The sequence below is a fragment of the Butyrivibrio hungatei genome, from assembly GCF_001858005.1.
GTDB classification, from domain to species: domain Bacteria; phylum Bacillota; class Clostridia; order Lachnospirales; family Lachnospiraceae; genus Butyrivibrio; species Butyrivibrio hungatei.
Window position 1 is genome coordinate 2,129,457 of the sequence record NZ_CP017831.1, and the last position, 57,671, is coordinate 2,187,127.

Consider the following 57,671-nt stretch of genomic DNA (forward strand, 5'->3'; position numbering starts at 1 on the left):
GGATCAAGATGTTTTATGAATTTCTTCATTGTCCTGGCAATCCTTGCTCCCTGACTTGTTGTCTGGGTCTGGGCTTCTTCGTTTCCGATAGAATACATGATAACGCTTGGGTGATTACGGGCTATCTTCACCATTCTTTCAAGCTCCGAGAGGTCTTTTGATGCGCTTGATAAAACTCTTGTCTCAAGCATTACAACCATTCCCTCTTCATCGCATATAGAAAGAAAATCCTCTGCCAAAGGATAATGTGCTCCTCTATAACCATTGGCTCCCATTTCTTTAAGTTTCTTAATTCGATAACGCATAACCTCTTTTGGAACAGCACTTCCAAGTCCGCCATGATTCTGATGACAGCAAACTCCCTTTATCTTGACCTGCTCACCATTTAAAAGAAATCCTTTATTATTATCAAATTCAATATTCCTGATACCAAAGGTCTTCTTATCAACATTGCAGATCTCGTCTCCGTCAATAAGAGTAATGATAAGCTCATATAGATTAGTATCATCAAGCGACCACATTTTCACTTCATCTTCTTCAAATTCAAAAGACGTTACTAATCTCAAGTCACCATCTCCAAGCTCAAAGATCAGCTTTTCATCAGTCTCTTCATACTTATCTATTGGTTCTGATATTATTTCCTCAAGATCATAATCGATCTTCTTAACAACCTTACCAGTTCTCTTTTCGCAAATCTCAAGATTAAGATATTTCTGATCATATCCCTCAAGGTTACATAATCTGCAGGAAAAATTCATGTGTACTCCGTTATTTTCCACCGGAGTTCCATGAATAAAGGCATCCTCGATATGCTTTTCTTCTACTACTTTAAGGTAGGCATTTCTGTAGATTCCGCCCCCTTCATAAAACCAGCCTTCCGCCTGCCTTGCGTCGCACTTGATAGAGAGAATATTTTCTTCTCCATAGGCCGCAATATCCGTGATATCAAGAATAATCCTTGAATAACCGCTTGGCTCATGCTCAACAAAAAATTCATTTAAATATATCCAGGAATCTCTATAGATGCCATCAAAGATAAGGTATATCTTCTTTCCCTCATATTCCTCAGGGATAAAGAAATGCTTTCTATACCATCCAACATTTTTATCAAAAGATCCCGCTGTAGTATGGGCATTATTTACATCCTCCATAGCAGGTATCGTATTATCTTTTCCAAATTCTTTTTCAGAATAATCATAGACCTTTGTTTCAAACACAAAGTCGTGAGGAAGTGTAACATTCTTCCAGTCTGAATCATCATATGCTTTACTCTCAGGTCCCTGGTTAAAAGATCCTGATTTAGCCCATCCCCATCTATTTCTGATAGTTTCTATATCCCCAAAATGAAACTTCCAACCATCATTAAAACTCTTAAGTTCCTGCATGCCTTCTCTCCTAGTCTTTTAAAATAGCTGATAACTCATTTTGATTCTAGCAAAATGCCCAATTCAATTCCTTTTACTTTCTTCACTTTTTCTTGCATTTTCAACTTTATTTTCATATGTGATAGGAAATTCAGGATAACATCCAATGTTTCAGATCATGAACATAAAAAACCCGGAAAGTTTTAGGATTGAACTTAAAACTTCCCGGGTCAAAAAATATCAATATTCGAAAATATTATGCATTAACAATCTTACCAAAGTCAGGCTTAAGGCTTGCACCACCAATAAGTCCACCATCGATGTTTGGCTTTGAAAGAAGCTCAGCAGCGTTACCAGCGTTCATTGATCCGCCGTACTGGATACGAACTTCATCAGCTGTTGCCTGATCATAAAGCTTAGCGATAAGTGCACGGATAAGTCCGCAAACTTCCTCAGCCTGATCAGCTGTAGCTGTCTCACCTGTTCCGATAGCCCAGATTGGCTCGTAAGCGATAACAAGCTTCTTAACCTGATCTGCTGTTACGCCATCAAGATCCCAAGTGATCTGTCTCTCGATCCACTCCTTGTATGTGTCAGCCTTACGAAGTGCAAGTGACTCACCACAGCAAAGGATTGGTGTAAGACCTGAAGCGAATGCCTTCTTAACCTTCTGGTTGATAAGGATATCGTTCTCGCCGAAGATATCTCTTCTCTCAGAATGTCCAATGATAACATACTCTACTCCAGCATCCTTGAGCATAGGAGCTGAAATCTCACCTGTGAATGCACCATTGTCTACGATGTAGAAGTTCTCAGCACCAACATGTACGTTTGTGCCCTTAACAGCCTCTACTACAGGTACGATATCGATTGCTGGTACGCAGTAAACTACGTCTACAGCATCATTCTTTACTAAATCTTTAAGCTCTGCGCATAATGCAACTGCCTCGCTAGGAGTCTTGTTCATTTTCCAGTTGCCCGCAATAATACGTCTTCTAGACATATATAAAGTTCCTCCAAATTGTAATAATGAGGTTCTGCTCTCGTGCCGATGGCACTCGACAGAACAAGTTTCACACTAAGCTCGATAAAACCTCGCAAAGTGTTCAGTCTTTATTGTCAGCTGCATAAACGCCAGGAAGCTTCTTGCCCTCAAGGAACTCAAGAGATGCTCCACCACCTGTTGAGATGTGGCTCATCTTGTCAGCATAGCCAAGCTGGTTAACAGCTGCAGCACTATCACCACCACCGATGATTGTTGTAGCAGATGTCTCTGAAAGTGCCTTAGCAACTTCCTTTGTACCTGTTGCAAGAACTGGGTTCTCGAATACGCCCATAGGTCCGTTCCATACTACTGTCTTAGCAGACTTAACTGCCTCTGAGTAAAGAGCGATTGTCTTAGGTCCGATATCAGCACCCTCTTTGTCAGCAGGAATCTTATCAGCATCAACAACTGTTGTGTTGATTGAAGGATTGTCGATAGGGTTAGGGAACTCATCGATGCATACAGCATCAACAGGAAGAAGAAGCTTCTTGCCGAGCTTGTCAGCCTTCTCCATCATTTCCTTACAATAATCAACCTTTGTCTCATCAAGAAGTGACTTACCAACTTCATATCCCTTAGCCTTAAGGAATGTGTAAGCCATACCACCACCGATGATAAGAGTATCGCACTTCTCAAGAAGAGTATTGATAACGTTGAGCTTATCAGCAACCTTAGCACCACCAAGAATAGCTACGAAAGGTCTTACTGGATTCTCAACTGCGTTTCCAAGGAAGTCGATTTCCTTCTGCATAAGGTAACCAACTACATTGCTTCCGCCCTTTTCTGTGATGAACTTTGTAACACCAGCTACAGAAGCGTGTGCTCTGTGAGCTGAACCAAAAGCGTCGCATACATAATCATCAGCAAGATCAGCAAGCTCTTTTGCAAAAGCCTCACCAGCCTCTTCAGGCTTAGTCTCTTCCTTGCCTCTGAAACGTGTATTCTGAAGAAGAACTACATCTCCCTCATTCATAGCTGCAACAGCAGCTGTAGCATCAGCACCAGTTACATTGTAGTCAGCTACGAACTTAACTTCCTTGCCAAGTTTCTCTGAAAGTCTCTTTGCTACTGGAGCAAGTGACTCGCCCTCGTTAGGGCCATTCTTTACCTTACCAAGGTGTGAGCAAAGGATAACCTTTCCACCATCTTTGATAAGCTTATTGATTGTAGGAAGAGCTGCAACGATTCTAGTCTCGTCTGTGATCTCACCATTCTTAAGAGGTACGTTGAAATCACAACGAACAAGAACACGACGGCCCTTTACGTTAATATCATCTACTGATTTTTTGTTTAATGACATAATTTTTCTCCTTATCTGTTTAAAAAAGGTCCGGCCCACTTGGACCGGACCTCTTAAATAAGATCTCTTTAAGTTGGATTCACAAGGTAGTTCTGCTCTCGCATCTTACGATGCTCGACAGAACTAAGTTCGAATCATCGCTTCGAAAGAACCTCAGCGGATTCTCACTTAACGAACTTCTCAAAGTACTTGATTGTACGAACCATCTGTGATGTGTATGAGTTCTCGTTGTCATACCATGAAACAACCTGAACTTCGTAAAGGTCATCACCGATCTTTGTAACCATTGTCTGTGTAGCATCGAAGAGTGAACCATATGTCATTCCAACGATATCTGAAGATACGATCTCATCCTCGTTGTAACCGAATGTCTCAGGATCTGAAGCCTTCTTCATAGCTGCGTTGATAGAATCCTTTGTTACTTCTGTAGCTGACTTAACAACTGCGAAGAGAAGTGTTGTTGAACCTGTAGGTACAGGAACTCTCTGAGCAGCTCCGATGAGCTTGCCGTTAAGTTCTGGGATTACAAGACCGATAGCCTTTGCAGCACCTGTTGAGTTAGGAACGATGTTAACAGCGCCTGCACGTGCTCTTCTAAGGTCACCCTTTCTCTGTGGTCCGTCAAGGATCATCTGATCACCTGTGTAAGCATGGATTGTTGCCATGATACCAGACTGGATTGGAGCGTAGTCGTTAAGAGCCTTTGCCATAGGTGCAAGGCAGTTTGTTGTGCAAGATGCAGCTGAGATGATGTTATCATCTGCTGTAAGTGTCTCGTGGTTAACGTTATATACGATAGTAGGAAGATCATTTCCTGCAGGAGCAGAAATAACAACCTTCTTTGCACCAGCGTTGATGTGTGCCTGAGCCTTATCCTTTGATGTGTAGAAACCTGTACACTCAAGAACTACGTCTACACCGATCTTACCCCAAGGAAGGTTATTAGCATCAGCCTCCTTGTAGATCTCGATCTCTTTACCATTTACTGTGATTGAGTGATCGCTGAATGAAACCTTATCAGCGTACTTGTACTTGCCCTGTGATGAATCATACTTAAGAAGGTGAGCAAGCATCTTAGGATCTGTAAGATCGTTGATTGCTACGATCTCTGTTCCCTCGTGCTCAAACATCTGTCTGAATGCAAGACGACCAATACGGCCAAAACCATTGATTGCTACTTTTACTGCCATTTTAAGTTCCTCCTAAAATGAATTATATATATTTTTTGTTGCTGTTACTTATCATTTCAAATTGATAATTTTTTATCAGCACTTACAATTCTAATAAACTTTACAGCATAAATCAAGTAAGATTGTGAAAAATCTTTTTAACTATCCAAGTTCATTAATATAAATAAAAAAGCTATAATATTAAATGTTACTTGCTGACTGCTTTATAAAGAAAGGCTTAGACTATGTTACCAGCAGATTATCACATGCACACACACAATTCAGGAGACTCTGATGCTCCTATGAAAGATATGATAGAAAGCTCAATTCAAAGAGGATTAAAAGAAATATGTTTCACAGAGCATCTCGACTACGATTACCCAGAATTCGAAGATCTTCCACTTGGAACCTTCGACCTTGATTACAAAGCTTATCACGATGAATACCTTTTATATAAAGAAAAATATAAGGGTCAGATAAAGATAAACTTTGGAGTTGAAGTTGGAATGCAGCCACATATTGCCCAAAAGAACTTGGATTTTGTCAAAGATGGAGACTTTGATTTTGTAATAGCCTCTGTTCACCTGATAGACAAAAGAGATCCATTTTACGGCGGTTTCTGGGATACTGACTCTGTAGAAAATAATTTCAAAAGATATTTTGAACTCACATTAGAAAATATAAAGCTCTTCAATGATTTTGATGTTCTTGGTCACCTTGATTATCTGGCAAGATATGTTCCAGAAGGCGACACCACATACAGTTATCAAAGGTTCAAAGAACAGATCGACGAAATACTCCTTTATCTTATCGAACATGATAAAGGCCTAGATTTTAATTCCAAAGCCCTTAGCTACGGAGATAGCTTCAGCACCAACCCATGTCCTGATGCACTTAAGCGCTACCATGAGCTGGGCGGCCGCATCATTACTTTTGGCGCAGATGCTCACAATCCAGAAAAGGTTGGCGTCAAATTCGAAGAAGCAGTAGAGATTGCAAAGGCCTGCGGATTCACTGAGTATTACACTTTCGATAAAAGAAAGCCTATTGCTCACAAACTCTGATACCATTTTTATTTGGTCAAACTTTATACAAAATAAAAATTATAGTAGAATATTGATATATATGTATTGGAGGATATCTGATGAAGTCTGAATTCTATGATAAAAAGAAAAGAGCTCATATATATAAAGCCATCTTCACTTACAAAATATTAACTTTATTCCTTATACTTTTTCTGAATTTTGTTTTGGCATTTTTTTTCTTTAAAAACATAGAGACCTATAACGCTAACCGTGAATTCATGGCGCCTTACTTTACAGTCGTAGGACTTCGCATTCTTATTGTCATCGCCAGCATTTTTCTTGATATCTATATTCTCAAAAGAACTGCATCAATAGAAAAAAGGCTCTCAACCCTGGCATTTTTGGACAAGCTCACAGGGCTTCCAAACAGATATAGCTGTGACCTTCTGATCCAGGAATATTCTGAATCAGACAAGCTTCCAAACCTAGGTTTTATTCTAATGCAGCTCAATAATTTAAAAGATATAAATTCTGGCAGTAGTCACAAAGAAGGCAATAATCTGATAGCTGAATTTAGCAGCATACTAGAAGATGTCGGTAACGAATATGGTTATATCGGCCGAAATGGCGGAAATGAGTTCATAGTTCTTTTGGAAGACTGCGACAATACTAAGATAGATATGTTTCTTATGGATCTGACCAAGAGAATCCATGGTTACAATGAACTAAATGTAGGAGCTCCTATAGAAGTCTCCTATTCAAAAGTCCTTAATAGTCTTGAGCACATGGACAAGATCACAGACGTCATATCTCTTGGCTACAGGAGAATACATGAAATTCCACAGATTCTTTCTTAATAAAAAAATCTTAATACCTGTCATTGGAAGCCTTATCATATCTTCCATACTAGCGGGATGTTCCGAAGAAGCTGAAACTCCAAGGTCATCTTCCACTGCAAGCACTCTTCCATCAGAAGAAGCAGAGCATGTCAAAGGAACAAGAGACAATACGCCAGTATGTCTTGTTCCAGAGGCTTCAGGAACTGTCATTTATGAAAACGAATTTGCAGTACTTGACGCATCCAATTCAGCTGAAGGTTATGTAATGGTAAGATATATCGGATCCAGCCCTAAGGTTAAGCTCCAGATCACAGGTCCAAATGAAACCACCTATACCTATAATCTTTCGACATCGGAGCCAAAAGACGAAGTTTTTCCGCTTCAGTCAGGTGACGGCGAATATATCATAAATGTTTTTGAAAACATAAGTGGCACACAGTATTCCATGGTGTTTACAAAGCCCCTAGATGTTACATTAAGAGATGCCAACCTTCCGTTCCTTTACCCAAATCAGTATGTTGATTTTAGTAAAGATGATCAGGCCATCGCTAAAGGTGCTGAACTAAGCTACAGCTGTAACAACGATCTTGAGGTGGTGTCTTCGATATACAATTACCTCATTGAAAATATCAACTATGACTACGAAGAAGCTGAAACAGTTCAAAGTGGCTATATTCCTGACATAGATGAAGTTCTATCCACCAAAAAAGGCATCTGCCTTGATTACGCTGTACTTATGAGCAGTATGCTAAGAAGCCAGCAGATTCCTACCAGAATGGAGGTCGGTTATGCAGGAACCGCGTATCACGCGTGGATCAGTACTTATATCAAGGACATTGGCTGGGTCAATGGTATGATAGAATTTGATGGTGCCAAATGGTCACTTATGGATCCAACTTTTGCATCCAATACAGGAGAAAAAGAGCTTCGTTCCTTCATTGGCGACGGCTCAAATTACTCCGTAAAATATATCTATTAATTTTCTTAGAGGGACGATATGAAGAAAGAAATTGCAAAAAAACTAAACAACTATGAGATTGCAAGTTTTTGCAGACAGATGGCTCTTTTGATGAAAGCAGGAATAACTCCAAGTGATGGCATAGACATCCTTATGGAAGAGCAAAATGACCCTGCAGCCCGCAAAATACTCTCTTCTATCAGTCAGGTTCTCACAAGCGGTGAAAAATTCCATGTTGCTCTCAACATGAGCGGCGTATTCCCTGATTATGTCATTCACATGGTGACTATAGGCGAAGAGTCCGGAAACATCGACGTAGTCATGGATTCTCTTGCCGACTACTATGAGCGAGAAGACAGCATACAGGCCAACATCAAGAACGCCGTAAGCTACCCTCTTATCATGGTATTCATGATGCTCATCGTCATTCTGGTACTTGTTATCAAGGTACTTCCCATATTTGAACAGGTATTTGCTCAGCTTGGCACCAACATGAGCGGTTTTTCACAGTCTCTTTTAAATGCCGGCAATATCCTGAACAAGTACTCCATCGTATTCGTGGGCATTTTGGTTCTTCTAGCCCTTCTATTCTTCTATTATTCATACACAACAGGTGGTAAAAAAGCCTTTGGCAGGCTTATGGAAAAATTCCGCCCAACAAAAAAACTCTTGGAAGAGCTTGAAAGTGAACGTTTTGCAAGTGGCATGGTCCTTACTCTTTCAAGCGGCATGGATACTTACGAGAGCTTATCACTGGTAAAAAGACTTGTTGAAACCGATGCTATGAAAAAGAAAATCGAGACCTGTTCTACTCTACTTTTAGATGGAGACAGTTTTCCAGAAGCTCTTGAAAAATCAAAGATCTTCACTTCCTTCTATTCACAGATGGTAACTGTAGGCTTTAAATCAGGTTCTATGGATAAAGCAATGAAACAGATTGCTGAAAGATTTGAACATGAGACAGAACGTAAGATTTTTTCTCTGATATCAGTTCTTGAGCCAACTCTTGTAATCATCATGTCCATAATCGTTGGTATGATCCTATTATCGGTTATCCTGCCTCTCATGGGCATAATGTCAACTATCGGATAAGGAAAAGCTATGACTAACAGATTCGAGTCAAAAGAAAATAGAATACTTGGCATTTCAGATCAGGTCTACAGAATCTTTTCAGTTGTGATCTTTATAGCTATCGCCGTGCTTTTTTATCTGGCAGTTGATGCCTCTGGCAGAAGCACCATAGAAAAGCAAAAAGAGTCACTGGAAAATGCCCTTTCAAGGGATATTGTCCAGTGCTATTCCATTGAAGGCCAGTACCCTCCTGATCTTCAGTATCTGGAAGATCATTACGGTCTTACTTATGACAAGACTACATTTTTTGTGGATTACCAGCCTATAGCATCCAATCTGTATCCGGATGTAACAGTGATCCAGATTTCCAAATAAGAGGATAGTATGAAGCTTAGCAAAAAAAGTCATGTGATAGACGCAGTATTTATCCTGTGTCTCATGTTCCTGTTTGTGCTGTCAGCTCTTGCTGTCATCACTATAGGAGCCAATATTTATAAAAAGAATGTATCTGCCATGTCAGATAACTACTCTCGTCGTATCGCCTGTGCCTATGTAACAGAAAAGGTAAGACAGGCTGATGATCAGGGAAGGATCTATGTGGAAGACATCTTTGATCAACACGCGTTAGTGTTGCAAGATGAGATAGATGGTGCTCTCTATAACACCTATATCTACAGCTACGACGGATATCTGATGGAATTGTACGCAAGAGCAGATCTTAAAGATATTTATCCACAATCAGGTCAAAAAATCCTTGAGATAACCTCATTTAATGTGGATTACGTGTCAGATTCTCTTTTATCTGTAGATCTGATCCTAAAAGACGGCGAGGATGAATCGATGTTCATCGCCAGAAAAAGTGAAGGCATTTAATGTTAAACAAGCAGACTAATTCGAAAACGAGCTTATTTCTCATGGAGCTCATCATAGCGATATTCTTCTTTTCCCTTGCATCTGCAGTATGTGTAAGGCTCTTCTTTTCTGCTCATATCCTGGCTGAAAAGACCGTTAACCTGAACAACGCAGTGACCTGGTCTCAGAACATGTCCGAGGCCTTTTACGGACAAAATGGAGACATCAAAAAGATCGCAGAGCTCTATCCTACCGCATTTGTTTCTCACAACACTCTCATGCTGTTCTTTGACAAGAACTGGGAAATTGTATCTGATGATGTTACAAAAGCTTCATATGAAGTTCTTTTGACCACTCAAAAAAACAGCGCAAGACTTGTCTACGCCGATGTTTCTGAGTACAAAGGAAAGATCTCAGGAAATGCCATGACAGGGCATATTGCAGTAATAGATATCAGAAACACTGAAGAAGTGTTCTCAGAAATACCTGATGATCCAGATATCATCATCATCGATAACAAAGTGGATGTATATCTTAGAAAGGAGGCAGCAAATGAGTAAGAAAAGAAGCACCGGCGCTCATGTTGGTAGTGCCTCTATCATGCTGATATTTGCCGTTCTCAGCCTCATATCATTTGCAACCCTTACTCTGGTCAATTCTAAGGCTGATTACAATTTGAGTAATAATCTTGCAGAAAGACAAAAAATATACTACAATGCCTGTCATGAGGGCAATGCTTTTGTTGCCTCTGTTTATTCAGGCTATGACAATGAAGAAGAACATGGTATAATAAAGAAAAATATACCAATTAGCGACAATCAATCACTTAATATTACGTTAATAAAAAAAGACGCAGATTATATTATTACTCAGTGGCAAATTGTCAACGACGGGGACTTCGAGTACGATTACTCACTTCCTGTTCAACAAAAGTAATCAAAACTTTATCAAATTTTTATGATTTGCATAACGTTTTAACGCCCACAGCATAAATGTTGTGGTACAATAGATTATGTACTGAACTATATATATAATTTTGAAAACAAAGAAAACTTCATTTTCTTAGCAACTAAAATACTTATTGGAGGTTCAATATGGGAAAAAGAATACTCATTACTGATGACGCCGCTTTCATGCGCATGATGCTTAAGGACATTCTTTCAAAGAATGGCTATGAAATTGCAGGCGAAGCAGAGAACGGCAAAGTTGCAATCGAGAAATATAATGAGTTGAAACCCGACCTTGTAACTCTTGATATCACAATGCCTGAGCTTGATGGTATCGGCGCACTGAAAGGAATCAAAGCAGCAGATCCTAACGCTGTTTGCATCATGTGTTCTGCTATGGGTCAGCAGGCCATGGTTATTGAGTCTATTCAGGCTGGCGCAAAGGATTTCATCGTTAAGCCATTCCAGGCTGATCGTGTTCTCGAAGCTGTTAAGAAAGCTATCGGCTAATCTTCTCTTCGCAGAGCTTTAATGAGATTACAAACCCCGTTTCCTATTGGAAACGGGGTATTTTTCGTGTATTAGCTTACTGCGGATTTATCATCTATTGCTTCCATTTTCTTCAAAGTTTTTAACGATTGTATATCTATATAAGAAATACAGTATCATGATCAAGTAAAGCATCATTACGCTTGCAGTAGTTTTCTTAACGTTACCTTGGAAAGCTATCACAACTGTTACCACTGAATAAACGGCCTGTAATAATATCAAGAGAATCCAAATGATTCCTACCCTGAAATAAAAAGATTCATTTTCATTCACAAACATTGCTATCATAGTCATTCCAATAATATCCAAAGCCTGTTGCAAAACCATAACTCCAAAGCTCACCTGCAATACCGCGTCTGGATTAGCAAAAGCACAAATCACTGATGACACAGCATCAGCCGTGCAAAGCCAAGCCAGATATCTAAAAGCTCTGTGTGCCTTAGGCAGGTATTCTTCTGCATCAATTCTTGACACGATCAGTTCTGAGTTTTCCTTTATTCCCACATATTTGTCATTAACATAATCAGCACTTTTCTTTGCAAATATAGCTCTAACTACTGCCAAAAACGCAAATAACAAAGTAAGATTAACAGGCACAAACAAATTGATAATTCTAAGAAGCAATACAGTAGCTGCAACTAACATATAAACAAGTAATGGTCTGTCTTTTTTCATGTTTTTATTTTCCCCTTTAAGCCTTTTTTCAATTATCTCAAAGCATTAACGCCGCTATTCCAGCCTTCAAAAACGGTTACTCCAGGTACAGCATCAACAGTACTATCTTGCTTAACTGATTCATAGTCTGTATTAATAGTGTCCAAGTAATCATATAGCTGAGAATAACTTGTATTTTCATCAATTACATATCCACCAGTTACTAGATTTTTCATATCCGTTTTCTGGTCATCTGTAAACTCAGTATGGGAATCTATCTCTTGCTTAATAGCATAAGCTGTATCTGCGTCCCAACCACATAGTGCTGCCAATCCGTGCATTCCATCAGTTCCAGGAGAAGTCATTATTTCTTTATAGGTATTCGTATATCCTGGCGTATACAATCCCACATTAGCAGTACTCTTAGTTGTTTAAAAACCAATTTCCTTAGCTGTAATATCAATGCTTTTTCTAATTGTCTACACCGAACTATCACATCTATTTCTACATGATTTATCACTTTTGCATTAGTTGAACCAAGGTCTTCGATATATGTTCCATCCGGCATGACATTTATAGCCGCATGTTGTCTGCTAATTAGCCACAATGCATGTTGTTGATGCTGCACCATTTGGTTGACTATGCTACACTCAACATCTAGATATTTTGTATAATTCTGTCAATTGCATTACCAAACATGTCTTCATCTTCATTCTTAATTTTTTCAAGCACCCCAGTAAAAGAAGCTTTAACATTCTGCGGTAAATCAATATACAATTGCTTAATTACTTCAACAGAATAATCATCGTTCAAGCATCTATACATTATAGTTTTTGCCCATTCCGGAGCTTTCTTATACATTGACACTATCCCATATATAGTATTTAAGTATGCTTTCTTTGTAGAAATCGTTTCTAACAAGTGGACCATTCCAAACATCACTTCTGTATCATTAGTGTCATCATCAAATATTGCGCATATTTCTGCAATATCATCCTCTGAATAGTCAATAGCTAATCTTTCTAATGCATTTTCAAAAATGCAAATTTCTTCCTGATTTCTCAATAATCTATTCTGTTTTAAAGCATTTATTATTTCATTTTTCATTACTTAATCTATTTTTCCTGACTTCGTGTGTCATAATATCTGCATATCTAGTAGTTATTGGAATATGACTTTCTTCACCAATCATATTCATTACTATTTTTGTTGCCACTTCTAAATCTATCATATTCCCTACCGAAACAAATATCGGCTTTACTCCAGTGTGTGTTCGTAATACTCTGCCATATACTTCCCCACCAATAACAATATCTATGTAATTCCCTTCTTCAGGTTTAAGATTAGAATAATCAAAATCAATAAACTTATAGAAAGACTTTGCCACCCCAATAGTTGGTTTTCCAAGCATTATCCCCGCATAAGTTGCTAATCCCATATGTCTTGGATGTAAATATCCATTTCCATCAAACATATACAAATCTACATTATTTTCCAGCAACTGTGCTGTTTTCTCAAATAATTCGTACTCTCGAAAAGCTAAACAACCTGCAATATAAGGAACCGTCACCTCTCCCACGCTACTCTTTTTTTCTATCACTTCCAAAGTCTTATAGTCATAAACCACTATACAACAACATGCATATTCTTTATCCTTATTTTTCCAATATGCCAAATCCACACCCGCCACATTATGAAGCGTGTCTATTGTCACCATGTTATTCAATTCTATCTTTGACTGCAATTCTTCTTGCTTTTTTTCAAATAATTCTTTTATATGTTGCTCTTCATAGACTATGTTCTTATCACCCATATAATCTTTTTCTTTTTTCAAAAATACTTTTTTCACTATCTTTCAATTCTTTCTTTTCAGCGGCAATGTTCCCCTGTATATCATATTCTTTCATTTGTATTGTCAATCCATACTTACAGTATTTGGTACATTTAATATTGCCGTTTTCATACCACTCAGTATAATAGCCATCAACTGTTCCTGCATCCATTATGCAATAGCTTTTAACTCTTCCAGAAGGATAAAATCGAACCCGTTGTCCTTGCGGAATTCCTTCATGATAGAAAGCATAATATGCCAAATTACCATTTTCATACTTTTCATATAATATCCCTTCTATAGGAACTCCCCCCTCGTAATCTTCTTTAGTATAAACTTGTTCTCCGTATTCACCAGAAAAGCAAACTTCTCCTATAAATTCAACACCCTTACTTATAACTTCACTAGAAGATAATATTTCCATCAGTATTTCTCCTTATCCATTTCATCAGAGTTGTATGCGTTAAACCTATCAAGCCAGTTGGTCTTGTTTGTCTTAAATGTCTGCGGGGCATATCCGCTACCTGATGCTTCTAAAATATTTTCCTGTGACACGTCTCTTACACGCTGTTTTTATAAAACAGCTTCTGCGGCCTTTCTGTAATGTCCTCTTTCTAGTATTTCACCCATATCGCAATCAAGGTCTAATGAAATCCTTTCAGCAAGCGGCATGGTAATGTACTGTAAATCATCATCTAATACAGCTTCTGTCTGCACTATTACTGTATATCCACCATATCCTTCAAACAGATCCAAATACTTTTTTAGTCTGCTATCGTTTAATGGCCTGTTTGTTACAACTACATGACGAGTATCATCCATGATATCCTGCAAAAGTTCTGGAGTAACAGCACACTCCTGCTCTACTATCACATAGTCATACTCTCCCTTTGCTGCAAAAGTGTGGGCAAGGCTATTGAGCATTGCCGGAGTAAGATGATAATGAAAAAGATATTTCTCAAAGGCTGGAAGGTAGTCAAATTCACCATGAACTATGTTCTTCTTGATCTTCTCATAGGAATCACTGGTCAGGTTAATGACTGCTGCCGCAAGATCCTTACTTGCGTAATCTAGCATAAACTTACCCGCATCAAGCTTCTCGTAATAGTTCTGCATATTTTCCGCATCAATGTAGAGTACCTTCCTATTCATTTGAGAAAGTCTGGCGGCAATAGAAAGTGCAGTTATAGTCTTGCCAGATCCTCCATAGGGGGAAGACACCGCAACAATCTGACATTTTCTTTTAACATCAGTATCCTTAAGCACCTCATCTCCCAGAATCCTAAGTATTGCTTCAGAGCCCTCTATCTTATTAACAACAAGCCCGGTATTTATATGTTCTCCAATCAAAAATGTAACATCAGCCACATTTTTTCCAGATGCTTTATTCATAAAGGCTTCGTCAACAAACTCCACATTTACTCTGTGTAAAGCTGTTCTTGAAGCAACAAATGCTTTTTCATCTGTAATAAATTCCAAGCTAATGTCTCGTCTCATTCTAGAAACAAGTTTTCCCACAATCTTATCGATATATTCTTTATCCGGACTGGAAATCCTAACCTTCATTCCCATTTCTTTTCCTCTGTTTATTACCTGATCTCTACTGCAAACTCCATGTCTGAGAGCTTTATTTTGTCGCCGTTTTTAATATGAATCTTTTCGCCATCCTGAAGGCGCTTCCCATCCATATATGTTCCGTTACAGCTGTTAGCATCCTCAATAAAGTACTCGCCATCTTCTCTTTCAATCACGCAGTGAAGCCTACTTATTGATGGATTGATAGTTATTGTTCCTTCTACGTCGACGGAATTACCAATCCTGAAAATATCGGCGCTGTCATAAAGAGCAAAATGCCCATAGTCACCTTGATACCTCAGAACAAGCTCTGAATTTTCATCACGTCCTTTGTCTTCCAATTTATCGAAGCTCTTTTCCGTATTCATTCCACTTAATAAGTGGTCTATACTACCGAATGTTTCAGAGAATTCCTGCCCTGTCATTTTCTCAATAACACTCTCACATTGTTTTCCCCACGTAGCATTTTCACATTCCTTGTCTTTGGCATCTTCTCTTATGACAGGTGCTACAAAAAACTTTGCAGTATTATCTTTTGAATCTCCAAATATGTACTGCTCACTGATCTGTACATAACTTCTTTCCAAAAATTCACTATTATCAACAAGCGCTATAACTTTAGCTATATCTCCTGCAAAAGAGCTATAGCCGCTCAGACTGGTAAGCCCATCAATCGGGTAGATAATCTGCGGTTCCCCATTCATGTATATCTTCGCAGGTAAGATAACCTTATCCGTATTCAAGGAGCATACTGCTTTTAGCCCCAGTTCAGACCACCTTTCCTTCTCCTCTAATACGGCTAGAATATATGATTCATGTCTTTCAAATTTCATCTTCTCTCCATACAGGTGTCTTTCCTTTAAACAGATCACCTTCTTTAAACATAAACATTTCACCAGGTTTTAATGGCTTGCTATGAGCTGCTTTGAAACTATTAGTAGGCTCAATAACCTTAAGGTTTCCGATATTCTCGTACATGAGAATATGTTTATATCCTGTAACAATACGGGTAAGCTCATTTGCGCCATAGGTAACAGATGCATTAGGTACATCCGTCAATATGATAGCCACTTTCATACTCTTATATTTATTAACGATATCCCTGAATCTATTCATACTCATAGAAGACGAAGAAGCTATCGTATAATATTCTGATGAGCCCAAAACGATCACAATAAGTGGCTCTTTTTCCAGTGCATCCAAATGCCCTGCAAGAATACTCTCTTTTCTCTTTGATAGAGTTGTGACTATCATATCTATCTGTTTATCAATATCTTCAGGATTAAGAGTATATGTCTTTACTGACTCAAGGTGAGCACAATCCTTCATTAGACGGTCATATGAATCCAAAACATAAAATTCAACAGGCGCCTCTTCTCTTCTGGCATCAAGAGACTTAATAATATAATTGATGTAACTCTTTCTACCTGTATGCTTCTGTTGTCCAGCGATAGCAAGCATATTTTTGACAGCCAGATTAATAAACACTGGCGCAGTATCTGAATAATTCATGCACAGAAGCAACTGATATGGCTCCCACTTGATTGCTGGATAATTCTTGTAGACAAAATCTTCAGTATATACAGCTGGAACAACAGGTATAGCATTTTTAACATAATCGCTATACTTTGTATTTACACCAGCAATGAATTCCCTTATCTGTCCAATCTTGTCAATCTCACGTTCTGCGTCAAATGCCTGATATATCTGTATTTCAAAAATATTTCGGTCAATCTGCGTAATTCCTCTTCCTGGATACTCATCCGGTCTTAGCTTACATTTTCTGAATAGAAGGTCATAATCCATCTTGTCATTACTGTTAAGTACCAATCGTTTGGAACTTGACGAAATGATCTTATTACTAACTCCGTTTACCTGAGGAGCAGTGATTATAGTTGTAATTCCCATTGAATTACCTTCTCTACACACTTCAACCAAAGAATCTATAAAGCCAGGATAGGCTTCTTTAAATGCAAGATAATTTTCTAAAATGAAAACTATCTGAGGAATATCTCTTTTTCCAGATTGCCTGTAAGCGCTGTAAGAACTGATACCATACTCAGATAAAAGAGCTTTTCTCGTATTTATTTCCTTTTCCAGCATCTTCAGTAGGTTCTTGACCTTCTCAGTCTCATCCTCAGTAGCTACATCTGATACATGTGCAAGTGAAGCAAAATTGCACATCATAGTAGATGCAAAGTCCATTATGTAAAAAGCTACTTCCTGAGGAGGATAATTATCTGCTACTCTCTTGATGATTGTCTGTAACGTATTAGTCTTTCCTGATTGGGACGTACCAATTATCAGCACATTTTCCTGGGTAAGATTTAGATAATCTGCTGCCTGAGATTGCTTGGATGGATCATCATATATTCCTATGTCGATCACCACATCATCAGTTTTATCAAGCTCCTTATCAGGGATTCTTATCTTCTCTTCAAGCGGTGGCAGACATATAGGTGAAAGAGGCTCTATCTTCATTTGTTCACAATACTCGCCAATCCTTGCTATGATCGCATCTAGCTGAGTTTCCTCACCCTCACTCTTCTCGTCGCCCTGCTTGTAGACAGTAAGTCTTGATCCATCTAATCCCACAACATTTATCTCGTACTTACTCTTTTCATCAAGTCCTTCAACGTGAGTTGTAGCTCCACTATATCCAGACTGGAATAGTTCAAACAACTCATTATTTCCCACTTGAAGATAAGCTCTACCTGGTTCTTTTATCTCTGCAGCAAGAGGTGACTTGAGTACTTCATTACTATCTCTATTATCCTGAACCTTCAAACAGAGCTTAAACCTTGAATTACTCCAAATCTGATCATTTACAACGCCAGCCGGCTTCTGGGTTGCCAGAATCAGATGTACGCCAAGGCTTCGGCCGATACGTGCAGCACTGATAAGTTCTTTCATGAACTCAGGATGCTCGTTTTTGAGCTCAGCAAACTCATCCACAATAAGAACCAAATGAGGAAGCGGTGTTGGTGTAACGTTTTCCTTAAATAGTTTTATATAGTCATCAATGTGGTTAACTTCATATTTAGCAAACAATTCCTGTCTTTTTAAGAGCTCCGCTTTAATGGAACTAAGTGATCTGTCTATCTGCTTGCCATCAATATTTGTGATAGCTCCATTCATATGTGGGAGGTTCTTGAACTGATTTGCCATTCCACCACCCTTAAAGTCGATGATGATAAAGCCAACTTCGTAAGGATGAAACAAACTTGCAAGAGATAATACAAAGGACTGAATTATCTCTGACTTACCAGAGCCTGTAGTTCCAGCCACAAGTCCATGTGGTCCATGAGCCTTCTCATGTATATCAAGTGAAATGGTTGCTCCATCAGCTCTAACCCCAAGTGGTGCAGCCATGCTTTCATAAATCTTAGATTCTTTCCATCTTTTTCCAAGATCAAGATCATAGGCATTTAAGATTCCAAGAATGTCGTATAGGCTTACATTTTTAGGAAGTCCATTTTCTATACTCATCTCGTCAACGAACATTCCTGCCATTTTCTCTGCTGCCTTTAGCACTCTTTCATCAGGCAACTCTTTGTAATCAAATTCATGACGAACAGTTCCATCGGATACATTCTGCACATACCCCTTGTTCTGGTTTACATCAAGAAATACTCTTTCGTCACAATCATGATTTATCAGTTCTTCATGTTCTTCAAAAAACACAAACGTAAAGCCAAGTTTTCTAGCGTTCTCAACAAATCTGTTGATAGGGTGTCCGCTGATCATCTCAGAACGATACACAAGAACCACGTAATCGCAAAAAGCTTCTTTTTTTCCGGCATTTTCTCTCTTTGATAACAGATTAAAAAGGTACTCTTTTCCTGTCTTAGCACTCTCTTCATCGTATATAAAAAGTCTTCTTCCATTATCATCCGTAGTATGCTTGATCCAACGCACCCAAGAGAGGTCTTTTACATCACACTCATCCATGATCAGAAAAATCTTGAGGTCACTATAGAAATGTTGAGCAGAAAGGGATATGATCACGTTTTTCAAAAAGCCAAGAAGCTTATCCCTGTTACCAATGATGCCCACTGCATTATTGTCATGGAGATTCAGCATAACTGGTACATCGTCTATGTACTCATAACAGTCATGTATCTGTTCTGGATAGTTGACATACTCATCCTCTACTTCCAGTTTTTCTCTAGCCCCATATTCAATCTGGTTATTTGATAGTTCTGTACCTTTACCTACACTTATGTTCAAATAATCAGAGTGGTCCTTCTCTTTTTCAAAAAGATGAGCATCAAAATTTTCTATTTCCTCAAGAGATGTTTCTGCAGAAATCTCCATCTTATTCAAGATTAGCTTTTCTTCTGCCCTTGCTTCCTCAATAGCTTTTACCTTGTTATCTATGTAGTTTTGATACTTCTCAACTCTTTCTACTAATTTCTTTTTGTAGTTTTTGCGAACCTGTACCATTCTCATAATGGAAACAATAATACTGCTCACCATGAAAAAAGCGAAATAAAAAACATAAATTCCGCTTCTACCCATAGCTATTCTAAGCGCCATCATTCCGCCCATTGTGATTACTGTTGGAAGCAAGGAGAGTAAATAGCTCTTAGTTGGTTCAGACGGTTTATTAGGTGGAGCTATGACCTTTAGTCTAGTATCTTGAACCGCATATCTTTGTCTTACACTTCTGATAAATCTTGGATACTCAAGTGCATTATTGGATTCCTCAATCTTCTTACACGCTAATTTAGTAGATGTCTGTGAGATGCTGGATGTCCTGAGCTGATCACCATCTATGAAAAAGATATGACCACTTAGAGAAAAGAACTGCTTATCGCTAAGAGCTATTCTCTTTTCATTGCAAAACACTCCATTAACTGTTATTCCATACTTGGAATTGGACAGATCTATCTCATACATTCCCTGTCCCAAATGAGAATATACAATATAATCATTTCCAAGTCTGTCGTCATCAACGAATACATCAGCGTTATCCACTCGTCCTATGACATAATTGCCGCCAACAGGCGTGTCTATGATAAGCAGGTAGTTATCCTGAATATTTCCAAAATCAAAAGAAAAATCCAAATATAAAAAAGTAGTATTAGATTCCTGATATCTGATCTCAACTCGCTCTCCAGGAATTAATACTGTTAACTCTTCTTTTATATTTGGATTTTGTCTTGATACAAAATACACTTCACCATCGCAGGATGCTATGAAATTGTCACCCTGCCTTGATATCTCTATTTTGTAATCACTATAAAATTTATTTCTTTTAAAATAAATCTGACATTCCTTGTATGTTCCCAAAGATAAGGTATCCATATCCTCGGTAATAACAACATCTTTGTTTATCTTATTTCCATATATCGATAATTTATAATCCATCTCAATATCCTACTTAGTATGCGCTCTGTTGTGCATTAGCAACATTTTTTTCAATATCTTCGCCGCCATCTTCATCAACCTTTTTAAAGTCCTCCAAGACTGCTTCCACATACATTCTCAAACTCTCATACACGCAATAGAGTTCAAGGGCCTGATCACGCATGTTTTCCAGCGAACATCTAAGACAGGTAGTTGTAAGTCCTGCATATACTTCATCTACCAGATTTGTTTTCATATTATCTAAGCTAAAGTACATTTCTCTGGCTTTTTCCCTGCATGTAGTAAATTCTTCTGCTAATGTAGCCATATCTGACTCGGATATTTTTACACTCTTTCCCATACAACGCCTTCTTTATACTAATTTTTGAACTGATGGAGATTCCGTCACAAAACTTCCTACATGTGTGCGGAGCTCCGATACTGCTGAAGCAAGTTCTGTATAGTCATTGTTAAAATTATCAAGATAATCGCTAACTGCAGCAAGTACAGACTGACACATCTCATAGGATGCACCTTCCCAATTTCCGTTATTCACAATGTTTCTGATAGTTTCCCTGTGTTCATCAAGGGTTGAAAATGACTCCAGCATAGACTGATGTTCATCTTCATAAGTACCAATTTTTAATTCATCAACTTGGATCATGTCTCCATTCTCCTCTAGTCATCGTAAATCCAATGGACAACTTCTACTTCCTCATAAAGGTCTTTTTCCAGCTCAGATATCATCTCTTCAAGAAATTCAATAATCTCATCAATCTCACCAAACATGGTGGCGCAACCTTCATCTAATGTTCCGATATCTTCAAAAAAGCCATCTCTGTAAGGGATATAGATGTCATCATGGTATATACCTGAAAGATATTCACACTCCTCATAGACAACTGTATTGCAGCTTTCAACTGCGCTATCTGCTGAGGATTGATACCCATCAGCAGCTTCTTTACACTCAGTAAGTGTATCTATGAGATTTTGACAGTTGTCAATCTTTTCTCTTATTTCAGGTCTTTCACGTAGTTCCTTCGTTACTATCTGATGTCCCATACTTTTCCTTAATCAATTGCCCCGATTACTCGGGGCAATTTCTGATTTATGCATTTTTCTCTACCTGGATAGTCTCATCAAGTTCTTCAGACTTACCAGTATCAACAGCTTTCAAGTTAGCGATATAATCTTGGATCTTGAGTGAAGAGTTCCTAAGTTCAGTTACATAAGTAGTCATTACCTTTTCAAGACCTCCATCATATCCACTTACATTGGTTGTCCAAAGCTCTAAAAGTTTTGTAGCACATTCTTCTCCGTCAATTCCTTTGTTAGCAACTCCTTCGATTGCATTTCCAAAGTTTATGATCTCTGTATCAAGGCTTGTAGCAAGCCTATCATACTCATCTGCTATTGCTTTAAGTCCTACCTCATCAATATTCATGCTCAATAACCTCCATTTACCTGCCATTTTTCTTTTTCAAGATCATCCACTCCATCAAAACCACCTTTAACGCTCTCAGTCCAATTCCTAACAGCGTTTACACAGTTTGACAATGCTGATGCGTTATCAGCGTAATTATCAAGATTTGCTCTGAAATCCACGTATGAATCAGCCTCCCATACACCAACTGCCTGTGATGTAGTATCACCAATCTGAGTCACAAGTGACATAAAGTTTGATGCTGTTCCTTCAAATTCAGTAATTGAAGCCATCAATTCACTGTCATTGTATCCGTATGCCATTTCTCTTTTTCTCCTTTTCTAAGTTTATTTACTAAAAGTGCTAAGCACTAATTAGTTACTGTCATTAAATTCTGTACTCAAATTCCTCATCAGCCAGTTTTATTATTGTGCCATCTGACAGTTTTACCGGCTGTCCTGCTATAACTCGTTTATCATTAACGAATGTTCCATTTGTTGAATTACAGTCTTCTATATACACACCATCCTGCAATGCTTTTATTACTGCATGACTTCTACTGATAGCTGAATTGTCATTTATGCAAAAGTCCGTGTGAAGTGAATCCTTACCAAGACTGAAGCTCTCTTTGTCAATAAGTACCTGCTTCTTGTCTCTTTTTCTTATAAGGGTTCCGGATACAGTTCTCTTTGGCATTGTAGCCGCGCCCAAGACTGTTGTTCCGCTTTCTTTACTATTATCCAAAAGACTGGTTCCTTGATCTTGTGCTTTACCCATATTTCCTGTAGTCCTTTGAATATTTTCCGGGTTAAAAGGCTTTATCTCAGGCTCAATCTCTTTCTTTTTTCGTTCCTTTTTCTTTGGTTCGCTTTTTTTCATTGATATGAAAAGATATATGACGACTCCAAGTAGTAACACACATATTACAGTTACAACTATGATGAGCAATAATGGTGATTTTTCTTTTACAGGAACCACTTCCTCTTCTGTGCTTACTGCTTCTGTTGAAGCAAGTGCCACAACCTCTTCTTCATAAAAAGACTTGGTATATTCAACTCCAAGGGCATCCAAAACATCTATGATCTCTGTAGAATCAAGAGCACAGAAATAATCTCCATCTTTTCTGATAACATTCATTCCTATGACTTTGCCGTCTTCATTGATAAGAGGTCCGCCACAGTTATTTTTGCCAACTGTTGCATCATGCTGGATCAAAAGAACATCATCTATTGTTGCGATATTGGCAATGCTGCCAGTTGTCATAGCTATCCGGTCATTTGAGTAATACTTCTCATTTGTTTCAAATATGACTTCATCCGGAAAACCTAAAGCATATACCTTATCTGCTATCTCATATGGGAGGTCTTTTACTGAACCATCTTCAGATGTATAGATAGAAAGAGGTGCCCTCGTATGGATTGGCTGTGACAGCTCTAACACAGCTAAATCAAGTTCGCTACTAGTTGCGATGACTCTAGCTTCTACCGTGACATCGCTTGCTGCAACCACCTGAACTTCAAGCTTCACATCTTTATAGTCACCATCTTTATCCTTTGGAATACCAAGATATTTGTATGCTTCTTTTTTGGTGTCACCATCTACTGTTATATTGCTCTCACAGGTAAGCACATATTCAGTCTTTTCAACATCTCCAATAATGAAGCCCGTTCCGCCCTTGACTATATGAGTCTTGTCATCGTCATCGATATATACGTAGTTGACCTGTACCACGCCGTTTCTGGCACTATTAATATCCTCAATAACTACTGGATCCAATGACGCTTCTTCTGTTGCAAGTTCCTCTGCATGTGCTACGTTAGATGACATGAGTAACGCACACATAGCGAATAAGGCAGCCACCCTCTTTACTACTTTCTTCATCCTCTTTCCCTTCTTTATCTGCCTGTATATATTGATGTACCATTTCTGATACCATGCTCTTCAAGAGTCTTTTCACCTTTTAAAAGAGTTATTGGATTAGAAGCTCTCAAAAAGCATTCTCTTGGATCATCCATGTTTATCCCCAATTTAAAACTCATGTTTAATCCATAAATCAGCTCATTTGCTGAAATATTAAGCGGTATTTCTATATCTACTCCAGGATCATTTTCATCTTTTTTGAGCATTACTATTACTTTTTCATCCATGGTTCACCTGATTATTCTTGTTTCAATACTTTCAAAAACTTTTTCTTCTTGATTTCCCAATAATTCTTCTTTGTAGAAAAGTCCCAGTTTTTGTCAAAATATTGCAAATTTATTTATAAAATCGTCTATCACATATCGCGTAAACACGTATATCATATCGTATTGTTACATTAAATGCAATATTTAATAACACTATTTTAATTATTTATTTCACAATTATGACTAAGTAATTAAAAACTGGCGTGATTTCGTTTTGAAATCACGCCAGTTGTAGAATCCACGCTATTTTATTTTTTACAGTACTATTTCAAACTCTATGTTCTACAATTTTTCTAACAAGTTCTTCTTTTGAAACTTCCTGTTTGTCTACCTGTTCCGGACTACACATTACACCATCTTTCTTGGTATATTTGTATTCTACCCAAAACTTACTGCAATCAGATAATCTAATGGTCTTACTACTTTCGTCTCTTCCATTTGTAGTCCAGCCATTGCCACTTACTGCTCCAAATCCGGAAATGCAAACCTCTCCATCTTCAATTCGATATGGTTTGTCAGAAGAAACGCCATCCCCAATAGCCCAAGTATCCTGCTCCGGATAAGCCTCATCTTTGTACATTACATAAAAGTGTACGTTATAAATATCGCTGATATCCGATGAATTAGTATCAACTTCCTTCTTAAATATTCCTTCTCCAGAAGATACAAAGCTATCATCTACAGGTTGTCCATTTCTGGCTATTATTATGTTTTTTCCTCTAAATCTTTGATACCAATATAATTTTTCATTTATTACTGCGTACATATTTTTGCCTTTCTTATAATCCGATATTCCTAACAATTTGCTTGGTTATGCCGCAAATTAAATACAAATATCCATTTCTTCACCATCTATATCAGTTATAAACACAGTTTCTTTAGGAGATACTACCTTGTCTAGCTTATATTTTTGCACTTTTGTCAGTGGAACTGTAAATGCTATGCCATTGGACAAGAACTTACCATTAACAATGTCATAATACAATCCAGTCACAAATTCATTCCATTTTGACATATTTGCATTCTCTTCTCTTCCACTTAGATATGTATATCCATCTGCCCCATAAAATATCATAAGCGCTGTTGATAAGCCACATTTAGGATTATCGATAATAGCCTTAGGAATATCAAATCCATCACCCCAATTATAGTTCGAAGCATACACATGCAACATTTCTGGATTGTCCAATTCAGACACATATTTGATTACAGTGTCTTTGTCCAACTCATAAACAGCCCGTCTTACTTCTTTGATTTCTTCAGCATTAATGCTCATTGCTCAGCCCTTTGCTTATTTTTGATTTATAGAACAATATCAGCGCATTATATAACCACTTCTTCTTGAACTAGTTTTGAATATTTATCAATTTCCTCCTGCCAACCCCTTAACATATTTTCCGATAATTTATCGCCATGACCATTTGCTATCAGCCGAGCTTTACGTTCTTCAATCGTGCTGATATGTCCTATCTTTTTACTCTTACATCCATTAATAAAACTTTCAAAATCATCAGCTATAGCAACCATTTTTGATGAATCATGGTAAGCAATCCATACTGTTTCATCCTCAAGTTTCATGCAAAACATGTCCCCAAAGCTATTTTCAGCTATCACCAAAAATCCTCTTACTAATAGTTCTGATAAAAATGTTTCAGTCCTATGTTCTTTTATATCCCAATAATCATTTGCATTATCATAGCCATAGAAACCTCTAACATCTGTTTTACCCTTCCCAGTCCAGTTAGTATCAGGAGTTTCTCCTCCATTATATCTATCAATAAATATTTTATACTTTTGTGGAAGCTGCACGCATAAGGCCTTTTCCATTTCATTCGAAATGTCTTCATTAGTTTCGAGTTTAAATTTTGAAATTAACATATCCGCTTGTCTTTCATAATCTCAATTTCGTCATAATTCACGTTTCCAGCAAATACAGTTTTTCGAGCCAGTTTATACATTTGATATTTGATGCTTTTTTACCGCTTCGATAAATTTATCTTTATCGACCGTCTCTCGCTCTATGTCAGACTTATCTAAAAGTCTTCCATCGCGCTTATAGTACTCATACTCTAGAACATATGAATTGCAATCCATCAAATTGATAATCTTGCTACTATTATCCCTTCCATGTGAATGCCACCCCGATTCTTTACAGCTCCCAAATGTGGTAATACCCACCTCATTATTATCTATACTAAATGGCCTATATCCATACATATCTTCTGAAATGCGCCACAGAATAGTATCATGAACTACTGGATCATGATATTCCACATAAAATCTTAAAGAATAAACTTTCGTTATTGTATCATCATCTATATTCACGTATTTAATGTAGCATCCCTCTTGGCATTCAAAAGTCTCGTCAGTTTTTTCTTTATCATATGTCATTATTTTTGTTCTGCCTCTAAACCTCGAGTATCTATAAAAAAGGTCATCCTTTATAGCAAACATCTCTTTTTCTCTCTATATCACATTTAAAAATCATAGCTAATTTGTAACTTTTTTAACGACTCTTTTAAATGATCCATCGTTTCATTTGAAACCAATTCAATTGGTTCAGGAAGATATTTCTGTCCTGACTTTTCATACACATATTTGCTCGCTATCGCCAGAATGTCTATTACACAGTCAAAAGCTATTATTTTCTGATTATCCTGTTCTTCTTCCTGTAAAACAGCAAAACCTGTATCATCGTCCAATAATTCATATAATTTTTCAGCACAGTTACTTAGAGCAACTTGGTCTTCCAAATTAGTAACATCATCAAGTAACTTCACTCCAATACTTATCTGTTCTTTTTCTTCTTGCAGGCGTTCGCTTAATTGATTTAGAACATCTATGAATTTACAAAAATCTTTCTCTCTTATCTCCATTTTGTATTCCCAAAAATTACTGAAGCATCATGGTAAATTCGTCAAATGACCCTGCGACCTGATAAGTCACTGGGTCCAATTCGCCTGATTCTTCATGGCTCCACACACATACCGAAGGAGTATTTTTGTCTGCTCTATAATCCAAGCATAAATAGTCCCCAGCAAATAGCTCTGCTATTGGAAGTAGCTCACATCCCACCAAGTCTTCATTATCTGTCAATCTATCTTCGATTTGTGTAAGGACTACGTCAATATCATAACAACCATTTGTACTATGCTCTGTATCCTCCAAAACACACAAAAAGGTTGTTATCATACGCATTCTCCCTTTTACGATAAACTCCTTCTTTACAGGGCTTCCACCATTGGTTTTCATCAACATATCTTTATATGGTGCTGGCAGATTGATCCCCCACATTTTTTCTTCTTTTTCTATTAGCTCTCTGCTTGGTGTTGGTATTATTTCTTTCTCAATCTGTACTTCCATTTTCTATCCTTAGCAACTTCAAAAAGTTACTTCTTCCTGAGTCATATTTGAATATCTATCAATTTCTTTTTGCCAATCCTCGACCATATCCTCAGAAAACAAATGCCATACTCCAGCGTCGATCATTCCCTGTTTTCTTTCCTCTATTGTTCTTATATGTCCTATGCTCTCACTTTTACATTTAGCTATAAATTCAGCAAATCCATCAGCAATTTTAATCCTCTTATCATTATCGTGGTAAGCAAACCAAATCTCTCCATCATCAACATTGATGCAAAATAAATCACCAAATGAATTCTTAGCTATAGGCAGAAAGCTATTTCTAAATAAATCATTGCTCTTTTCATATTTTATTTCTTCTTCAAGATTCCAATAATCATCGCTGATTCCTATTCCCAAAAAGCCTCTTATGTCACTTTTATTCTTTCCGGTCCACTTTGTTTTTGGAGTAAATCCTCCATTATATTTTTCTAAAAATCTAGCATATTCCGATGGGAGCGCGCATCCAATCTTGTTTTCAAGTTCACCTAAACTGACATTAAAATTCTCTTTACAAAATTTTGAAATAAGCATATTCTCTGTCCATCGTCATGATTCACTGTTGAGGATAAAAGTAAAATCCTCGCCAATTATTACTTTGTACCATTCTCTTAATCTTGTCTGAAACATACAAAGCCGCTAAACTTTTGTCGCATCTAAATATGTCATATTTTCTGCAAACGTCCACATTTAAATATGTTTCCCCTGGAATGAAAGTATAGAAATCATATTTAGCATTATACTTAAATTTACTTTTCTCCATATCAAAAGCATCTATAACATTCATGATTTGCATAACATAATAGTCATTGTTCTCTTTTTGAGTTTCAATATCTATCAGCTTGATAGGGTACCAGCGTATTCCGTTAATTTCAGCTTTTTTAAACGCGGTCATAACCTTACTGTGTACAATGGGCCATCTTTTCACATTTAGTAAATATTCGCTCTCGTTATCCGAAATATGGGAACTATAATAAAAACATATCTCTGGCCATCTTTTTATTTCTTTTTTAGAAAAAATAGTGTTTTCAAAAAAACCTTTTTTCACTTCCTCGTCTTCATATTCATCCATATTTGTAGTCTCTGCATATATAGTTTGCTCTCCATTTTTATTAGTTTCATCAATCCTATCCATATCAAATGACATTTTATAGAATTCAATTTTTTTCATCACTTTATTCCTTTCCAATACTTTGAATACAACATATCTGGATTTTCACGAATAACCTTCTTTATATTGCTTTCAAATAGTTCTAAAAACACTCTTTTATCTCCATTCGCAACTAAATCTATATTTCTAAGTTCATCCAAAATAAATTCATGATAAGCATTAGGATGCCTTCCCTGATGTGGTAATAATTCTTTATTCCAATCACCATCTAATTCTAAACCATATTTTTTTATAATACTTTCCATCTGATGAGTGTATACCTTATTTTTATCGGTAGCAAAATGATGCATCTGATAAGGCTTACCATTTTCGGCGCTAAGCATTCTCTGCTTTCCAATATCCCAATAACAAACCAACTGCTCAGATCCATCAGGATTAAGCTTATATATCGCACCATCAGTAATCTTAGCTGGGTTAATGTGGGTATATTCCGGAATAAGAACTTCAGGGCTTCCAAGGAATCCACTCTCTGTACAAGGTGGTCCATAATTCGGATCAAGCTTTGGATAATCCAAATTCGTAGGAACATCATCTGTAGTATATCGCAAAATATATACTTCATCACCATTCTCTACTATAGCCTTATATGGATTTCCTGCATAGTCCATACGAAGATTTTTGTAAATCTGCCCTGGAGTACCTGTAAATGGTGCAGCATCTGCCGCCTTAGCTATGCATCCTTGAACTGTTTTCCATTCACCGCTAAGAAGCTTTTCCACTGTGTCTCTAGGAATAACCTTCTGAAGTACAGTATCACCAGTAACTTCTGGAACAGTGCTTCTAAGATCCTCCAGTTCTTTTACCGCAGAAGGTTCAACTATATCAGGGTTGGATTTCAGCGTTCCATCAAGGTTACCATCCACAGGGCATGTTAGCTTAGTATTATTGTCAACCAGTTCTGCTCTCTTAGCAGCATCTATAGAGTTATTAAAACTGTCCGCTGCTTTGAAATTATCTCCCCTAAATACATTGTTTGCTTCAAGGGCATCACCAGTAAGCTTAGCACCAGTTTCACTGGTTTCAGTGTTCTTAATCACATCTGCGACTACTTCTGAAGCTTGTGTCTTCATGGTAGTTGCTGCCGCGTCTCCAGATTTCGTTCCTTTCATGATGTCTTTCACTGCTTTACCAGCATCATCAGGTAAGGTTTTGAGCACAGAATCGACTGTTTCTCCACTAAATCTTGAAAGAACCTTTGCCGCTTCTTCTGGCTCCAAATTTCGAACCAGTATACTTAACTGACTATTATCCAAACCTTTTAAGAAATCTGCCGAATTCTCAGTTAATTTATATGTTGTCAGTAATTCATCTGCCACCTTTATAGATTTGCTATCACTAAAAGCTTTTACTGCAGCATCTGCTGAACCAAAAAACAGGTTGACTCCAGCATTTAAAGCCATATTTTGTTCTAGTTCTTTAACATCGTCTGCAGATAACTCTCCATCTGCTGTTAATCTAGCATATAAATTACTTGTATCCAGGACCAGATCCTGCACGTTCTGGCACGCCTGATTGGCCACAAACAGGCCAAGTCCACTCTCTACCCCCACTGCACCTGCCATTCCTTCAAACATAGGGCCTGTTGCATAATAGAGAAGTGCATTCCCCAAGAAATAACCTGCTCCACTGGCTATAGGATGTTGTAACATAGAATTAGTGAAAGTATGATTTAATGCATCTCTTCTTTTATCAAATTCATCAAATTTCTCATACTCCCAGTTACGTACTTGAATGCCATAATCTGTACCAAATATATCATCTATAGCATCTCCACCTATTTCTCCAAGCGTTCCCCCTATCTCCACATCAAGATCTTCACCAAGTATTTTTAGATATTCATAAGGCATACAAAATGATGATGCTAATGATTGCACTGCAGATGCCTTTATTTCTAATTCTTTAAGCTTAGACGCATATTCGCTCACTTCACCAGTAGCAATGTCTACATATCCATTCTTCGACGCGTCGTACATATATTTCTTTAACTCTTTAGAAGCATAATCATACGCCTCTTCTGCCTCTTCTTCTGACATCACATAGTCAGTTGATATGTACAGATCAACTTTTTCTTCTTGAGTCATATTAGCTTTCACAAGATCAAAATACCTGTTCCAATATGAATCAGAATATGCATTATCAACATCGTTATAAAAAGAATTGATTGCAGTAAGTTCTCTCTCATATGTATAAGAGCTCGTTCCATTATATTTATACTGGAGAGTAACTACATACTGCAAGATCATATCGTTAGCTGAGTCTGAAAGAGAATCTGCACTCTTTGTAAATACGTCATAGTAATTGCCTGTGTTTCTGGAAAGATTCTCCAACACTTCCATATCTGTTGCATTCTCAGCAGCAGTCAGCATAGAAGCAACTCCATACAAATTAACTCCAAGCTCACTCATATGAGCATAAGCACCTGGATTGACCTCTGCTTCATGAAAAACATAAGCCTGGCTTCTTTGATCACTTGTGCAATAAGAAATTGTACTATCTACTCCGAACAAAGCAGGATTACTAAGCGCCTGATAGGATGTATAAGCTTTACCATCTTTTGAAGACAATTTAAATACTGTTGCTGCGCCTTCATGGCTAACTGTTATAGTAGAATCTCCTGGCAAAAAGCTCCTGCTATTTAGATCTTCTACAAACTTTCTGCCTCTGCTGTCTTCTCCAAGGTAATCAAGCATTCCCTTTCCCGCAGCAGAAACAGTCATGTATCCACTATTTACATATGGAGTGGATGTATTGGTAGAAGGTATAGATGTCTGAATAAGATCACTAGGAGTAGAATAGTTAACTATAGGCTGAGTAGGCGTAAAATACTCTGCACCTACCACATCCTGATGTTCAACGAATTTATTTGCCATACGCTGAACTATGTCATGTTTTTCTTTTGCACCATAAGAATTCTCATCTACTACCATCTCATACTGTCTGTATGAGTATTCGTAGCAGTGAGCAAGAGTTGCCTGCTCCTTTTCACTTAGATTATCCCAGTCATCAAGAGCAGCTTCAAAACCATATGTCCCTGTTTGAAGGTCATATGTCATATATTCCTTTATGAGCTCATTTGTCTCTTCATCATCGGTATATAAAATATCGTCAGCGTCCATATTCTCTACTGAATTCATCATCCATGCGAGAATATTTTCTGGCGTAGAATAGTCAAACGGAATCTCAATTGTGCTTTCATTGTAAGTCACAGACATTGTCTTATGCTCTTCTGTTGCTCTCATGAGATTATAGATTCTTTGATAAAATGGGTCTTCTATCTTTTCATCTGCATCATCATAGGCCCCAGCAGTAAAATCAACGAGATTCCCACGTTTTTCTTCAACATTTGATACGTCAACTCGGCTGAAGGCAAGGCCAATCTTGTTGATGCCCTCTATACCTGAATTCTCAATAGCCTCATTGGCCTCATCCATTTTATCAAGAACACTATCAAAGTATTCTTGAATCTTCTGCATTTCTTCCGAATCATAAGCGTCATGTCTATATGACAACATTGTTCCATTAATTTTAAAAGTCTGCGGAGTGTAGCCGCCTCCGGCTGCATCTAGATTCTCATCGTAAGCCATATTGTTACCCCAACTAAAATATTAAGTCGCTGTTTCTAGTAGTGCAATATTTGTAACAAGTCCTTAATATCTTATCATGTGCCTACTCTATAATCAATATTCTATTAATTCTCACCCCCTCAAAGGTCAAGTCTCCTCTAGTTCCTCAACTAGACTATGTATGGGCTGTATAAAAAAAACCTCTGCCTTTTCAGACAGAGATCTTTACTGATTCTTTTTCATGCTGGAGCCCATGTACCCCAATGCAGTTGCTCCATTAGTTTTCTGAGTTCATCCTTCATAGAATTGCAAACTGAAGCCTCATCAACAAAATTCATTACCCCAATTTTTCCTTTTTGTCCTAGAAGAAAACAGATGGTACCAGATGTTCTTTGAAGTATTTCTGAAGTTCCTTTGCGTTCCATCGCCTATATAATATGTTATTGTTCCATATACTCCTTGAAAAATGCGTCTGTATCGCTGAAAACTCGCATCTTTTCACGTTGTTCTGCCCTCTCCCACACTGTCTTATTATCTACAGCTGTATATTTTAATATTTCCTCCATATCAATTCTTTTCCTCTTTATTCTACTTATCAATTCTTTATCCAGAATTGAAAACGGATAATTGCAACAATTTTCAATAACAAATACTTCTTTGGAAATGTAATCGTATACTTGAAACAAAGCAATTGGATTTCCTGAATCTACCATCGTTTCAATTGCATTCCTTGTCATTTCTTTTATTTCATGCATTCCACTCAGATATAATGGATATAACCCATTATTAATTAAATCATACATGTCGGTATAAGAAGTCTGTGAATCACTTGAACGAACCCTATATTCTTCTTTTTCTCCAATCATAAGATCTACAAAGTGTCCATCATTTATTGCTTCCATAATCCTATTCATAACATCTTTTTCGTCATCGTATGGTACATGGACATAACCGTGTCTTCCTCCATTAAGGTATTCCTCAGAAAAATAAGCGTCAGGGTCTACTAATGGATTCCAATCTTTTCCCATATCGCTATTATCTTTCTTTAACCTGTCCTTTAGCTTGTATATAAGTTCCTTATCAACTATAGAAAACGGAAGATTGCTATAGTCTTCTCTATTACTGAGTTCCGACATTATATAATCATAAGCTTGTGAAACCTCCCTTTCACTCCCATTTTCTATCATTTCCTCAATAGCTTTTCTTGTTAGCTCATCAATATTCAGACCATATTTAAGATATACAGGATACAATCCGTAACGTATCAAATCCTCTGCATCTGTAAGATCTTGATAATAAGAATACCTATTATTGATTCTGTAATCAGGAACTGCCCCATAAATAACCAACTTGAGGCATCCACACTTAACTGCATTAAGAACTCTCTGCTCTGCCCATTCTTGTGACTCAAAATTGTTTATATCATAGGTTTTCTTTTTCATATTATCCAAACTCCATTCATCTCATTTTTCTTATAGTAAATGTTCCCTTTACTACAGTCGTACTCCCATCTGGAAGATATATTGTCGGATTCATTATACTAAAGCAATGATTTTCTTCATTTCTTCCAAGAGAATGCCAGCCTTTTTCAGAAATACTACCAAAAACATTTAAACATAATTCTTCATCTTCTAATCGATATTTCCTATCGCATCGGTTATCTTCTGCAACATACCATTCATTTTGATCAGCAAAATAGTTATCTTTATAATCTATCCAAAACTTAATATTATATATATCAGTTACGCAATCATCAGCCTCACTTATTTTTTTCTCATAATAATTTCCACAATGAGAAAAACCATTATGGGCTTTTTCATTGTTTTTAGTGAAAATTCTCACATCATCCAAAAAATCACTATACCTATATAAAACATCATTCACTATTGCATACAATATAGATAAGATTCCTTTCACTGCAAAATATTTTAAAATCGTCTCATCAAATTTAATAATAGTATTCGCATTTACTAATCATGTTTATCTCTAGCTATTTTTAACAACATCTCCAGTTCCTCTTTATCAAATAGCTTTTGATTCTCTGGAATCTCCAATAACAATTCTGGACATTCTCTTATAAAATTTTTATCAGCTTCAATTTCATCTTCTTTCTCTAATGGCCAATTCCCATATTTGCAAAAAAACAATACTTCATTAGCATCTTTCTCTGATTTCTTTATTTTTTCAAAATTCGCTTCAGAAATGTCATAGAACACAGGCTTTCCAATCAATCCCTCAGCCCATGATACTTTCATTTTTCCATCTATCTCTAATACTGCAAATCCATGTCCTTGATGTATTATTCTTCCTGGCTCATACATACACAATCTTCAAACTCTCTACCTTCACATTGACTCCTTCACTTTTATCTATCTTTAATCGCTGCTTATTATCCACACCTATAGTTTCTCCAGCATGAAGAACAACATCTTCTTCAACAATGTATGAAACTATATTAAAGAGAAAATCTCTAAGTACTGATGGTGCCTCATTTGTATCAAGAATTTCAATTTCATCTTTTCCAAGTGCTGTAAGACCTACTGTATATGCACTTAAACCTTTTTCCGTACGGCGAAGGGCAAACCATACAAGTGATAATAAGGGGAACATGTTTTTCTTCATGAGTTTTGACGCATCGATTATAAAGCTTGGCTGTAAGACAACCTGATTATGATACAGGCCAAGAGTGTTACTATCATGACAAATTGTAGTTATAACCTTTGCATACAACCTAGCCCCAACTTTTGCATCATCTGCCCCTAAGACAGATATAATAAGGTGCGCTTTATGGCTTTTTGTAACCTTGGCAGCTTCACTCCACATATAATTCGATTGTGCAGAATATTCAATCTCATCTTCTGTAACAGGCGATTCAACTAAGCTTATAGCCAGCAACGTTTTCTCGCCAAATTCTGGAAATGAATAGACCTTTGCAGATACACTTTCCTCAGGATTACCAATGAGGTTCTCTCCCCACTCTGTAGTATAATCCTTTTCAAACTTTGTAGAATCCCATAGTGGTTCTTTTAAAAGCGCAAATCCCACAAATGTGCCAGCACTTTTGGCTCTTTCTTCTCTATCATTTTTATCATTGGCCTGATTTATCCAATACTGCTTAAGAAATTCTATAAGTTTGGTTGCATCTACAACCTCTGTCTGCTGAACATATTTTTGTTGCTCGCTGAATATTCCTGCATCACTAGAAATAGCCAATAGCCAAGGTGATAGTATGTTTTTCTTATATTTGAAAATCATACACTCTATTCCATCCTCAGTTGTAAACCTTTTAGTAAACTGGATTTTATTTGGTTTACACCCAAGCTCAGCAGGATGACTGAGCCAATCTATAACAAATCCTATTTCTGTAACAATATCTTTCATATTTATGCACTTCCTAAACAAGTTTATCTATTTTTTTCATTCAATACATTCTTTAAATAGTTATAAATTTCAGTCCTGCCATATTGCCTAGCATATTCACACGCATCACATTGCTTAATACTACCTACTTCATAGCATGCTTTAATATCTATACCTTTTTCTACCAAATATTTTGCAACTTCAAAATGATCATTATAGATAGCTGCAAATAATGGATTCCTATCAAAATTACTGGTATCTAAAGCTGCTCCGTTTTCATATAACAACTTGACTATTTCGATTTTCCCTTCAAACGCCGCATCAGTTAATGCTCCACTATCTCTTGGTCCCCCATGTTTATTTACATCTATACCACAACTAATGAAGTACTTTACAATATCAATTGTCCCAAAACTAACAGCATCGTGCAAAAATGTACCAAAAGGAGTAACTTGATTTAATAAACTACTGTCATCTAAAATCATTTTCCTAATAACATCTATATTTTTTTGCTTAATCGCTTTTCGCATTTCTATTATTTTTTCTTTCTCCATGTTTATCTCCAATCACTTTGTTTATCTAGAGCTAGCAATATTTCCCATCTGCGATAGATACTTTACAATATCATCATATTCTGCACCGCATTCATCCAATTCTCGCAAACCTTCAACAATCTTCTTAAGTGAGTCAACACTATGTTGTCCCTTAACAGCATTTGGCGCCCAAACAATATTTTCTTTCCCAAGTATAGGATCAATCCCATAACTTCTTAAAATTTCTTGAGCCTCTTTTACAAGTTCTTGCTGTGCCTCCCCATTACCCGTCTTAAATATAATGTGATGTGCGTGTGGATTGATCATATCTTTTGGCGGTCCACCATCAATGGTTCTCAGATATTCTCCAAACTTAATCTTTTTCATTTCTTCTTGGAATTCATCTGTCAATCCAAGGTCCGACATTCTTTTACTCAAATCTTTTATTTCCTCTTGAGTAAAGTTTCCTTTCTGAACAGCCAACCTGATATCTCTAAGTTTGCTTGCATTTGCCTTTCCTGAAGCATCTACTATACCATCAAAATATTTATCAACGCCTGCATCTGGGATCTTTTCACCTGCATCTTTTATTATATCCTCAATGCCATCAACTATGCCATCTTTTGACAGCTCTTCTATTACTTCTTTTCCAGTTTCTTTTGCAACCTTAGCCCCCTTGTAGAGCTTATACAGATCACCCAGGCCGAAAACTCCGTTCATAATTCCATTTATTCCAACATTCCACTTTAGCACTGTCTTGTCGGCATCGGAAAGTTCTCCATCCGCAATAAGATCATTGTATACATTTCTTGTGTCAAGGACCAGATCCTGCACATTCTGGGCTAACTGATTTGTAAAGAATAGTCCCAGACCGCTTTTTACACCAATAGCGGTTGCCATCCCCTTAAATATTGGAGACGTTGCTGTGTAAAGGAGCATGTTTCCTACAAATTTGCCTCTATTATAAGCCTTTGGATTCTGAGTTTCGGCATTCATCTCAGCACTTTTCACAGAGGTCATGAACTTATCGCTTAGCTCAGCATAGTCTTCCCTCACCTTGAGAACAATCAAAGATTTTACTGTATCAACGCTCTGTTTAATAATTCCTCATAGCTTTAACTCGCACTAAAAAACTGGCATGACTTCATTGAGAAATCGCGCCAGTTACAATTATGTTATTCACTAGTAACATTGATATGTCATAGTGTCACATCCACACATCCAATGTAACTCAATCCATCAGACATCAAAATACTCTCATCATATGAAACCTCAACATATTATAAAAATCATCAGCATCTTCGAAAGCCCCCAGCCATAATGAAGTTCTATTATCTTTTATCATATTTTTTCCATTCTATTTCATTTGAAGTCCCTTAGGAAGAGTGCATTATTTATAGTAGCTTCGCTCGTTGCACCGTTTCTTGCGTACATTGAAGCGTCAAGACTATTCTTGCCTTTGGCCTTACTGTTTACAGCATCAGCAATTTTTTATTGTATTTATAAATTATTTTGTTCATAACCCTCTTACTAAATATAAAAAGCACATCCTCCCACAACAGCTTATAAGCCGACGGAAGTAATCAAGTAATCCACTTTGTCAGAAAATTTCTGAGGATTGTCATTTTTTATATCTTTCATTAGCGCCACAATTTTATTTTTACTATTGATATCTAATTCACGTATAACATCCATATACATCTGAAAATATACATCACTGTTTATTATTCTTTTATTCAACGTCATTGCCCAATCATGTGATTCTAACATCAGTGGCGTGCATTTTGCAATTTGCTCTAAATACTCTTTTCCTCTCAATTTTTCAATCATATGAATCAGAGAAAACATTGTTTCATCATCTTGTGTATCATCGCAAAAGCATTCACAGATGTCGTGAATATCATCAACCGAAATATTATTACTCAAAGCCTGTAACGCCCCTTCAAACATATAATACTCTTCATCCGTACTAAGCTTTCTAGCCTTTTTTAAATTATTAATCAAACTTCTCTTATCCATTAGTACTGTCTCCTACTCCTATTTTCCAAACAATTCTGGCATTCTGTTTTCATATTCTATTATATACTTTTGTAGTTGTGGTCGTATTTGCTTATATAAACCTTGCTCCCGATATATTTTCATCATATCACGAATATCAAATGCAAGTGCTTCTCTTGGCGCTAGAGAATAATAAAATTGCTTTTGACTATTTGTCATATTGTGCCCATATGTTCTAGTTAGTCTATGTCTTCCGCCTTTTCCAGGACTCGGCATCTCAACATTCATACAAAGCCCATCTTTTTTTGTTACACCATGCCGAGACATATATTCTGCAGAAGGCATATGATGAGGAGTAATATTATCTCCAATCTCTCCAGAATCAAGCAATTCTCTATATGTACCTATTTCCCCTTCTCCTTTTAACAATTCAGTTTTAATATCAGATAATTCTCTAAAAGATTCTGCTTCCAGAGATATTTCGGATTTCAATTCTGCTTTTTCTATATTATTTGATATTTTATCAATATATTCTTTGTGTAAAGATTCCGCTGTTTTTTCTAGACTATCCCCCTCTATTTCTAATATGACTTTTTCACTTTTTTGGCAGGAACACCCAATAGCTTCACTAGCAGTTTCTCTGATAGTACTCTTAACTGCACTCAATGCCGCATCAAATCCAATGCCAACAAATTCACCGATTGAATTTCCAACAAGATCTGCTTCTAACGCTCCACCAAAATTATAGAGCACTGTATCAATGTCCTGCCCACTCGCAAAGGATAATGTCGCAGCTGGAATGTCCTTTATGGCAACATCGAGTGCCATTCCTTTGGCGTTGTTTAATACTACCTACTTTGTAGCGCACTTTAATATTGTCTCAATATCCATATACAGGATTTTCATCATATCCTATCTATTCGATATTGATCAAGTGTTGCCAAGAACAAAGACTTATCGACTTTAAATTCTTCAACTATACTGGGAGCACAATTAACGTTTTCTTTCTTGCTATAAATATATTTCAAATAAAAACCAGTACAATCTGAAAGTAAAATATCTTTTGTACTAAGAAATGGGTCAAACATGGTCCATCCATCTATTTCGCACCTTTTAGACACAGATATTTCTACAGCATAATCGTCATCATAAATATCATATTTGCTAAATCTTTTAATATTCGCAATCCATTTCTTCTCATCTTTAATTACTTTATCTTCGTAGTCAACCCAAAATTCCAATCTATAAATATCCTTAATCTGATCCGTTGCATTGCTAATTGTCCTAAAATAATATCCTTCTTTCATTCCAAAAGTTGAATCCGTTTTCTTTCTATCACTTGTAACTATCAACCTTCCTTGAACTTCACTATCTATATACCTATATATTGTTCCATTAATTCTTGTGTACATAATAAGTCACCTTTACTTTACCGGAATAAACGAATGATTTATTGAACTAGCAACTTCAAAAAGCCACTTCTTCCTGAGTCATATTTGAATATCTATCAATTTCTTTTTGCCACTTTTCGTATTTCTATTATTTTTTCTTTTTCCATGTTTATCTACAATCACTTTGTTTATCTAGAGCTAGCAATATTTCCCATCTGTGATAGATACTTTACAATATCATCATATTCTGCACCACATTCATCCAATTCTCGCAAGCCTTCACCAATCTTCCCACCCCCAGGGTTAAACATTGCTATCACGATATTTTTTTATTAGTTCTACAAAAAAATTCTTTTCTACCTTCTCGCGAATAATTTGGGATTCTTTAAGCAATTTACCATTCATTTTTCGATATTCGTATTCAACATAGTAAGCTGAACAATCATCTAAATCGATAATTTTGTAGCTATCTTCTCTTCCAAGAGAATGCCAGCCTTTTTCAGAAATACTACCAAAAACATTTAAACATAATTCTCCATCTTCTAATCGATATTTCCTATCGCATCGATTATCTTCTGCAACATACCATTCATTTTGATCAGCAAAATAGTTATCTTTATAATCTATCCAAAACTTAATACTGTATATATCAGTTACGCAATCATCAGCCTCACTTATTTTTTTCTCATAATATTTTCCACAATGCAAAAAACCAATATGAGCTTTTTCTTTGTTTTTAGTGAAAATTCTCACATCATCCAAAAAATCACTATACCTATATAAAACATCATTCACTATTGCATACATAATAATGATATAACTCCTTTCATTGTGTAACAAAATATTCAAAGTCCACGGGAATAAAACTATTATCTCCTCTACTCCAATATCCCAATATAGTTTCAGTTCCATCTGAGGATATTTTGAACACGGCACCACCAACTATTCTAGTCGGAATTTTATACTTATACTCAGGAATCAAATAATTATAGCTTCCTGTTAATCCTGTACATGGGGGACCATATACAGGATCCAATTTGGGTATATCAGTATTTTTAGGAATATCCTGTCCAATATACCTCAATGCATAGACATCTCCACCTTCTTCAACCACTTTTTTGTAAATTGTATCTTTGTAATCCAACCTTAGGTTTTCATATACTTGCTTGCAATTTCCTGTAAAACGCCATTCATTTTATAACGATGTAATCCGAAGGTCTGTCTTTAATTCCATAGCTTTCTCAATAGCATGACTCAAAATAGTTATCAAATCTTCTCCATCACTTGTCACAAAATAATTGGATAAGTCCGTTATATCAGGACTAATATTATCTCCCCATGGCATAGGTATTGATAAGTCATCTATATCCCAAATTGCTTTATCCACAGAGCATTTTCTTAACTCTTCAGTAATAGTTCTTACTTCCTGTAACGCTTCATCTAAGTGTTCTACAGAAACTTTTCCACTATACAGTTCCTTCATTATTACAGGAAATCTAGTCCCCCATACGCCATTCTCAATATTATGTGCTATTGTTGAAAAAAAAGAATGTAAAAAATCACCTGTACCTACTTGATACCAATAATATTTCACAGTAAATCCTACCAACGATTTTTTCCTCCTATTCAGTTTTGAAATAAATAACTATATCGCCCTCAATCTTTTTTATAATATCATCATATAGTGCATCTAAATTGTTCTGTTCAATGATTTGTCCTCGAATGTCTATAAGAACAGATTGCTTCGTATTCTTTGGTAGATTTAATATTCTTTGTTCATACTGTCTTGATATATTATTTATTAATCTATTTCTACCATTTGAAGTAACCAAATCATAATTCTTAACATCTATGCTACTTCCAGTCTTATAAAAATCTGGTCTAACACTTCCTTTTGTACCGTATGGTACTTTTTCACCATTCAAAAAAGATACTTGCTCAGCATAATCTGGAAAATCATTTCTAGCATCAATTTCTGATTGCCTCCACGTTGGTCTTTTCAAACTATTTTTAGTTTCATCAGTAAGATCTTTCTCACCAGCATCTTTTATTATATCCTCAACGCCATCATCTATACCATCTTTTGATAACTCTTCTATTACTTCTTTTCCAGTTTCTTTTGCAACCTTGGCCCCCTTATAGAGCTTATACAGATCACCCAGGCCGAAAACTCCGTTCATAATTCCATTTATTCCGACATTCCACTTTAGCACTGTCTTGTCGGCATCGGATAGTTCTCCATCTGCAATAAGGTCATTGTATACATTTCTTGTGTCAAGGATCAAATCCTGCACATTCTGGGCTGCCTGGTTTGCAAAGAATAGTCCAAGACCGCTTTTTACACCAATAGCGGTTGCCATCCCCTTAAATATTGGAGACGTTGCTGTGTAAAGGAGCATATTTCCTACGAACTTGCCTCTATTATAAGCCTTTGGATTCTGAGTTTCGGCATTCATCTCAGCATTTTTCACAGAGGTAATGAACTTATCGCTTAGCTCAGCATAGTCTTCCCTCATCTTGAGAACTTCAGACAAAGTATCAGTTCCAGCTATCTTGTCAAAAGCTCCTGCCACCGTCTCAGCTTTAGAACCAACGATTTCTTCCGCAACATCAGCTGTAAAATCAGAAATGCTTGCAAATGGCTTCAAGATACCTGTTGCATTACATGCGAACTTAGAGCACTTGTTCATGAGGCTTAGATACTTGGCATATCTCTCTTGTTCTTCGATAGTTTCTAGATTTGGATCATGGGCTGTTCCATACTCGAACTTATCAAGCTCATCCCTTGCTATTATTTTAGCTCTTTCAAGTTCAGCCTCAGTCATTTTGTATCCAGGCGTCACCCAGAGATCTACCAGTTCTTCCTGCGTCATATGCTCTTTGGCCAGATCAAAATACCTGCTAAAGTAGCCTTGTGAGTAGATGTTATCAGAATCGCCATAAAAAGAATCTATAGCTGCCATCTCTCTTTCATAGGCAAAAGAGCCTGTTTCTCTGTATCCATTCTGAATCGCAATAACATAATCCAAGATCTTATCATTTGCTGAGTCAGATAAATAGTCTGCATTCTTATTGAAAACAGAATAATAGTCACCGGTATTTCTTGAGAGTTTCTCAAGAATTTCCATATCTGTCTGATTCTCAGCAGCAGTCAGTATATCTGCCACTCCATAAAGGCTCAATCCAAGCTCTTTTTGATGAGCATATAGCCCGGGATTTTTCTCTGCTTCATGGAATACATACGCTATACTTCTCTCACTACTTACACAGTAAGAAAGGGTATCATCAAGGCTAAGGCAAAATGCATAGGATGTTCCGTAAGTGTTCACTGCTTTTCCATCCCCAGTCATTCTGAATACAGTAGCCGCACCCTCATGAGAAACTTCTATATTAAAGTCTCCTGTTATGAGCTTCTTTGAATTAAGATCATCTACAAACTTCTTGCCTCTGCTATTCTCATCAAGGTAACTGCTCATACCTTTTCCAGCAGAGGATACTTCCACGTACTTTCCACTATCCTTATGTTCAATGAACTTATTAGCCATCCTCTGGACTATGTCATGCTTTTCCTTTGCTCCATAGGAATTCTCATCCATGACCATTTCGTACTGCCTATATGAATATTCGTAGCAGTGAGCAAGAATCACCTGTCTATACGGATTCAAATTGTCCCAGTTTTCAAGAGCTCCTTCAAATCCATAAGTTCCAGTTCTCATGTCATAAGTCATGTACTCACGGATGATCTCATCTTTTCTCTCATCACCTGTATATAGTAGGTCATCGATATCAGTATTCTCCACAGAATACATCATCCACGCAAAGATACTCTGTGGAAACGAATGCTCAAAAGGAATCTCTATCGTATTACCCATATATGTGACAGGCATTGTCTTATGTTCCTGTGTGGATCTCATAAGCTCATATATCCTTACGTGGAACGGATCTTCTATGAGCTTCTCAGCGTCGTCATAAACCCCAGCTGAAAAATCACTTAAATTTTCTCTTTTATCTTCTACCTCTGCTATATCAGAATAGTCAAAAGCAAGATTTATCTTGCTAATACCTTCTATGCCGGAATTCTCGATAGCTTCATTTGCATCTTCCATCGCTGATAAAACATTTGCAAAGTATGTAGATACTTTCTGCATTTCGTCAGAGTTGTAAGCGTTAAATCCATCAAGCCAGTTGGTCTTGTTTGTTTTGAATGTCTGGGGCCTGTAGCCGCCACCTGGTGCATCAAAATATTGGTCGTGAGACATTTTGTTTCCTTTGAATGTAATATTTGTAATAACTCTTAATAATTTATCACTTAAAATGTCTCTAATCAATTTGTTTTTGGAGATTTAGCTGCCATTCTGAAGGCAATATGTTATTATTCTCGAACATTCTTTACCCTTATAGTGCATTTTCAGCTCTTTTTTCAAGCTCAATTTTCAATATTGAAAGCAAAATAAAAAATCTTTACCCATAATTCAAAATCTATGGGTAAAGATTCTTTAGAAAAGTGCTATATTGCCTTCAAATCGCAAAACACATTCCATTATTTTTTCAAGCTGTCTCAGCCTTCATTCCTGTATAAAGCTGATAATATCTCTGTTTCTTGGCAATGAGCTCGTCGTGAGTGCCCTGCTCTACGATGCGGCCCTGCTCAAGAACAATGATACAATCGCTGTTGCGTACTGTTGAGAGGCGGTGGGCAATGACAAAGGTTGTTCTGCCCTTCATGAGCTTGTCCATACCATCCTGAACAATCTTCTCAGTACGTGTATCAATTGAGGATGTAGCCTCATCAAGGATCAGTACTGGTGGATCAGCGATGGCTGCTCTTGCAATAGCAAGGAGCTGTCTCTGTCCCTGTGAAAGGTTTGCTCCATCTCCTGTGAGCATTGTGTCGTATCCATCAGGAAGACGCTTGATAAAGCTGTGTGCATTTGCAAGCTTTGCTGCTGCAATTACTTCTTCATCTGTGGCATCAAGCTTACCGTATCTGATATTCTCTTTTACCGTACCAGTAAAGAGATGTGTATCCTGAAGTACTATACCAAGTGAGCGGCGAAGATCTGCCTTCTTGATCTTATTGATATTGATGTTATCGTATCTGATCTTACCATCCTGAATATCATAGAATCTGTTGATAAGATTAGTAATGGTAGTCTTGCCTGCACCTGTAGAACCTACAAAAGCGATTTTCTGACCAGGCTTTGCATGAAGCACGATATCATGAAGTACCATCTTTTCATCTGTATATCCAAAGTCTACGCCGTTAAATGTGACATCACCTTCCATTGGCTGATAGGTTGTAGTATCTGTTGCCTTATGGTAATGCTTCCAAGCCCAGTGTCCTGTATGATGGTCTGCTTCTACTATCTGGCCATCTTTTTCCTCTGCATCTACTAAGAGCACATAGCCTTCATCTGTCTCAGGCTTCTCGTCAAGGAGTCTAAAGATTCTCTCTGCACCAGCAAGAGCCATGATGATAGAGTTGAACTGCATGCTGACCTGGTTGATAGGCATACTGAAGTTCTTATTAAATGTAAGGAAACTTGCAAGAGCTCCGACTGTTAAGCCTTTTTCTATATCATGAACCTGGTTTACTTCCCTATTAAGCTCATGATTAAGTATCAGGAAGGTCGCAAGTGCGCCAACTGATATCCCAAGAGCTGAACTGTCAAAGATAGCAATGGCGCCGCCGATCATAGCGCATAATACATAGCTGGTATTACCGAGCTGAGCATTGATAGGTCCAAGGGCTCCTGAAAATCCATTAGCTTTAAATGCGCTCTCGTAGAGCTGCTGATTAAGTTCATCGAACCTTTCGATAGCTTCCTGCTCGTGGTTAAATACCTTGATGACCTTCTGTCCAGACATCATCTCTTCGATATAACCATTGAGGGATCCAAGGTTCTTTTGCTGTGCTACGAAGTTCTTACCAGAAGCTGATGTAGCCTTGGCTGAGCAAAAGAGCATAACTGCTACCATGATAAGAATTACGATAGTAAGCGGAATACTAAGAATAAACATTGAGATCAGCACGCTGACTATGGTAATTGCACTGCTTAAAAGCTGAGGAATACTCTGGCTGATCATCTGCCTCAAGGTATCGATATCGTTGGTATAAACTGACATTATGTCGCCGTGGGCGTTTGTATCAAAATACTTGATAGGAAGGCTCTCCATGTGTTCAAAGAGCTCTTCACGAAGCCTTCTCAAGGTACCCTGGTTAATATACACCATGACCTTAGCCTGTACATATGCGGCAATTACGCCAAGCGCATAGAAACACGCAACTCTTTTGATTGCTCCAAAGAGTGGTCCAAAATCTTTGCTGCCGCTATCGATCATTGGCTGAATGTATGAATCAATAAGCTCTCTAGTAAAAAGAGTTCCCTGCACACTTGAAAATACTGAAACAATAATGCATACAAGAATAGTTATCATATGAATGGGATAAAACTTAAACACATATCCCATTATTCTTTTGAAAAGCGCACCAGGATTATTGATCTTTGGTCTTGGCATGCCGCGACCTGGTCTTGCACCTGGTCCTTTGATCTGTTTATTATCTGCCATATTCTTCACCTCATCCTACTGAATCAAAGTCTGCGTCGCCACTTACACCTGTCTGTGACTCATAAACTTCTCTGTAAATATCATTAGTCTTAAGGAGTTCATCATGAGATCCAAATCCATTGACCTGACCATCATCCATGACGATTATCCTGTCACAACCCTGAACTGAACTGATTCTCTGAGCAATGATAAGCTTTGTGGTTCCAGGAATTTCCTCTGCAAAGGCCTTTCTGATCTTGGCATCTGTTGCTGTATCTACAGCACTTGTAGAATCATCAAGGATCAGGATCTTTGGCTTTTTCAAAAGAGCTCTGGCAATACAAAGTCTCTGTCTCTGTCCACCAGATACATTTGCTCCGCCCTGCTCTATTTCTGTGGTATATCCAAGAGGCATCCTATCAATGAATTCATCAGCACATGCCATCTGGCAGGCTTTCTTGCACTCTTCCTCAGTAGCATCCTTGTTGCCCCATCTGAGATTATCAAGGATAGTTCCGGAGAAAAGAACATTCTTTTGAAGAACAACTGAAACCTGATCTCTCAAAGTCTCAAGATCATAGTCTCTAACATCGATCCCACCAACCTTTACGCTTCCTTCTGTGACATCATAAAGTCTGCTGATGAGGTTCACCAGAGATGACTTGGCAGAACCAGTACCACCAATGATACCTATGGTCTCGCCAGCATGTATATCAAGATTTATGTCTTTTAACACAGGTTCCTCAGAAGTCTTGTTATAAGCAAAGCTTACATGATCAAAAGAAATGCTTCCGTCTGGAACCTTTGTGATAGCATCTTCCTTATTGGTAATATCTGCCTTTTCCTCAATGACTTCTGCAATACGCTTAGCACTGGCAGATGCCATCGTGATCATTACAAAGATCATACCCAGCATCATAAGATTCATAAGGATCGTCATGCAATAAGTAAGAAGTCCCATGAGATTACCGGTTGTAAGTGTATTCTGAACTATCATCTTGGCACCAAGATAACTGATAAGAAGAATACAGATATAAATTGTTCCTGACATTATAGGACTGATATATACAAGGTTCATTTCTGCCTTCACAAACATGTTGTAAATATTTAAAGCAGCTTTTTTGAACTTGTCATTCTCATAATCTTCACGAACGTAGGCCTTAACTACTCTGATGGCTGATACGTTCTCCTGAACGCTCTCATTGAGGGCATCATATTTCTCAAATACCTGCTTGAAGAACTTGGTAGCCTTGTTCATGATATACATCATAAACATAAAAAGAATAATAACTGCCACAAGGTATATAGAAGCAAGCCTTGCATTGATGATAAACGCTGCGATCATGGCAATTATAAGTGAAGATGGTGCTCTCATAGCCATTCTCAGGATCATCATGTATGCATTCTGAATATTCGTAACATCAGTTGTAAGTCTTGTTACAAGACCTGATGTTGAAAATTTATCTATATTTGAAAATGAGAAAGTCTGAATGTTATCAAACATAGCCTTTCTTAAATTTCTTGCTAATCCCGTAGAAGCCTTGGAACCAAAATATGCTCCACCAAGTCCTGCTAAAAGACCTAAGATAGCAATTCCAAGCATCAAAAGGCCGTTCTGTACAATAACAGCCATATCTCCTTTATTGATACCAAGATCCACTATTCTGGCCATAAGGATAGGAATTATCATTTCGCAGATAACCTCTCCTACCATGCACAGTGGAGTCAATATCGAAGGAAGCTTAAATTCCTTTAATTCTTTTAGTATTGTTTTAACCATAAAACGCTCAACTCCTGTTTATTTATTTAAAGCATCCATATTATCAATGACTTTATCTAGTAGCTCACGAAGTTTTTTTACTTCATCTTCTGTCATACCATTTACAAGATAAGAATCCGTGTTTTTCCTTCTTTCCTTACTCATTGCGATATAGTCAGCCCCCTTCTTGGTAAGGGTGATATTGCGGTATTTCCTGTTGTCAGGATCCACCACGACTTTGATCATTTCCTTTTCTTCAAGTCTTTTTATAAGACCAATTGTCGTAGGATGCTTGATATGAAGAGCCTCAGAAATATCCTTCTGAGTTACCCTTTTTTCTGTATTTTCTTCAAGATAGGTCACAACCATAAGCTGTGAGAATGTCATGTCATCTTCTTTTAGCTGCCTGTTAAAAAGAGCTACGAAGGATTCATGAATAAGCCTGAATTTAAAGCCAACAGGCTCATGATCTCTATCTCTGAAAAAATGCTTGTTATCTTCTGTACACATTTGCCAGCCTCACCTTCTTTCTCTGCCTTAGCAATCAAAAGATATAAAAAACATGTAGCAAGCTACCTATAAATGATAAGTAGCTTGCTACATGTTGTCAATAAGAAAATTAAATTTTTTACAATCTTTTTACAAAATGCTGGTTAAAATCCTAAAAGCCCTGATTTCACATGGCTTTCTTCATGGAACTTACATATTCTCCAATGTATTTTGGAGCGTCTTTGCCATGCTTTTCAAGTATCTTGATGATGGCTGATCCCACAATAGCTCCGTCTGAAATTGAAGACATTTTGGCAGCCTGCTCAGGAGTTGATATACCAAATCCAATAGCGCATGGAACATCTGTATTCTCACGGATCACTTTTACTATACTGGAAAGATCAGTCGTGATCTCTGATCTTGTTCCTGTTACACCAAGACTAGAAACGAGGTAAATAAAGCCCTTTGCCTCTTTTGCTATCATTGCGATCCTACCTGCTGATGTAGGTGCAATGAGAGAAATGAGGTCTACTCCGTACTCATCACAGATTCCGTCAAACTCTTCTTTTTCCTCAAAAGGAAGGTCCGGTAAGATTATGCCATCAATACCTGCTTCTTTGCAGTTTGTCATAAAACGCTCGGCGCCATATGAAAACACCACGTTTGCATATGTCATAAATACTAATGGAATAGTAACTTCTTTTCTCAGTTCTTTTACCATATCAAAGACCTTGTCAGTGGTAACACCGCCCTTGAGGGCACGTAGATTTGCTCCCTGAATGACAGGACCCTCTGCAGTTGGATCAGAAAAAGGAATACCAAGCTCCACAAGGTCTGCACCATTATCAGCTGCTGCCTTGACTGCCTTTACTGTAGTCTCAAGGTCAGGATCTCCACAAGTTATAAAAGCAACAAATGCCTTACCGTTTTCAAAAGCCTTAGAAATATTACTCATTGATATCCTCCCCTCTGTAACGCGCTATTGCAGCGCAGTCCTTATCTCCTCTTCCGGAAACAGTCACTACTATTATCTTGTCTTTGCCCATGGTCTTAGCCATCTTCATAGCATATGCAATTGCATGAGATGATTCGATCGCAGGGATAATTCCCTCTGTTCTGGATAAGTATTCAAAAGCATCTACTGCTTCATCATCAGTTACAGGCACGTACTCTGCTCTTCCGATATCATGAAGAAAAGCATGTTCCGGTCCTACTCCCGGATAATCAAGGCCTGCAGAAATTGAATAAACAGGTGCTATCTGTCCATATTCATCCTGACAGAAATATGACTTCATACCGTGGAAGATACCGATCTTACCAGTGTTAACTGTAGCTGCTGTCTCAAAGGTATCGATTCCTCTTCCTGCTGCCTCGCATCCAATAAGCTTAACATCTTTGTCATCAATGAAATGATAGAAGGTCCCGATTGCATTTGAGCCACCTCCAACACAGGCAAGTACTGCATCTGGAAGTCTTCCTTCCTTTTCAAGTATCTGCTCTTTGATCTCCTTGGAGATAACAGCCTGAAAATCTCTAACTATAGTAGGGAAAGGATGTGGTCCCATTACTGAGCCAAGGCAGTAATGAGTATCATCAATCCTTGAAGTCCACTCTCTCATAGCCTCAGAAACGGCATCCTTAAGTGTTGCTGTTCCGCTTGTTACAGGAACTACCTCTGCTCCAAGGAGTTTCATCTTGTAAACGTTAAGCGCCTGTCTCTTGGTGTCCTCTTCTCCCATAAAGACTACGCACTCCATACCCATAAGAGCTGCTGCCGTGGCTGTTGCAACGCCGTGCTGTCCTGCTCCTGTCTCGGCAATGAGTCTAGTCTTGCCCATTTTCTTTGCAAGAAGCGCCTGTCCAAGTACGTTATTTATCTTGTGAGCTCCTGTGTGATTAAGGTCTTCTCTTTTAAGATAGATCTTGGCACCACCAAGATCCCTGGTCATCTTCTCCGCATAGTAAAGGCGTGAAGGTCTTCCTGCATACTCATTAAGCAAAAACTCAAGTTCCATGTTGAAGTCTGGATCATTTTTGTAATGATCATAAGCTTTCTCAAGTTCAATAACTGCATTCATCAGTGTCTCAGGTATATACTGTCCACCATGAACACCAAATCTTCCTTTAGCATTAGTCATAATCTTCACTCCTCATTATTTCATTGTCTCGTTACAAATCTCAGTATTCCGGTCCCTGGCTTGCGATCTGCGCATCTATAAGTCTTACGTTTGCCACAAAGCTCCCCATCTTGGAAGCATCCTTGTGACCATCTGTCTCGATTCCTGAGCTAACATCTACTGCAAAGGGCTTTACTCCTGCAATGGCGTCTTTTACATTCTCTGGCGTCAGACCTCCTGCCAAAAAGAATGGTCTTGTCATACCTTCTAAAAGATCCCAATTAAAGCCTTCTCCCTCACCCATTCCTGCATCAAGTAAGATATGATCTGCAGGACTTAAGTTTGCTTCGTCGATATCCTCCTGAGCTTTGACTATAAAAGCCTTCATAATAGGCTTATCTGTCATTTCTCTAAGATGAGAGATATATTTATCATTTTCACTTCCGTGGAGCTGAGCTATATCGATGATACCTTCATTCAAAAGCTCAGCCACAAAATCAATATCTGCATCTACAAACACTCCCACTGTCTGAATATCCGTTGATAGTTCTGACCGGAGCCTCATGGCAGTGTCCTTTCCTACGTAGCGACTGCTTTTTTTCCAAAAAACAAATCCCACATAGTCTGGCTTAAAAATGTTTGCTGCGGCCACATCTCCTGATGTAGACAAGCCGCAAAGTTTAATCTTTGTCATAACTTAAATCTTAATTCCTTTTAATTCCTTTAATTTTTGCTCCTTGTCCCTGGCTCTCATAAGGGTCTCTCCAACCAGCACTGCGTTTACTCCAGCTTCTCTAAGACTCTGAACATCAGATGCATCTTTGATACCACTCTCCGAAACATAGATCACATTCTCAGGGATAAGACTTCTTAATTTTTTGCTATTGTCAGTATCCACAGAAAAGTCCTTGAGGTTTCTGTTGTTGACACCTATTATCCTTGCTCCGCTCTCTAAGGCCATTTGAACCTCTTTTTCATCATGAGCTTCTACAAGGGCTGATAAGCCAAGTCCATCGCAGATACTTATATATCTTTTTATCTCCTCTTTTGTCAATATGGAACAGATCAAAAGAACTGCCGATGCCCCGAGAATACTGGCTTCGTAGATCATATACTCATCTACCACAAAGTCTTTTCTAAGGCAGGGGATATTAACAAGAGAAGCTATCTCAGAGAGGTACTCGTCTTTTCCAAGAAACCACTTTGGTTCTGTAAGAACCGAGATAGCATCCGCACCAGCCTTCTCATAATCAAGAGCTATATCAAGCCACGGGAAGTCTTCTGCGATAACCCCCTTTGATGGAGAAGCTTTCTTGCACTCGCAGATAAAAGAAATATCATCTCCTTTTAGGGCTTCTTCAAATGGAAAGCCCTTTTGGGGAAACATTGCAGCTTCGAATCTAAGGGCGTCGATGCTCTTTATCTCTTTGTTCCTTTGAACTCTTATCCTTGCATGATCTGCTATTTCATCAAGAATCGTCATACTGCCATCTCCCCTTGTATGCCGCGGTTACTTACTTCGATGACTTTATTTAAAGTCTCAAGAGCCTTGCCTGAATCAATGAGCTCAGCTGCAAGCTTAACACCATCTGCAAAAGTATCAGCCTTGCCGCCGATATAAAGAGATGCACCTGCATTAAGGAGAACTGCCTCTCTCTTTGGTCCTTTTTCGCCCTTAAGGATTGAAAGAGTGATCTGAGCGTTCTCCTCTGGAGTTCCACCCTTGAGCTCGTCTTTTGAACATGTCTTAAAGCCGAAGTCCTCAGGAGTGATCTCGTAGGTTTTGTACCATCCGTCTCTGATCTCACAAATAGTAGTCGGGCAACTCATTGAGATCTCATCAAGCTTGTCTTGACCATATACAACCATGCCTCTCTGGACCCCAAGGTTTACGAGAACCTGCGCAAGAGGTTCAACAAGATAACCGTCATATACTCCCAGAAGTTGCATCTTTGGCGAACCAGGATTTGTAAGTGGTCCCAGGATATTGAACACTGTTCTAAATCCAAGCTCTCTTCTGATAGCTCCAACATACTTCATTGAAGTGTGGTACTTCTGAGCAAAGAAGAAGCACATTCCAGCCTCTTTTAAAAGTTCGATACACTTTTCAGGCTCCTGGTCAATGTTAACTCCAAGAGCTTCAAGGCAATCAGCTGTTCCGCATTTGGATGAAGCTGCTCTGTTTCCGTGCTTGGCAACCTTCATACCACCTGCTGCGGCAACAAGAGCAGATGTTGTTGAGATATTGAAGCTTCCTGCGTTATCTCCGCCTGTTCCTACGATCTCAAAAATATCCATCCCTGTATCTACCTTGGTTGCATGATCTCTCATAGCTGCAGCACAGCCGGCAATCTCTTCAGTAGTCTCTGCTCTCGCGCTCTTAGTAGAAAGAGCTGACAAAAACGCAGCGTTCTGAGTAGGAGTTGTCTCCCCGCTCATGATCTCATTCATTACTGTGTAGGCCTCATCATATGTAAGGTCTTCTTTGTTTACGATTTTTACGATTGCTTCCTTGATCATTTTCTTTCCCTCCTGTCTTCCTTCGCTTCACTGGGATTCTCACTAAGCTCGAAAATACCTCGCTAAGTGTTCACCCATGGCTCGCACTAGGCTCGAAAAAACCTCACCAAGTGCTCTGCACAAAAAAAGTCCTCGACAGATATTGTCTCTGTCAAGGACGAATGAGTTTTAAACTTAATCCGCGGTGCCACCTTGAATTCACGTAGTACGTGCGCTTTACAGGATACCAACATATCCCTGGCTACTAACGAGAGCCCATCGTCGTGAAATACTAAGCTTGTGATAATGTGCTGTTCCTCACGCCCTCCGCGGTCCATTTGATAGTTTGTTTCACATCTGGTTCTCAGCATCCCAGACTCTCTGTGGTGGCATTGCTACCGTTATCTCCGCTTCATCGGTTTAAACTATTAACTTGCTAGATTGAATTCTACGCCTCCACTAAAATATTGTCAATAAAAAAATATTTTTTCACTTCAAGTTTCCATAGGCCATATGATAAAATTTAGATAGTAAAAAAACTATATCTTATATGGGAAAAAAGGGGATTTTTTTATGGCAACAAATGTCAAAGAGTGGAAACTCGGTGATCCTATGATCAACGAGAACGACTACTGGCAGGATCCTGATTATGTGGCAGAGGATCCTGAAAAAGAAAAGCTGGTCCTTAAGTTGGCAACTATGATAACGGACCGCTACGTCAAAAAACTTACTGGTAAGATCAACAACAGAGATCCTGAATACTGGATGCTTGATATGATCCTTACCAAAGAGCAGGTCAAATTCTTGATAAACTTCAAGAAGACCCGCGTTCCTTATTCTATTCCAGAACTTGCACAAATGAATAACATGTCCGAAGAAGAGACCACCAAGATGGTTGAGCGTCTTCGCTGGATCGGTATTATCGAGCAGAACAGAGCAAAGACCTCCGATAAGCACCTTCAATATGAGCTTCCTATCTTCGTTCCAGGTTCAGCAGAGTTTATGATGATGCAGGAAAAACTAACTGATGAATTTCCTCAGCTTGCTACTTTCTTTAACCTCATGACTCAGCTGCCACTTGCAGGTATCACTCAGATGGTTCCTCCTGGAGGCGCTGGTATCGGAATGCACGTTATTCCAGTAGAAAAAGCTATCGAACTGGAAAATCAGTCTGTTCCTGTGGAGCATCTCTCCAGATGGATCGACATGTATGATAAATTCGGTATCTCAGAATGTTCTTGCCGTAAACAGCAGGCAATGCGCGGTGAAGGAAGCGGTGAGATCCGCGGTGAGTACTGTATCGGTATGGGTGATATGGCTGAATACATGGATGATCGCGGAATCGGTCACTATGTATCCAAAGAAGAAGTCTATGAAATATTAAAAAGAGCTGAGCGTCACGGCTACGTTCACCAGATCACAAATATTGACGGCGAAGGCAAGATCGTTGCCATCTGTAACTGTGCTCCTGGCGTATGTAATGCCCTCCGCACATCACAGCTTTATAACACTCCTAATCTCTCTGCATCAGCATATCGCGCTCATGTAGAAAAAGATAAGTGCGTTGCCTGTGGTAAATGTGTTGAGGTCTGTCCTGTTGGCGCAGCTAAGCTTGGTCAGAAGCTCTGTAAAAAAGATGGAAGCGAAGTTAAATATCCTAAGACTCAGCTTCCTGACAACAAAAAGTGGGGACCTGATAAATGGAACTACAACTACAGAGATGACGCCAAGATCAACTGCTATGAGACAGGTACTGCCCCATGTAAGACAGCCTGCCCTGTACATCTTTCAATTCAGGGTTACATCAAGATGGCTGCAGAAGGCAGATATGAAGATGCATTAAAGCTCATAAAACAGGATAATCCGTTCCCAATGATCTGCGGCGCAGTATGTAACAGGCGTTGTGAAGATGCCTGCACAAGAGGAACTATCGACGAGCCTCTTGCTATCGATGAGATCAAGAAATTCATCGCATCTTTGGATCTTAAGAAGGATGAAAGATATATTCCTCTTTGTGAAAAGCACGACGGTGGTTTTTGGAGCGATGACTACAAGGTAGCTGTCATTGGCGGAGGTCCAGCAGGCCTTTCTGCTGCTTTCTTCCTTAGAGAGAACGGCTATCCTGTAACTGTTTTTGAAAAAGAAAGAAGACCTGGCGGAATGCTGATGAATGGTATTCCAAGCTATCGTCTTGAAAAAGATATAATCGAAGCTGAGATTGAAGTCATCAGGCAGATGGGTGTAGAGATCAAATGCGGCGTGGAAGTTGGAAAAGACCTTACTATCGAGCAGCTCAGAAGTGAAGGCTACAAGGCTTTCTTCGTAGCTATCGGTATGCAGGGTGGACGCCTTGCTGGTGTCCCTGGCGAAGATGCTGCCGGCGTTCAGACAGGTGTAGACTTCCTTCGTACTATCAATCAGGATCACTCAGTAAAACTGTATGGCGGCACTGTTGTAGTAGGCGGCGGTAACGTTGCTATCGACGTAGCTAGAACTGCAGTTAGAGCAGGCGCTTCCAAGGTCACAATGCTGTGTCTTGAAAGTGAAAAAGAAATGCCTGCTGCCAAAGATGAAGTCGAAGAAGCCCTTGAAGAAGGCATTGAAGTAAAGAATGGCTGGGGACCAAAGGAAGTCGTTACAGAAAATGGTCACGTAAAAAGCGTTATCTTTAAGAGATGCACAAGCGTATTTGACAGTGAGCACAGATTTGCTCCAGTTTATGACGAAAACGATACTATAGAGATCCCTTGTGAGAATCTCCTTCTCTCAATCGGTCAGTCAGTTCAGTGGGGAGACCTGTTAAAAGGAACAAAAGTTGAACTTAATAGAAACGGCACTGCCAAAGCTGATCCTCTAACAAGACAGACCGCAGAGCCTGATATCTTTGTAGGCGGCGATGTATTTACCGGTGCAAAATTTGCAATCGACGCCATCGCTGGTGGCCGAGAAGGCTTCGTTTCTATCAACCGCTTCGTGCACAAAGGAAACAGACTAGATCTCGCCAGAGACAGACGTGAATTTATTGAGCTTGATAAGGATGACATCCAGGTTGAGAGCTTTGATAATGCCAAGAGACAGATTCCTGGCAAAAAAGCCGGTATTGCCAAAGATACCTTTGAAGACCTTAGACTTACCCTTACAGAAGAACAGGTTAAGGCAGAAGCTTCAAGATGTCTTGGCTGCGGTGCTACAACTGTTGATGAAAACAGATGTATCGGATGTGGTCTTTGCACCACCAAGTGCGAATTTGACGCCATCCACTTATCTCGTGACATTCCAAAAGCAAGCACCATGTACAGATCTGAAGATAAGCTAAAAGCAGTTGGTCCTTATGCTGCAAAACGTGCCGGAAAGATACTTATCAACAAGATTACTGGCGGCAAAAAATAATACTTTTTAAGATACTAAAAAGGCTTGATCCCTTAATAATCAGGATCAAGCCTTTATCTTTTAAAATTGATCACTTATTCATAAATGTTCTTACATTGATTCCATTAACTTCGATGTGATCATCAACTTCAATCACAAGGCACTGTCTGCCATCGATGATTTTGGATTCAACAAGGTCTGTTCTGTCAGGCTTAACCTTGATCACAACATCAGGAGTCTCGATGTCGAACTTCTTGGTATTGGCAATGTTACTGGCAAGAAGAGGGAAATCCTCATCTCCTGCGCATTTTGTATAGTTCTCATCAAAGTAGCCAAGTCTTTCTTCTGATACACCACTATCCTGAAGGAGCTGCTTAACGTCATTTTTGTTAAGCTCAAGTGGCTCTGAATCACCCTCGTGATTTTCGATCATCTCATTAAGATTATCATGAATATTTCTCATGATATCGTAGTCAGCATCCTCACCAATAGTATTCTGAACTACAGCATCAAAGAGATCTCTTTGCTCTGGAGCAGAGATAGGTGCTCTTCCACCAAACATAGCCTCCACAAACTCAGGCTGAAGATCATCAGGCTTCTTGGTAAAGTAGAGCATGTTGTGGATATCTGTATCTCTTTCTATAAATGCCGGGAAAAGAAATCCCTTAGTAGGTCCATCTACTACCCAGTCACGATATCTGTCTTCAATGACATTCTTGCTTTCATTGTAACCAAGACCTGCCTTGGAGAGCTTAACAGGGCAGATGCTGCAAAGGATATAGTCGTATATCTTATCTGAAGCATCTTCCATCTCAATACCATCACTGGTAACGCCAGGGATATCATAAACAGCGTGAACCAGGATAATATAGTAGTTCTCGCCATTTACATAATTGGCTATGATCTTGTCATAGCACTCATCCACAAGCTCATCATCTTCAAGCTTGGAATTACGCAAGGTCAAAAGAAAGTCCTGAGTTCCTCCTGGCTGTTCCTGTTCAAGAGGAAACTCAAGACTGATCAGATTCTTGCCAAATGTTCCGGCTAAAGTATGCTGGAATATATCCAGATATTTGTACATCTCCTCATCAGGGAGCTGTCCGAAAGCCTTTCTGAATGTTAGTTTCTTGTTCTTTTCATGATCCACGTAGCAACCACATATGTGATCGATAGTGCATCTGTCTTGTGTAAACTGTTTCTTGATCTCTAATGTTTCTGCCTTATTCATAATCTAGTATTATTTTCCTTTTTCAATAAATTTTTGGCACATGTCCTCAGCAAACTGCACTGGATAGAGCTGTACCATTACGGAATCAATAAGATCTCCTATT

63 protein-coding genes (2 of these 63 cut by a window edge) are annotated in these 57,671 nt (G+C 38.2%); 10 read left to right on the top strand and 53 right to left on the bottom strand.

The annotated features are described in order from the left end of the window. From bhn_RS09830 to gap, 4 genes are all read right to left on the bottom strand, one after another. On the bottom strand, nt 1–1,385 hold the 5' portion of the coding sequence (locus tag bhn_RS09830; protein WP_071176540.1) for a glycoside hydrolase family 2 TIM barrel-domain containing protein. The gene continues 946 nt to the left of window position 1, outside the view; the window shows 1,385 of its 2,331 coding nt (coding positions 1–1,385); it begins with the start codon at nt 1,383–1,385; the stop codon falls past the left edge of the window. Between the two features lie 235 nt (nt 1,386–1,620). Continuing rightward, nucleotides 1,621–2,367 (bottom strand): triose-phosphate isomerase, encoded by a 747-nt coding sequence (tpiA, locus tag bhn_RS09835; RefSeq protein ID WP_071176541.1) that lies wholly within the window; start codon nt 2,365–2,367, stop codon nt 1,621–1,623. Nucleotides 2,368–2,470: 103 nt separating this feature from the next. After that, nucleotides 2,471–3,709 carry a phosphoglycerate kinase gene (locus bhn_RS09840; protein WP_071176542.1) on the bottom strand — a complete coding sequence of 413 codons (1,239 nt, stop codon included), beginning with the start codon at nt 3,707–3,709 and terminating at the stop codon, nt 2,471–2,473. A gap of 164 nt (nt 3,710–3,873) precedes the next feature. Continuing rightward, complete coding sequence (gap, locus tag bhn_RS09845) at nt 3,874–4,899, bottom strand: type I glyceraldehyde-3-phosphate dehydrogenase (RefSeq protein ID WP_026652051.1); 1,026 nt, start codon at nt 4,897–4,899, stop codon at nt 3,874–3,876. Between the two features lie 224 nt (nt 4,900–5,123). On the opposite strand from gap, the gene bhn_RS09850 reads away from it, so the two are divergent. The 9 genes from bhn_RS09850 to bhn_RS09890 all read left to right on the top strand — a co-directional run bounded on the left by bhn_RS09850 (nt 5,124) and on the right by bhn_RS09890 (nt 11,080). Then, entirely contained in the window at nt 5,124–5,942 is an 819-nt protein-coding gene (locus bhn_RS09850; protein ID WP_071176543.1) for a histidinol-phosphatase HisJ family protein, read from the top strand. A gap of 80 nt (nt 5,943–6,022) precedes the next feature. Beyond that, nucleotides 6,023–6,760 carry a GGDEF domain-containing protein gene (locus bhn_RS09855; protein ID WP_071176544.1) on the top strand — a complete coding sequence of 246 codons (738 nt, stop codon included), beginning with the start codon at nt 6,023–6,025 and terminating at the stop codon, nt 6,758–6,760. After that, nucleotides 6,735–7,721 (top strand): transglutaminase-like domain-containing protein, encoded by a 987-nt coding sequence (locus tag bhn_RS09860; protein ID WP_071176545.1) that lies wholly within the window; start codon nt 6,735–6,737, stop codon nt 7,719–7,721. Before bhn_RS09855 ends, bhn_RS09860 begins: the two co-directional genes overlap by 26 nt. Nucleotides 7,722–7,739: 18 nt before the next feature. Continuing rightward, nucleotides 7,740–8,792, top strand: coding sequence for a type II secretion system F family protein (locus bhn_RS09865; RefSeq protein ID WP_071176546.1), 1,053 nt, complete (start codon nt 7,740–7,742; stop codon nt 8,790–8,792). Nucleotides 8,793–8,801: 9 nt separating this feature from the next. Beyond that, nucleotides 8,802–9,146 (top strand): hypothetical protein, encoded by a 345-nt coding sequence (locus bhn_RS09870; RefSeq protein ID WP_071176547.1) that lies wholly within the window; start codon nt 8,802–8,804, stop codon nt 9,144–9,146. Between the two features lie 9 nt (nt 9,147–9,155). After that, nucleotides 9,156–9,644, top strand: coding sequence for a DUF4860 domain-containing protein (locus bhn_RS09875; protein ID WP_071176548.1), 489 nt, complete (start codon nt 9,156–9,158; stop codon nt 9,642–9,644). Continuing rightward, the gene (locus bhn_RS09880; protein WP_071176549.1) at nt 9,644–10,183 is read left to right on the top strand and encodes a hypothetical protein; all 540 of its coding nucleotides are present in this window, start codon (nt 9,644–9,646) and stop codon (nt 10,181–10,183) included. Before bhn_RS09875 ends, bhn_RS09880 begins: the two co-directional genes overlap by 1 nt. Further along, entirely contained in the window at nt 10,176–10,559 is a 384-nt protein-coding gene (locus bhn_RS09885; RefSeq protein WP_071176550.1) for a hypothetical protein, read from the top strand. The genes bhn_RS09880 and bhn_RS09885 overlap by 8 nt, the downstream gene beginning before the upstream one ends. A 158-nt stretch (nt 10,560–10,717) precedes the next feature. Next, the gene (locus bhn_RS09890) at nt 10,718–11,080 is read left to right on the top strand and encodes a response regulator (RefSeq protein ID WP_022764589.1); all 363 of its coding nucleotides are present in this window, start codon (nt 10,718–10,720) and stop codon (nt 11,078–11,080) included. 90 nt (nt 11,081–11,170) lie between these two features. On the opposite strand, the gene bhn_RS09895 is transcribed toward bhn_RS09890, so the two are convergent. The 47 genes from bhn_RS09895 to trpD form a co-directional block, all read right to left on the bottom strand. After that, complete coding sequence (locus tag bhn_RS09895; protein WP_071176551.1) at nt 11,171–11,794, bottom strand: hypothetical protein; 624 nt, start codon at nt 11,792–11,794, stop codon at nt 11,171–11,173. A 32-nt stretch (nt 11,795–11,826) separates the two neighbouring features. Beyond that, nucleotides 11,827–12,183 carry a hypothetical protein gene (locus tag bhn_RS09900; RefSeq protein ID WP_162493383.1) on the bottom strand — a complete coding sequence of 119 codons (357 nt, stop codon included), beginning with the start codon at nt 12,181–12,183 and terminating at the stop codon, nt 11,827–11,829. Further along, nucleotides 12,138–12,404, bottom strand: coding sequence for an FHA domain-containing protein (locus bhn_RS16135; RefSeq protein WP_071176553.1), 267 nt, complete (start codon nt 12,402–12,404; stop codon nt 12,138–12,140). The genes bhn_RS09900 and bhn_RS16135 overlap by 46 nt, the downstream gene beginning before the upstream one ends. 26 nt (nt 12,405–12,430) lie before the next feature. Next, nucleotides 12,431–12,880: an Imm30 family immunity protein gene (locus tag bhn_RS09910; protein WP_071176554.1), complete on the bottom strand. Its 450-nt coding sequence runs from the start codon at nt 12,878–12,880 to the stop codon at nt 12,431–12,433. Next, nucleotides 12,870–13,607, bottom strand: coding sequence for an endonuclease V (locus tag bhn_RS09915; protein ID WP_236845904.1), 738 nt, complete (start codon nt 13,605–13,607; stop codon nt 12,870–12,872). The genes bhn_RS09910 and bhn_RS09915 overlap by 11 nt, the downstream gene beginning before the upstream one ends. Next, complete coding sequence (locus bhn_RS09920; RefSeq protein ID WP_071176555.1) at nt 13,579–14,028, bottom strand: toxin-antitoxin system YwqK family antitoxin; 450 nt, start codon at nt 14,026–14,028, stop codon at nt 13,579–13,581. Before bhn_RS09920 ends, bhn_RS09915 begins: the two co-directional genes overlap by 29 nt. Next, complete coding sequence (locus tag bhn_RS16025; RefSeq protein WP_257786642.1) at nt 14,028–14,159, bottom strand: hypothetical protein; 132 nt, start codon at nt 14,157–14,159, stop codon at nt 14,028–14,030. Before bhn_RS16025 ends, bhn_RS09920 begins: the two co-directional genes overlap by 1 nt. Before the next feature lie 18 nt (nt 14,160–14,177). Continuing rightward, nucleotides 14,178–15,176 (bottom strand): AAA family ATPase, encoded by a 999-nt coding sequence (locus tag bhn_RS09925; RefSeq protein WP_071176556.1) that lies wholly within the window; start codon nt 15,174–15,176, stop codon nt 14,178–14,180. 17 nt (nt 15,177–15,193) lie between these two features. After that, nucleotides 15,194–16,012 carry an FHA domain-containing protein gene (locus bhn_RS09930; protein ID WP_071176557.1) on the bottom strand — a complete coding sequence of 273 codons (819 nt, stop codon included), beginning with the start codon at nt 16,010–16,012 and terminating at the stop codon, nt 15,194–15,196. After that, nucleotides 16,002–20,552 carry a type VII secretion protein EssC gene (essC, locus tag bhn_RS09935; protein WP_071176558.1) on the bottom strand — a complete coding sequence of 1,517 codons (4,551 nt, stop codon included), beginning with the start codon at nt 20,550–20,552 and terminating at the stop codon, nt 16,002–16,004. Before essC ends, bhn_RS09930 begins: the two co-directional genes overlap by 11 nt. Nucleotides 20,553–20,565: 13 nt before the next feature. Continuing rightward, complete coding sequence (locus bhn_RS09940) at nt 20,566–20,892, bottom strand: hypothetical protein (RefSeq protein WP_071176559.1); 327 nt, start codon at nt 20,890–20,892, stop codon at nt 20,566–20,568. A 12-nt stretch (nt 20,893–20,904) separates the two neighbouring features. Beyond that, entirely contained in the window at nt 20,905–21,195 is a 291-nt protein-coding gene (locus tag bhn_RS09945) for a hypothetical protein (protein WP_071176560.1), read from the bottom strand. A gap of 14 nt (nt 21,196–21,209) precedes the next feature. After that, entirely contained in the window at nt 21,210–21,593 is a 384-nt protein-coding gene (locus bhn_RS09950) for a hypothetical protein (RefSeq protein ID WP_071176561.1), read from the bottom strand. 46 nt (nt 21,594–21,639) lie between these two features. Beyond that, nucleotides 21,640–21,975: a hypothetical protein gene (locus bhn_RS09955; RefSeq protein WP_071176562.1), complete on the bottom strand. Its 336-nt coding sequence runs from the start codon at nt 21,973–21,975 to the stop codon at nt 21,640–21,642. A gap of 2 nt (nt 21,976–21,977) precedes the next feature. Continuing rightward, nucleotides 21,978–22,277, bottom strand: a complete 300-nt coding sequence (locus tag bhn_RS09960) for a hypothetical protein (protein ID WP_071176563.1) — start codon at nt 22,275–22,277, stop codon at nt 21,978–21,980. Nucleotides 22,278–22,341: 64 nt separating this feature from the next. Then, nucleotides 22,342–23,835 carry an FHA domain-containing protein gene (locus tag bhn_RS09965; protein WP_071176564.1) on the bottom strand — a complete coding sequence of 498 codons (1,494 nt, stop codon included), beginning with the start codon at nt 23,833–23,835 and terminating at the stop codon, nt 22,342–22,344. Between the two features lie 14 nt (nt 23,836–23,849). Next, nucleotides 23,850–24,101, bottom strand: a complete 252-nt coding sequence (locus bhn_RS09970; protein ID WP_236845905.1) for an EsaB/YukD family protein — start codon at nt 24,099–24,101, stop codon at nt 23,850–23,852. 307 nt (nt 24,102–24,408) lie between these two features. Further along, nucleotides 24,409–24,906, bottom strand: a complete 498-nt coding sequence (locus tag bhn_RS09975; RefSeq protein WP_071176565.1) for a hypothetical protein — start codon at nt 24,904–24,906, stop codon at nt 24,409–24,411. A gap of 57 nt (nt 24,907–24,963) precedes the next feature. Next, nucleotides 24,964–25,416 carry a DUF4274 domain-containing protein gene (locus bhn_RS09980; RefSeq protein ID WP_083385897.1) on the bottom strand — a complete coding sequence of 151 codons (453 nt, stop codon included), beginning with the start codon at nt 25,414–25,416 and terminating at the stop codon, nt 24,964–24,966. 47 nt (nt 25,417–25,463) lie between these two features. Continuing rightward, a complete protein-coding gene (locus tag bhn_RS09985) occupies nt 25,464–26,018 on the bottom strand; it encodes an SMI1/KNR4 family protein (protein WP_071176566.1) in 555 nt (184 codons plus the stop codon). A 72-nt stretch (nt 26,019–26,090) separates the two neighbouring features. Then, the gene (locus bhn_RS09990) at nt 26,091–26,594 is read right to left on the bottom strand and encodes a hypothetical protein (protein WP_071176567.1); all 504 of its coding nucleotides are present in this window, start codon (nt 26,592–26,594) and stop codon (nt 26,091–26,093) included. Between the two features lie 23 nt (nt 26,595–26,617). Beyond that, on the bottom strand, nt 26,618–27,016 hold the full coding sequence (locus tag bhn_RS09995; RefSeq protein ID WP_071176568.1) for an Imm6 family immunity protein: 399 nt from the start codon (nt 27,014–27,016) through the stop codon (nt 26,618–26,620). Nucleotides 27,017–27,032: 16 nt separating this feature from the next. Beyond that, nucleotides 27,033–27,503, bottom strand: a complete 471-nt coding sequence (locus bhn_RS10000) for an SMI1/KNR4 family protein (protein ID WP_071176569.1) — start codon at nt 27,501–27,503, stop codon at nt 27,033–27,035. Nucleotides 27,504–27,521: 18 nt separating this feature from the next. Continuing rightward, nucleotides 27,522–28,076, bottom strand: a complete 555-nt coding sequence (locus bhn_RS10005; protein WP_071176570.1) for an SMI1/KNR4 family protein — start codon at nt 28,074–28,076, stop codon at nt 27,522–27,524. Between the two features lie 22 nt (nt 28,077–28,098). After that, nucleotides 28,099–28,713 carry an imm11 family protein gene (locus tag bhn_RS10010; protein WP_071176571.1) on the bottom strand — a complete coding sequence of 205 codons (615 nt, stop codon included), beginning with the start codon at nt 28,711–28,713 and terminating at the stop codon, nt 28,099–28,101. After that, nucleotides 28,713–32,297, bottom strand: coding sequence for an AHH domain-containing protein (locus bhn_RS15855; RefSeq protein WP_202816784.1), 3,585 nt, complete (start codon nt 32,295–32,297; stop codon nt 28,713–28,715). The genes bhn_RS10010 and bhn_RS15855 overlap by 1 nt, the downstream gene beginning before the upstream one ends. A gap of 419 nt (nt 32,298–32,716) precedes the next feature. Further along, nucleotides 32,717–33,718 carry an NAD glycohydrolase toxin immunity factor gene (gene ifs, locus bhn_RS10025; RefSeq protein ID WP_071176573.1) on the bottom strand — a complete coding sequence of 334 codons (1,002 nt, stop codon included), beginning with the start codon at nt 33,716–33,718 and terminating at the stop codon, nt 32,717–32,719. Between the two features lie 16 nt (nt 33,719–33,734). Beyond that, entirely contained in the window at nt 33,735–34,193 is a 459-nt protein-coding gene (locus tag bhn_RS10030) for a hypothetical protein (RefSeq protein ID WP_148661937.1), read from the bottom strand. Between the two features lie 53 nt (nt 34,194–34,246). Then, entirely contained in the window at nt 34,247–34,597 is a 351-nt protein-coding gene (locus bhn_RS10035; RefSeq protein ID WP_071176575.1) for a hypothetical protein, read from the bottom strand. Continuing rightward, nucleotides 34,590–35,657 (bottom strand): DUF4261 domain-containing protein, encoded by a 1,068-nt coding sequence (locus bhn_RS10040; protein ID WP_071176576.1) that lies wholly within the window; start codon nt 35,655–35,657, stop codon nt 34,590–34,592. Before bhn_RS10040 ends, bhn_RS10035 begins: the two co-directional genes overlap by 8 nt. A gap of 23 nt (nt 35,658–35,680) precedes the next feature. Next, nucleotides 35,681–36,190, bottom strand: a complete 510-nt coding sequence (locus bhn_RS10045) for an ankyrin repeat domain-containing protein (RefSeq protein ID WP_071176577.1) — start codon at nt 36,188–36,190, stop codon at nt 35,681–35,683. Nucleotides 36,191–36,211: 21 nt separating this feature from the next. Continuing rightward, nucleotides 36,212–37,240, bottom strand: coding sequence for an AHH domain-containing protein (locus tag bhn_RS15450; protein WP_202816785.1), 1,029 nt, complete (start codon nt 37,238–37,240; stop codon nt 36,212–36,214). 492 nt (nt 37,241–37,732) lie between these two features. Then, nucleotides 37,733–38,188, bottom strand: a complete 456-nt coding sequence (locus tag bhn_RS10055) for an Imm30 family immunity protein (protein ID WP_071176578.1) — start codon at nt 38,186–38,188, stop codon at nt 37,733–37,735. Nucleotides 38,189–38,206: 18 nt separating this feature from the next. Then, a complete protein-coding gene (locus bhn_RS15860; protein WP_202816786.1) occupies nt 38,207–38,995 on the bottom strand; it encodes an intermediate filament family protein in 789 nt (262 codons plus the stop codon). Between the two features lie 77 nt (nt 38,996–39,072). Continuing rightward, nucleotides 39,073–39,579, bottom strand: coding sequence for a hypothetical protein (locus bhn_RS10065; protein WP_071176579.1), 507 nt, complete (start codon nt 39,577–39,579; stop codon nt 39,073–39,075). A 282-nt stretch (nt 39,580–39,861) separates the two neighbouring features. Beyond that, nucleotides 39,862–40,353, bottom strand: a complete 492-nt coding sequence (locus bhn_RS10070) for a hypothetical protein (protein ID WP_148661938.1) — start codon at nt 40,351–40,353, stop codon at nt 39,862–39,864. A gap of 31 nt (nt 40,354–40,384) precedes the next feature. Further along, complete coding sequence (locus bhn_RS10075; RefSeq protein WP_071176581.1) at nt 40,385–40,702, bottom strand: hypothetical protein; 318 nt, start codon at nt 40,700–40,702, stop codon at nt 40,385–40,387. A gap of 51 nt (nt 40,703–40,753) precedes the next feature. Beyond that, nucleotides 40,754–41,167 (bottom strand): immunity 70 family protein, encoded by a 414-nt coding sequence (locus tag bhn_RS10080; protein WP_071176582.1) that lies wholly within the window; start codon nt 41,165–41,167, stop codon nt 40,754–40,756. 13 nt (nt 41,168–41,180) lie between these two features. Continuing rightward, on the bottom strand, nt 41,181–43,817 hold the full coding sequence (locus tag bhn_RS10085) for a hypothetical protein (RefSeq protein ID WP_071176583.1): 2,637 nt from the start codon (nt 43,815–43,817) through the stop codon (nt 41,181–41,183). Between the two features lie 289 nt (nt 43,818–44,106). Continuing rightward, entirely contained in the window at nt 44,107–46,128 is a 2,022-nt protein-coding gene (locus bhn_RS10090) for an ABC transporter ATP-binding protein (protein ID WP_071176584.1), read from the bottom strand. A gap of 10 nt (nt 46,129–46,138) precedes the next feature. After that, entirely contained in the window at nt 46,139–47,887 is a 1,749-nt protein-coding gene (locus bhn_RS10095; protein ID WP_071176585.1) for an ABC transporter ATP-binding protein, read from the bottom strand. A gap of 18 nt (nt 47,888–47,905) precedes the next feature. Beyond that, complete coding sequence (locus bhn_RS10100) at nt 47,906–48,376, bottom strand: MarR family winged helix-turn-helix transcriptional regulator (protein ID WP_071176586.1); 471 nt, start codon at nt 48,374–48,376, stop codon at nt 47,906–47,908. 166 nt (nt 48,377–48,542) lie between these two features. Continuing rightward, nucleotides 48,543–49,310 carry a tryptophan synthase subunit alpha gene (gene trpA, locus bhn_RS10105; RefSeq protein WP_071176587.1) on the bottom strand — a complete coding sequence of 256 codons (768 nt, stop codon included), beginning with the start codon at nt 49,308–49,310 and terminating at the stop codon, nt 48,543–48,545. Beyond that, entirely contained in the window at nt 49,303–50,493 is a 1,191-nt protein-coding gene (gene trpB, locus bhn_RS10110; RefSeq protein ID WP_071176588.1) for a tryptophan synthase subunit beta, read from the bottom strand. Before trpB ends, trpA begins: the two co-directional genes overlap by 8 nt. Nucleotides 50,494–50,533: 40 nt before the next feature. After that, entirely contained in the window at nt 50,534–51,166 is a 633-nt protein-coding gene (locus tag bhn_RS10115) for a phosphoribosylanthranilate isomerase (RefSeq protein WP_071176589.1), read from the bottom strand. Nucleotides 51,167–51,169: 3 nt separating this feature from the next. Continuing rightward, complete coding sequence (trpC, locus tag bhn_RS10120; RefSeq protein ID WP_071176590.1) at nt 51,170–51,955, bottom strand: indole-3-glycerol phosphate synthase TrpC; 786 nt, start codon at nt 51,953–51,955, stop codon at nt 51,170–51,172. Then, nucleotides 51,952–52,992, bottom strand: coding sequence for an anthranilate phosphoribosyltransferase (trpD, locus tag bhn_RS10125; RefSeq protein ID WP_071176591.1), 1,041 nt, complete (start codon nt 52,990–52,992; stop codon nt 51,952–51,954). The genes trpC and trpD overlap by 4 nt, the downstream gene beginning before the upstream one ends. Nucleotides 52,993–53,583: 591 nt before the next feature. On the opposite strand from trpD, the gene bhn_RS10135 reads away from it, so the two are divergent. Then, entirely contained in the window at nt 53,584–56,361 is a 2,778-nt protein-coding gene (locus bhn_RS10135; RefSeq protein ID WP_071177502.1) for an FAD-dependent oxidoreductase, read from the top strand. 70 nt (nt 56,362–56,431) lie between these two features. Here bhn_RS10135 and bhn_RS10140 read toward each other — a convergent pair whose 3' ends face one another. Continuing rightward, complete coding sequence (locus tag bhn_RS10140) at nt 56,432–57,568, bottom strand: DUF4317 domain-containing protein (RefSeq protein ID WP_071176593.1); 1,137 nt, start codon at nt 57,566–57,568, stop codon at nt 56,432–56,434. Between the two features lie 9 nt (nt 57,569–57,577). Next, nucleotides 57,578–57,671 carry the 3' end of a flagellar motor switch phosphatase FliY gene (fliY, locus tag bhn_RS10145; protein WP_071176594.1) on the bottom strand. 512 nt of this gene lie beyond the right edge of the window, so the window shows 94 of its 606 coding nt (coding positions 513–606); its start codon lies off the right edge, out of view; its stop codon occupies nt 57,578–57,580.

What these genes read in the sequence shown, in the direction of transcription:
- tpiA (WP_071176541.1), bottom strand. Translation starts at nt 2,367, where the DNA reads ATGTCTAGAAGACGTATTATTGCGGGCAACTGGAAAATGAACAAGACT.
- bhn_RS09840 (WP_071176542.1), bottom strand. Translation starts at nt 3,709, where the DNA reads ATGTCATTAAACAAAAAATCAGTAGATGATATTAACGTAAAGGGCCGT.
- gap (WP_026652051.1), bottom strand. Translation starts at nt 4,899, where the DNA reads ATGGCAGTAAAAGTAGCAATCAATGGTTTTGGCCGTATTGGTCGTCTT.
- bhn_RS09850 (WP_071176543.1), top strand. Translation starts at nt 5,124, where the DNA reads ATGTTACCAGCAGATTATCACATGCACACACACAATTCAGGAGACTCT.
- bhn_RS09855 (WP_071176544.1), top strand. Translation starts at nt 6,023, where the DNA reads ATGAAGTCTGAATTCTATGATAAAAAGAAAAGAGCTCATATATATAAA.
- bhn_RS09860 (WP_071176545.1), top strand. Translation starts at nt 6,735, where the DNA reads ATGAAATTCCACAGATTCTTTCTTAATAAAAAAATCTTAATACCTGTC.
- bhn_RS09865 (WP_071176546.1), top strand. Translation starts at nt 7,740, where the DNA reads ATGAAGAAAGAAATTGCAAAAAAACTAAACAACTATGAGATTGCAAGT.
- bhn_RS09870 (WP_071176547.1), top strand. Translation starts at nt 8,802, where the DNA reads ATGACTAACAGATTCGAGTCAAAAGAAAATAGAATACTTGGCATTTCA.
- bhn_RS09875 (WP_071176548.1), top strand. Translation starts at nt 9,156, where the DNA reads ATGAAGCTTAGCAAAAAAAGTCATGTGATAGACGCAGTATTTATCCTG.
- bhn_RS09880 (WP_071176549.1), top strand. Translation starts at nt 9,644, where the DNA reads ATGTTAAACAAGCAGACTAATTCGAAAACGAGCTTATTTCTCATGGAG.
- bhn_RS09885 (WP_071176550.1), top strand. Translation starts at nt 10,176, where the DNA reads ATGAGTAAGAAAAGAAGCACCGGCGCTCATGTTGGTAGTGCCTCTATC.
- bhn_RS09890 (WP_022764589.1), top strand. Translation starts at nt 10,718, where the DNA reads ATGGGAAAAAGAATACTCATTACTGATGACGCCGCTTTCATGCGCATG.
- bhn_RS09895 (WP_071176551.1), bottom strand. Translation starts at nt 11,794, where the DNA reads ATGAAAAAAGACAGACCATTACTTGTTTATATGTTAGTTGCAGCTACT.
- bhn_RS16135 (WP_071176553.1), bottom strand. Translation starts at nt 12,404, where the DNA reads ATGGTGCAGCATCAACAACATGCATTGTGGCTAATTAGCAGACAACAT.
- bhn_RS09910 (WP_071176554.1), bottom strand. Translation starts at nt 12,880, where the DNA reads ATGAAAAATGAAATAATAAATGCTTTAAAACAGAATAGATTATTGAGA.
- bhn_RS09920 (WP_071176555.1), bottom strand. Translation starts at nt 14,028, where the DNA reads ATGGAAATATTATCTTCTAGTGAAGTTATAAGTAAGGGTGTTGAATTT.
- bhn_RS09925 (WP_071176556.1), bottom strand. Translation starts at nt 15,176, where the DNA reads ATGGGAATGAAGGTTAGGATTTCCAGTCCGGATAAAGAATATATCGAT.
- bhn_RS09930 (WP_071176557.1), bottom strand. Translation starts at nt 16,012, where the DNA reads ATGAAATTTGAAAGACATGAATCATATATTCTAGCCGTATTAGAGGAG.
- essC (WP_071176558.1), bottom strand. Translation starts at nt 20,552, where the DNA reads ATGGATTATAAATTATCGATATATGGAAATAAGATAAACAAAGATGTT.
- bhn_RS09940 (WP_071176559.1), bottom strand. Translation starts at nt 20,892, where the DNA reads ATGGGAAAGAGTGTAAAAATATCCGAGTCAGATATGGCTACATTAGCA.
- bhn_RS09945 (WP_071176560.1), bottom strand. Translation starts at nt 21,195, where the DNA reads ATGATCCAAGTTGATGAATTAAAAATTGGTACTTATGAAGATGAACAT.
- bhn_RS09950 (WP_071176561.1), bottom strand. Translation starts at nt 21,593, where the DNA reads ATGGGACATCAGATAGTAACGAAGGAACTACGTGAAAGACCTGAAATA.
- bhn_RS09955 (WP_071176562.1), bottom strand. Translation starts at nt 21,975, where the DNA reads ATGAATATTGATGAGGTAGGACTTAAAGCAATAGCAGATGAGTATGAT.
- bhn_RS09960 (WP_071176563.1), bottom strand. Translation starts at nt 22,277, where the DNA reads ATGGCATACGGATACAATGACAGTGAATTGATGGCTTCAATTACTGAA.
- bhn_RS09965 (WP_071176564.1), bottom strand. Translation starts at nt 23,835, where the DNA reads ATGAAGAAAGTAGTAAAGAGGGTGGCTGCCTTATTCGCTATGTGTGCG.
- bhn_RS09970 (WP_236845905.1), bottom strand. Translation starts at nt 24,101, where the DNA reads ATGGATGAAAAAGTAATAGTAATGCTCAAAAAAGATGAAAATGATCCT.
- bhn_RS09975 (WP_071176565.1), bottom strand. Translation starts at nt 24,906, where the DNA reads ATGTACGCAGTAATAAATGAAAAATTATATTGGTATCAAAGATTTAGA.
- bhn_RS09980 (WP_083385897.1), bottom strand. Translation starts at nt 25,416, where the DNA reads ATGAGCATTAATGCTGAAGAAATCAAAGAAGTAAGACGGGCTGTTTAT.
- bhn_RS09985 (WP_071176566.1), bottom strand. Translation starts at nt 26,018, where the DNA reads ATGTTAATTTCAAAATTTAAACTCGAAACTAATGAAGACATTTCGAAT.
- bhn_RS09990 (WP_071176567.1), bottom strand. Translation starts at nt 26,594, where the DNA reads ATGTTTGCTATAAAGGATGACCTTTTTTATAGATACTCGAGGTTTAGA.
- bhn_RS09995 (WP_071176568.1), bottom strand. Translation starts at nt 27,016, where the DNA reads ATGGAGATAAGAGAGAAAGATTTTTGTAAATTCATAGATGTTCTAAAT.
- bhn_RS10000 (WP_071176569.1), bottom strand. Translation starts at nt 27,503, where the DNA reads ATGGAAGTACAGATTGAGAAAGAAATAATACCAACACCAAGCAGAGAG.
- bhn_RS10005 (WP_071176570.1), bottom strand. Translation starts at nt 28,076, where the DNA reads ATGCTTATTTCAAAATTTTGTAAAGAGAATTTTAATGTCAGTTTAGGT.
- bhn_RS10010 (WP_071176571.1), bottom strand. Translation starts at nt 28,713, where the DNA reads ATGAAAAAAATTGAATTCTATAAAATGTCATTTGATATGGATAGGATT.
- bhn_RS15855 (WP_202816784.1), bottom strand. Translation starts at nt 32,297, where the DNA reads ATGGCTTACGATGAGAATCTAGATGCAGCCGGAGGCGGCTACACTCCG.
- ifs (WP_071176573.1), bottom strand. Translation starts at nt 33,718, where the DNA reads ATGAAAAAGAAAACCTATGATATAAACAATTTTGAGTCACAAGAATGG.
- bhn_RS10035 (WP_071176575.1), bottom strand. Translation starts at nt 34,597, where the DNA reads ATGTATGAGCCAGGAAGAATAATACATCAAGGACATGGATTTGCAGTA.
- bhn_RS10040 (WP_071176576.1), bottom strand. Translation starts at nt 35,657, where the DNA reads ATGAAAGATATTGTTACAGAAATAGGATTTGTTATAGATTGGCTCAGT.
- bhn_RS10045 (WP_071176577.1), bottom strand. Translation starts at nt 36,190, where the DNA reads ATGGAGAAAGAAAAAATAATAGAAATGCGAAAAGCGATTAAGCAAAAA.
- bhn_RS10055 (WP_071176578.1), bottom strand. Translation starts at nt 38,188, where the DNA reads ATGGATAAGAGAAGTTTGATTAATAATTTAAAAAAGGCTAGAAAGCTT.
- bhn_RS15860 (WP_202816786.1), bottom strand. Translation starts at nt 38,995, where the DNA reads ATGGCACTCGATGTTGCCATAAAGGACATTCCAGCTGCGACATTATCC.
- bhn_RS10065 (WP_071176579.1), bottom strand. Translation starts at nt 39,579, where the DNA reads ATGTACACAAGAATTAATGGAACAATATATAGGTATATAGATAGTGAA.
- bhn_RS10085 (WP_071176583.1), bottom strand. Translation starts at nt 43,817, where the DNA reads ATGTCTCACGACCAATATTTTGATGCACCAGGTGGCGGCTACAGGCCC.
- bhn_RS10090 (WP_071176584.1), bottom strand. Translation starts at nt 46,128, where the DNA reads ATGGCAGATAATAAACAGATCAAAGGACCAGGTGCAAGACCAGGTCGC.
- bhn_RS10095 (WP_071176585.1), bottom strand. Translation starts at nt 47,887, where the DNA reads ATGGTTAAAACAATACTAAAAGAATTAAAGGAATTTAAGCTTCCTTCG.
- bhn_RS10100 (WP_071176586.1), bottom strand. Translation starts at nt 48,376, where the DNA reads ATGTGTACAGAAGATAACAAGCATTTTTTCAGAGATAGAGATCATGAG.
- trpA (WP_071176587.1), bottom strand. Translation starts at nt 49,310, where the DNA reads ATGAGTAATATTTCTAAGGCTTTTGAAAACGGTAAGGCATTTGTTGCT.
- trpB (WP_071176588.1), bottom strand. Translation starts at nt 50,493, where the DNA reads ATGACTAATGCTAAAGGAAGATTTGGTGTTCATGGTGGACAGTATATA.
- bhn_RS10115 (WP_071176589.1), bottom strand. Translation starts at nt 51,166, where the DNA reads ATGACAAAGATTAAACTTTGCGGCTTGTCTACATCAGGAGATGTGGCC.
- trpC (WP_071176590.1), bottom strand. Translation starts at nt 51,955, where the DNA reads ATGACGATTCTTGATGAAATAGCAGATCATGCAAGGATAAGAGTTCAA.
- trpD (WP_071176591.1), bottom strand. Translation starts at nt 52,992, where the DNA reads ATGATCAAGGAAGCAATCGTAAAAATCGTAAACAAAGAAGACCTTACA.
- bhn_RS10135 (WP_071177502.1), top strand. Translation starts at nt 53,584, where the DNA reads ATGATCAACGAGAACGACTACTGGCAGGATCCTGATTATGTGGCAGAG.
- bhn_RS10140 (WP_071176593.1), bottom strand. Translation starts at nt 57,568, where the DNA reads ATGAATAAGGCAGAAACATTAGAGATCAAGAAACAGTTTACACAAGAC.